We start from the raw sequence: 55,607 nt of genomic DNA on the forward strand, positions 1-55,607 counted from the left end.
ATCGCGCTGCTGGCCGTCGGAACGTACGCTATCCGTTTTGCCGGATACCGTCTCGGCAGCCGGCTGCCGATGTCAGAAAAAACGCGCAATATGCTGTCAGATGCTGCCACGGTCCTGTTGCTGGCGGTGGCGGTCACAACCGCACTGTTTGAAGGAACGCACTTTGCCGGCATCGCACGGGTAGCAGGCGTTCTGTTTGCTGTTTTTCTGGCATGGCGACGGACGCCGTTGATTCTGGTTATCGCAGGAGCCGCAGCAATGACGGGATTACTGCGTTATCTGGGCGTGCCGTAACGACTTTTCAGGCTGGCAATATCCGCCTGCCACGGCTTTTGCTACCCTAACAGTATAAGGCGTCGCTTCCGGATCCCTTCAGAGAGCGACAGAGTAAGCCAGAGCAGGATTGAGGCAAAAATGGAAAAGCAGGAACGAACCGACAATCATGCAGATGAGATCGTCAACTGCGTGGTCTATCGTCATGGCGAGCGGCAAGAGCATGTCGATGTTGCAGAGATCAGCGATATCCTGAAAGAAGATAAATCGTTCGTCTGGCTTGGGTTATACCAGCCCGAACCCGCTTTTATGCAAAAGCTGCAGGAGGAATTCGGGCTGCACGAGCTGGCGATCGAAGATGCTCTGCTGGCGCATCAGCGTCCTAAGATTGAACAGTATGGCGAATCGGTATTTATCGTGGTCAAAACGGCGTATATGCAGGCGCAGCAGCACATCACGTTTGGTGAAACGCACTTCTTTCTGGGCAAAAATTTCCTGATTACGGTACGCCATGGATCGCGGGAAGGCTATGCCGCAATCCGGGAAAAAGCGGAAAAGAATCACGCCATGCTGTGCCAGGGGCCAGGCTATGCACTCTACTGTATCCTCGATTTTATCGTAGACAACTACAGTAAAATCACACAAACGCTCAGCGAGCGTATCGGTAATCTCGAAGATGGGATGTTTTCCACGCGCTTTGATAACCACGCGCTGGAGCAGGTCTACCATCTGCGACGCCAGCTGCTGGCGCTGCGCAACGCCGCGATGCCGGTCACTGAAATCTGTCCGCAGCTGGTTCGTTTCCATGAAGATATTATCCCAAAAAATCTGCGCGCCTATCTGCGCGATGTGCAGGATCACGCGCATCACGTCATGATCGATGCAGAAGATATGCGTGAAACGCTGGCCAGTGCTATGCAGGTCAACCTCGCGCTGGTCTCTGTACAGCAAAGTGAAGTGAATAAGAAGCTGGCGGGCTGGGGCGCCATTTTGATTGTGCCAACAATTGTATTCAGTATGTATGGCATGAACTTTTCCGACATGCCGGAGCTGCACAGCCATTTTGGTTATCCGGTGGCGCTGGGATCAACGCTGCTTATCTGCTGCATTATGTGGTGGCGGCTGAAGCGCGCGGGCTGGTTATAACGACGCCCGCGCGTCGATGCCTGAAATTTCAGCCTGAAATCGCCAGAATTTTTATGGCTTAAAACGGGCTGGCAGTAGGGCGCAGCGTGATTTCACTGACGTCAACCTCGCCAGGCTGATCGATAGCCCAGCTGACCGTCTGCGCTATCGATTCCGGTTTAAGGGCGATAGCCCGAAAGCTGCGCATTGCCTCCTGGGCCACATCGTCAGTGATGCTGTCAGCCAGCTCAGATTCCACTACGCCTGGATTGATAACGGTAACGCGCAGAGCGGACGACTCCTGCCGTAATCCCTCAGAAATAGCGCGGACGGCAAATTTAGTGGCGCAGTAAACCGCCGCGGTGGGTGAGACCGTAAGCGCCCCGATTGACGCGATATTGATAATGTGCCCCGCCTGCTGCTGCTGCATTGCGGGCAGTACTGCAGCGATGCCGTAAAGCACGCCGCGCACATTAACATCCAGCATCTGGTCCCACTCTTCAACTTTCAGTGAAGCCATCGGAGAGAGCGGCATCACGCCCGCATTGTTAATCATCACATCAATCCGCCCATATTTTTCAATGGCCAGACGGGCTAATGCCTGTGTATCAGCGCGCTGCGTCACATCTGTCGTCAGATAATCTATCCGGGCACCCTGCTGCTGCAGCTCATCACACAACGATGCCAGACGTGTGGCCCGGCGTGCACCAAGGATCAGCCTGTGGCCCTGCCTGGCCAGATAGCGGGCGATGGCTTCACCGATACCGCTGCTGGCGCCGGTCAGAATAATTACTTTCGCTTTTGCATCAGTCATCTTTTTTTCCTCGTGTGAAGTACCCTGCTATTGTTGAAAAATGCCGCAATCGTCAACAGACCTATTCACTGCGCATCTTTGCCTGATCCTCTCGCAGAGCGAGCCGCGCGCTGCGCCTTGTGACTAAGCAGGAATTCAACTATCCGGGAGAACGTGTGATGAATGACGTGCAACAGCAGATTTGCACTTTGCTTAACCAGCTGGCACCGCAGGAGGGATATACAAAATCCCTGCTGGATAGCGTGTTATTTATGCGGGCTAATCAGCAGTGGGCGCGCACGCCGGTACTTTATGAGCCGGGCATCATCATTATCTGCCAGGGCGCTAAGCGTGCCTTTCTGGCGGATAATGTCTACCGCTATGACGCGCAACACTATCTGGTATTATCTGTGCCTCTGCCATTCTCAGCGGAGACTGAAGCGACGTCCGCTGAGCCGCTGCTGGGCCTGGCGATCCGTTTTGACGTTAACGTACTGGCGAAACTCATCGCGCAGGTGCCGGCAAAGCCTGCGGGTGAAGAGAGGGCGACGGCTGCTATTATCTCCACGCCGCTGGATAGCACACTGCTACAGAGTACGCTGGCACTGCTTCAGGCATTACGGGATCCGCTTGAGGCGCGGATACTGGGGCCGGCCCGTGTGGAAGAGATCTGCTTTCGCATTCTGATGGGGCAGCAGGGTGCCGCTGTACGCGCCGCGCTGGCGTATCAGGGCCATTTTGGCCGCATTGCCCGGGCGCTACAGCAAATCCATGATAACTGGCAGCAGCCTATAAACGTTACGCAACTTGCCCGTGAGGCGGGCATGAGCGTGCCGCGTTTTCATCTGCACTTTAAAACCGTTACACAAACTTCACCCATTCAGTATCTTAAATCACTGCGCTTACATCGTGCACGACTGATGCTGATCCAGCAGAACCTGACCGCAGCCGGGGCAGCTGCGCGTACAGGCTACGAAAGTGACTCACAGTTCAGCCGCGAATTTAAACGCCTGTTTGGCCGCAGTCCGGCAGAGGAGGCGCGCATAATGAAACGGGCATTTACGCTGCTGCCAGCCGAACCATACGACCTGTTTTAGCACCCTGCACGCGGGTAACGGCTGACTGAGCATCACCCCCTGCCACAGAAAGAAGCCTGAATGTTTTAAAGCGAATCCCCCAGTTATTCGTGGTATTGGCGGCTGCGTTATCCAGACTTGTGCCGATGGCGTTCCGGGAAGGGATATGAAAAGATCGCGCATCTTTAAGTGAAGCACCGCTGCCGCCTCAGGAACAGCGCATTGCGCTGCGCGCGACAGGTTTCCGGCAGCCGTGCTGCAGGCTGTTGTCAGCCATGCTGCAGGCACTTTTTATCGTTCAGGCTGACCTCTCTTATTGCACTGCAGCCTTACGGCAACATGTCGCTTCTGCTGCACGATAACGGAAGAACAACCCTGAGGCAGGCTACGAACTTTTCTGAAATAGAGGCTGGCAGCCGCAATCTGTCTTCGCCAGTCAGTACCAGGTTTTTCTGCAAATGCGCCCGGCGCTGTACCTGAACGGTCAGCGGGTGCTGATAAATCGCGCCAGATATGGTGCAGAGATAACGTTAATTTTCCCGGTGGCGGAGTAATGGAATGAGCGCGAAAGTGTGGTTAGTGGATGATGATTTGTCAGTAAGGGAGTCGCTGGGATTTCTGCTGAAAACCGTAGATTACGAGGTGGCTGACTTCGGCGATCTGGCGACATTCGACGCCGTTGCCAGTGCAGAAGCGCTGCCGCTGCGCGGCTGTCTGCTGGTGGATGTGCGGCTGCCCGGCATGGATGGGCTTAACTGGCTGACCGAACAGCGCGCCCGTCATCCGCTGCTGCCGGTTATCCTTATGACCGCGTATGGTACGCTTGACGTCTGCCGCAGCACGTTTCAGGAGGGAACGTTTGATATTTTTACCAAGCCGCTCGACATTGAACCGCTGCTTGCAACCCTGCATCGCGCGATGAATGAGAGCGAACAGCGTGCAGTGCAGCAGGGCTGACGCTTTCTGTTATCTCGCTCAGCCCGTCGGTAACGTCTGTATTACGCATAACGTTCTGCGCCAGATAAAGCGCCTCTGACAACTGTCAGAGGCGCTCCGGCTTTAGCTGGTTTTCTGCTGCTTAAATCCGGTGAGCACCTTTTTAGCACTCAGCAGAGAGAGCAGCGGGGCGGCTGCCATAACGGCAAAAAGCAGCCAGGCCGCAGAGGAGGCGCCAGCGATTCCCCCCGGCGCCGACAGGCCTCCGGCGTTAGCGAGCATACCGGCGATGGCAGAACCCAGAGCCGTAGCAAACAGCTGAACCGTAGTGATGGAGGTGGCTGCTGCATCCTGATCGTCTGCGGGAGCCACCTGCAGGATGCGCGTCAGTAAATGGGGCCAGCCCAGCCCGATACCAAAGCCAATCAGCGCCAGTCCTGTCCCGATCAGCACAAGTATCTGTCCGTCGCTGCTGGCTGAGCGCGGAGTCACAATAGCCAGTAGCACCATACCCGCCAGAACCAGCGCCGGTCCTGCGGCAATTGCGCGCTTAATGCCCCGCGTCTGCCAGCCGGAGCTCCAGATCTCCGATACCGTCCAGCCTGCGGCCATCAGCGCCGCCACATAGCCCGAGATCAGCGGCGTCTGCCCATGCAGGATTTGAAGAAAATAGGGTACAAAGGTTTCGCTGGTCATACCGATGATGAGCAGCGCCATGGTGATATAGAGCGCCAGCAGAGGCGAGCTGAGGCGCAGCGCATTACGCGGTAACAGGCGTGTTTCACTGATAAACTCCTGGCGAATTAACAGCAGCAGCAGAATAACCGCCGCACATATCCCGGCTATATTCACCGCAATGTCAGAGGACATGCTCGCTGCGCTCACGGTCATAACGGCCGCAACCAGTAACAGCAGCTGCATCCAGGGGAGCTTTCCGGTGTGGGAAGTATCGGTACGATTATGAGCAGGGAAAATCAGCCACACCAGCAGCATATAACTCAGCGTGACGGGGATCAGTATGCCAAACGCCATGCGCCAGGCGTCCATTTCAGCAAATATTCCTCCGGCCGCCGGGCCCAGAAGCGTCGCCACGCCCCACATGCCGGAGATCAGCGCCATCGCGCGCGGCCAGAGCTTTTCCTCAAAAACGGCATAGATCATGGCATAGCAGAGCGCGAACAGAAAACCACCGCCCAGCCCCTGTAGCGCCCGACCTGCCAGCATTACCGGCATAGCGGGCGCCAGTGCGCAGACCAGACTACCCGCGATAAAAAGCAGCGCCGCCAGCAGATAGGCCTGTCGCGCGCCCGTCACCGCCAGCAGACGCGCGGTCAGCGCTGAGCCCAGTATTGAGGCGACGACAAACAGCGTTGTGTTCCATGCATAGAGGTGGAGTCCGCCTATCTCCCTGATGACGGAGGGAAGCACCGTAGTGGCGATGTAAACATTAATGGCGTGCAGTGCAACGCCGCCTGAAAGCGCAATAGCAAAAAACAGGTTTTTGCCTCCCAGTAATTCACTCCAGCTTCCTTCCTGTCCTGACGACATATAAGCCTCCCGGCATGCGTTGCGTCATATGCCCCGTTGCTGAGCGCAGCGGGATCCATTACATTAATAAAACAAGACAACGCTTGGATTATTAAAGAGGGTAAAATATTTTGTCAAGCAATCGCTTGTTAAACTCGGGCGATAGAGCACAGGCAACACCAGAGCGCCTGCTTTATCTGCTGAAAACGCGCGGGCCACTGCAGTCTGCTGAGGCGGGAGAGACGCTGGGCATGACGGCTGAAGCGGCACGCCAGCAACTCAGCAAACTTGCCTCATCAGGGCTGATAGAGTCGTTCTCCCGCAGCAAAGGAGTTGGACGTCCGGGGCAGTTCTGGACGCTGACGCAGGCGGGCCACGGCCGGTTTCCGGATTCCCATGCGACGCTGACGGTGCAGCTGCTGGATACGGTACGGCACGCTTTTGGTGAACAGGCGATCGATCACCTGATAGATTTGCGCGAACAGAGCAGCCGCGCCGCTTACCAGCGTGAGCTACAGGATGCTGTCGATCTGCGGGATCGGGTGGCGCGGCTGGCGGCACTGCGGTCGCTGGAGGGCTATATGGCAGAGTACGAGGAGCAGGATGACGGAACGCTCTTGCTGATTGAGAATCACTGTCCTGTCTGCGCCGCTGCCGCCGCCTGTCAGGGATTCTGCCGCGCTGAACTGATGCTGTTCAGCGAGGTGCTGGAGGCGAAAGTCGAGCGCGTTGAACATATTCTGCAGCAGGCGCGACGCTGCGCTTACCGCATTACGCCGTTCACAGAGCACGCTGCAGAGTAAGGTTTGATGCGCAGGAGCAGACTGACTCGCCGGAGGCGACAGCCTGCTATCGGATCACAGGGATATCAGCCAGGCGAGTGGTATAGCGGGGTGAGAGCATGTTGCGTTTCATCTGCCACGCCTGGTTTCCTGTCGTCTGGCTGGCGAAACCGATTTTGCCTTTCCCTGAACGGTTTATGGCGTCGAGAGCGGTCATCAGCGCATCCGCATTGGCACGCGGCTGCTGCTGGCTGAACATATCAAACTGCGTGCTGCCTGACTGCCAGAAGTCGCTCAGCATTACGCCCGCTTTGGCATAGCGAAAGCCGTCGCGCCAGATAGCGTTCAGCCCCTGCAAAGCAAAGGCGACGATGTCACGCGTGTCCGCCGTTGGATATTGCCAGCTGACGGGCGCGGTAGCAGAGTACCTGGGATCGTCGCCATAGCGGCCGGTCGTCACAGAGACGGTGAGATGACGGCAGCGGGAGCCCTGCTGGCGCAGCTTTTCAGCAGCCCGGGTCGCATAGGCCATAACCGCCTGCTGCATATCATCCAGCGTCGTGATGCGCTGCCCGAAAGAGCGTGAATTAACGATCTGCTGTTTTGGCGGCGGCGCATCCTCCAGTGCCAGACAGGATTCGCCGCGCAGCTCGCGTGCAATGCGCTCAACAATCACATCAAATTTTTTGCGGATCGTACTGGTATTACTTTCTGCCAGATGCAGCCCGGTGGTGATCCCCATCTCTTCCAGACGCTGAGCGATTCGCCAGCCAATACCCCAGATATCGCCAATGCGCGTCAGCTGCAGCAATTTTTGCTGGCGCAGGGGATCGGAGAGATCGACCACGCCGTTTGTTTTCGTCCACTGCTTGGCCGCCTGATTCGCCAGCTTGGCCAGCGTTTTGGTCGGGCCAAAGCCTACGCCTATGGTCAGGCCGGTTTCCTGGCGAACGCGCTCGCGCATCTGCTGACCAAAGCGCTCCAGCGGCATATAACTGCTAATGCCCGTGACATCAAGAAAGCTTTCATCGATAGAGTAAACTTCCTGCCCGGCAGCCATCTCATCGAGTATTGCCATCATCCGCGCCGACATATCGCCATAAAGCTCATAGTTAGAACTGAAAACGTGTACGCCATTGTCACGAAAATAGCGTTCATGCTTAAACCAGGGGGCGGCCATCTTTATACCCATGCGCTTTGCTTCAGCTGAACGAGCAATCACGCAGCCATCATTATTTGATACCACGCAAACGGGTTTGCCGCGCAGATCGGGCCTGAAAATGGTTTCACAGGAGGCGTAAAAATTGTTGGCATCAGCAAGCGCAAACATACCTATTCTCCTGCAGGCCCGGTGAAACCCTGGCCCGCGATATCATTGAGCGCATAAGCCACCACGCCCCACACCGGCAGCAGCTGGTTCTCGTCGAGCAGAACGATAGCATCGGACCTCTCCAGCGACTGCAGCGCCGGAACGGGTTTCAGCAGCAACCTGCGCAGCACCAGTTCACCCTCAAATTCCGCCACAATAATCTGACCGTGCCGCGGCGTCAGTGCCCGATCAACTGCCAGCACTGAGCCTTTGACGATACCCGCCTCCGGGCAGGCTGTATCACTGCGCATCAGGTAGGTGGACCAGGGCGACAGCGAGACGATATCACCCAGGTTCAGGCGCGCTTCGATAAAGTTTTGAGCCGGATTCTGAAATGCCATATGCCTGTTTCGCTGAGGATAAAAAGGGTGGGCAAGTGTCCGGCTATTATACCCGATCTGCTTAAAAATAGCGCGGTTTACGCCGTGATCCTGCTCTGCCAGCGTGACGATACTATGAGCGTAATTATTTCTCTTTCGCCACGGTTTCCTGCAGCCAGCGGATAAAGGTTTCTGTTTTTGGCCAGCGTCTGTCGGCGCGGGTAGCGATGTAATACCGTTCGCTGCACAGCAGCGCCAGGCGCGGGAAAGGCGTTATCAGTTCGCCAGAGGCGATACGCTGTTTCACCAGCGCCTTACGTCCCATCGCGATGCCGGCATGGTTTATCGCTGCAGCAACCGCAAGCTCTGCCTGATCGAATTCGGCACGGCGCGCTGCCGTAATATCCACGTCAAAATGCGCTGCCCACAACCGCCACTCATTTTCTCCGGAATCGATACTCCACGCCTGACGATCGTGCAGCAGGCGACAGCTCCGGAGATTCTCCGGGCAGTCCGTCAGCCTGAATTGTGCAGCGTAGCGCGGGCTGCAAACCGGAATAATATGTTCATCCATCAGCGGGTCCAGGTGAAATCTGTCCGGCACGTCAGCATCAAAACAGATGGCCAGATCGGCACCCATTTTATGCAGGTCGACCGGTTCGTTTCCGGTATTAATAACGAGATCGATAGCGGGGTTTTGCTCCAGAAAAGAGGCCACCGCCGGTGCAAGCCAGGCGTGCGCAAACGACGGGCGACTGTAAACCGTAAGCCTTCCGCTGGATCCCTGATTTCTGATGCCCTGAATTTCCCGGTTGAGGTAGTCGAGTGAGGTACTCATGGCATTGAAGATCCGCTCACCCTCTTCGGTCAGCAGCACCCTGCGGTGTAAACGGGTGAACAGCGAGATACCGAGCTCTCTTTCCAGCTGGCTGATACGGTGGCTGACAGCGCTGGGCGTCAGTGCCAGCGCCGCCGCCGCTCCGGCAAACGAGCCGTGGCGGGCAGCGGCTTCAAAGGTGAAAAGACGTCCCAGCTGGCCACCCTCTATTTCACGCATCTCAGAGAACACATTTTTCACCTTTACTGTTTAAGCTGCTGATTTAGCGATTAGTTATTTAACCGGCGTGGACGTTGCAGATAAAAATGCACAATGCGTGCTCGCCTGTTGAGTTAGCTGAGCTCATGTTAAGTTGAAAAACCATCGTTTGTCACCGCGCAGCCGCGTGCATATAAATAACGCTCTGTTTTCTTTTGATGCGTCGGGCTGAATGAGAGTAACCATGACTGATTTAACTGAAAAACTCCGGTCTGTACCGGCGGTAAGCGATCTGAGGGCGCTACGTGAAACCATCTGGTTTAACGATCAGGTGACGACGGCAGAGAGGGGGCTCCTGCATACGGGACTGACGCGTGAAGAGGCTGAAGATGCCGAAGCCCGCCTGCGCCGTTTCGCTCCGCTGATCGCCGCCGCCTTTCCGGAAACGGCTGAAAGCGGCGGTATTATTGAGTCAGATATGGTACCTCTACCCGCGATGCAGGCGCGGCTGGCGCAGCGTGCGCCGCTGCCAGGCAGACTCTGGCTGAAAAAAGATAGCCATCTGCCCGTTTCAGGTTCCATCAAAGCGCGCGGCGGCATTTACGAAGTTCTCGCGCACGCAGAGAAGCTGGCGCTGGAGGCGGGGCTTATTACGCCAGCCGATGACTACAGCCAGCTGCTTTCTCCGGCGCACCGTCAGTTTTTCAGCCAGCATAAAATAGCAGTAGGTTCAACGGGCAACCTGGGCCTTTCGATCGGCATAATGAGTGCCCGCCTCGGGTTTCACGTTACCGTTCATATGTCGGCAGATGCGCGTCAGTGGAAGAAAGCGCTGCTGCGCAGGCGTGGAGCGCACGTGATTGAGTATGAGCAGGATTACGGCGTCGCCGTGGAGCAGGGCCGCAAAGCGGCGGAGTCCGATCCCGACTGCTTCTTTATTGATGATGAAAATTCACGCACGCTGTTTCTGGGCTATGCCGTTGCCGGCCTGCGCCTGCCAGAGCAGCTGAAGGAGAAAGGCATTACTGTGGATGCCTCCCATCCGCTTTTTGTGTATCTGCCTTGTGGCGTGGGTGGCGGCCCGGGAGGCGTCGCCTTTGGCCTGAAGCTGGCTTTTGGCGATAACGTTCACTGCTTTTTTGCGGAGCCAACCCATTCACCCTGTATGCTGCTGGGAATGAGCACCGGCCTGCACGATGGTATTGCGGTGCAGGATATCGGTATCGACAATAAAACCGCTGCGGATGGACTGGCGGTGGGCCGCGCCTCCGGCTTTGTCGGCCGGGCGATGGCGCAGCTGATCGACGGCTGCTATACGCTCAGCGATCGCACCCTGTTTACGCTGCTTGCCATGCTGGATGAAACGGAAGGTATTCAGCTGGAACCTTCCGCGCTGGCGGGCATGCGGGGGCCGCAGCGCATCGCGGCAAGCCCCGCTTATCTGGCACAGCAGGGTATCACTCCGCAGCAGCTGCAGCAGGCCACGCAGCTTGTCTGGGCGACAGGTGGCGGCATGGTTCCTGCTGATGAAATGCAGCGCTACCTCGCTAAAGCCAGCTGCTGATAAACCCATGCAGCAGGGCAGTCACGCGAGCTGCCCTGCCGCCGTTACAACCCCAGCGCAGTCAGCCCCGGATGATCGTCCGGACGACGTCCCAGCGGCCAGAAAAATTTGCGTTCGCTCTCTTTGATAGGCATATCGTTGATACAGGCAAAACGGCGCTTCATCAGGCCATCGCCTTCAAACTCCCAGTTTTCATTGCCGTAAGAGCGGAACCAGTTACCTGAATCATCGCGCCATTCATAGGCGTAGCGGACAGCAATGCGGTTGCCATCAAACGCCCAGAGCTCCTTGATAAGACGATACTCAAGCTCTTTTTTCCATTTACGGGCCAGAAACGCTTCGGCTTCTTCACGGTTATAAGCAAACTCGGTGCGGTTGCGCCATTGTGTGTCCGCTGAGTAAGCCAGTGCGACTTTAGCCGCATCGCGGCTGTTCCAGCCATCTTCAGCCAGGCGCACCTTTTCGATGGCCGTTTCGCGGGTGAAAGGAGGAAGCGGCGGGTGTTGGTATGAATCAGACATGGTAAAACTCCTGTTAATTCAAATTTGATGAGTACGCAGGCTTCAGGAAACCTGCTCCAGCAGCATTTTCGCAATATCCCGTGCGTCGTCGGCCGCGCTCCCGTTCCCCATAACATAGGACGCGGTAATGGCGCCCTCTATCAGAATCAGCAGCTGTCTGGCCAGCGCCTCGGGATGTGCAACATTCATCTCTTTGCTGAGCTCCAGGGCGTAATCCAGTAACTTCTGCTTGTGGGTTTTCGCTATCTGGCGAACGGTATCGTCAGGGTTGCCTGTCTCACCGGCGGTGTTGATAAATGCGCAGCCGCGGAAACCCTCTGACTCAAACCAGCTTTTCAGCGCGGTAAACATATTCAGAATGCGATCCTGCGGCGTATTGCCTTGATCGGACGCGCTTCTGAACCACGCCATCCACTGCTCATCGCGCACGCTCAGCGCGGCTGATGCCACCTCCTCTTTACTGGCGAAGTGATGATAAATACTTTTTCTGGCGACGCCTGAGGTTTTGACCAGAAGATCCATGCCCATGGCGTGGATACCGTTCTGATAAATCAGCTGCTCAGCGCTCCTGAGAATTTTTTCCCGGGTACTGACTGATGTTTTGTTCATGGCTTTAAGGTAGAACGATCGTTCTACCTCGTCAACGTTTTTTTAGCAGGAGGCTATCACCGGGGCGACAGACAGCTATGCAATGCTGACTGAGCGGATCAAAAAGGGAGAGCCGTAAGCTGGCCCTCCCTGATATTGCTCTGCAACGTTTTTATGCCTGAGACTCAGGAATGCGGGCGATAACCTTTATCTCAAAATCAAACCCTGCCAGCCAGTTAACGCCCAGGGCGGTCCAGTTGGGGTAGGGCGGCGTCGGGAAAAGAGTCTGTTTCACCTGCATGATGGTTGAAAACTGGTTTTCCGGGTCGGTATGAAAAGTAGTCACATCAATCATATCTTTGAACGTACATCCTGCCACAGCGAGCGTGGCTCTGAGATTCTCAAAGGCAAGCTGTACCTGGGTTGCAAAGTCCGGCTCCGGGGTGCCGTCGTCGCGGCTACCCACCTGCCCGGAAACAAATAATAAATCGCCAGAGCGGATTGCTGCAGAATAACCATGCTGTTCATAAAGAGCATGGCGATGAGCAGGAAAAACGGGTGTTGGCTGGGTCACAGGGACTCCTTTGTGGGAGAACAACAGGGGATGCGCAGCATAAATAAAACAATTAATATACGCGGCGTATGTAAAATTAATCACACATACGCTGCGTATGTCAAATGGCATGCGCGGCGTTAGCAGCAGGAGAAGTATATGGTTACCAGACGCCGCACAGAAACGATGGAAGAAAACCGGAAAAAGTTGATTGCAGCTGCGCGCAAAGCGTTCGCTGAAAAGGGATTTGCAGCTGCATCAATGGACGATTTGACTGCCAGTGTCGGTCTGACGCGCGGGGCGCTTTACCATAACTTTGGGGATAAAAAAGGCTTGCTCGCCGCGGTAGTGACGCAGATCGATTCTGAAATGGCGCAACGCGCTAAACGTGAAGCGGTTCACTCCGATAACGACCAGCAAACGCTCCTGGCTGAAGGGATAGCCTATATCAGGATGGCGCTGGATGAAGAGGTCCGGCGCATTGTGCTGCTTGATGGTCCCGCTTTTCTTGGCGATCCTGCAAAATGGCCGAGTCAGAATAACTGCCTCAGTGCTACGCGTGAGAGTATTACCGATCTGATTGAACGTCGCGTAATCAAATCAGTCGATGCGGATGCGGCTGCGTGGCTGTTAAATGGCGCGGCACTGAATGCCGCGCTATGGGTCGCTGCCAGCGGTAATCCACAACAGGCATTACCAAAAGCTATTCAGGCGTTTACTCTGCTCTTCGGCGGTCTGCTGGAAAGTGTTGCGCAGCCATAACGCCGCTTTAATTGGTCTGGATACCACAGCTTATCAACGAATATTGCAAAATCCTGCCTGCCTCAACCGGGAGGCAGTGCCTGCAAAATACGCTGCGCATCCTGTTTGCTCAGCGGATAATCGTAAAATGTCCGGTAAAATTCCTGAGTGGCGTCAATCAAATCGCGCGTTGCAAACAGCGCCGGATGCAGTTTTTTGGCAGCCCACTGGATTTGCAGTGCGACTTCAGTGCCGTAGCGATCCCAGGGAAAGACACCCGATGGATTCTGCCACACCTGCTGCTGCTTCACGGCTTTTACGCTGGCGAACAGCGATTTGTAGTCAGAGTCAGCCAGGGTTCCCGCGCCGGCACCGATAATAATCACATCCGGATCCCAGCGTATCACCTCCTCCGGTGAAACAGGGCGCATATTGCCATCCACGGAGGCGGCGACGTTCCGGCCACCCGCAAGCCTGATCCAGGTATCAATCAGGGTATTCCGGCCATCTACCTTCAGCGGATGCAGCGACTGAATATGCAGCACGCGCGGGCGTTCACTCTCCGCAAGCGCGGCCGTTTTGGTCTGAATAGCAGCGATTTGCGTATCCAGATAGCGATTATAAGCCCGGGCTCGCGCGGCCGCTGCCGGTGTGCCGACCACCTGAGCCGTGGTAGTGAGTGAGCGTTTCATCGAGTCAAAATCATCAAAATTCATTGCCAGTACGGGAATACCGGCCAGACGATAAGACTCTGCATCGGGATCGTTAGCGGGTACAAAAATCGCATCAACGTTGCGTGCCACCAGCGCTTCACTGTTAAAGGTTTTACCGTGTGCCTGGAGCGCCTGATTTAACGATGGCTGTACCTTAAACATCCACGGCCGGTCCGCCGGATGGTTTACGGTTGCCACAATCCGATCGCCGGCGCCCAGCGTCATAAGCAGAGAGTGGTGGGCAAACCAGGCATCGGCTATGTGCAGCACCGGCTGGCTCAATTCAATCTTATTCCCGCTGTCGTCAGTGACTGTCTGAGCCGACGCCAGAGCGCTTACGACCAGAAGCGGTAGTGCCCATTGCAGGCTTTTCATCAGTAAATATCCCTGTCAGAAGCTGAGTTGCATGGAAACCTCTACCCGGCGCGGTTCACCCACAGAGGCGCTGGCATAACCGGCCCCGCTGTAACCGTTCAGGCCGCCGGGCACGATCTTGGTCCAGTAGTGACGATTCGTCAGATTAGTGACATCAAGACGGAATGTTGTAGCGGTATTAAACAGCCGGGTTTTATAGGCCGCCCCGGCATCCAGCGTGGTGTAGCCGCTTACCTGGCCTCTGTTTTGATTGTCGGTCATGCGCTGTCCCATATAATGAATGCCGCCATGAATATCGGTGCCGCTGAGCACCGGTAAGTCATAGGCCGCGAACAGGCTGGCCGTATAGCGTGGCAAACCCACAATCTGTTTACCCGTTGTTTGACGGCTGGCTGTTTTCACTAAGCGCGGATCAAGCCATGTCATGCCGCCAAAAAGGTGCAGGCGATCGGTTACGTCTCCATCAGCGAGCAGCTCCAGACCGCGGTTGCGCTGCTCACCGTCTATCCCATACTCTCCGCTGGCGTTGGTATAGGCGAACGGACGTTTGATCTGAAACAGTGCGGCAGTCAATAACAGCCGGTTAATAGCCAGTTTACTGCCCGCTTCAATCTGGCGACTGCGATAGGGTGTCAGTATTGTCCCGGCATTATTCGCGGTGGCGGGGGCAGTATCACCCTGCTGCAGGCTGTCGGCATAGGTCACATAAAGCGTCAGCGGATCGACCGGTTTATAGATTACGCTGGCAGACCCGCTAAAGCCGCTATCTGATGAGTGACTGCTTCGGCGGCCCGTTTTAGCATAGCCGGATGAGCTGAGCAGGCTTTCACTGCCCGCTAACAGTGTGCTCCATTGCGGAGAAAACTGCAGGGTATCGCTCAGCAGAAATGCGTGCTGAGTGGCTGTCGCAGAATGATAACGCCGGGTGAAATCGGGATAGTCAGGCTCACTAAATGTCTGTGGGTTATCCAGTGAGGCACTGCCCAGCGTTAAGGTTCCACCCTTACGCGGATTGTAATTTTTCCAGACAAACCCCCGCACGCCAGTGGCTATCTGATGATGGATACGGCCAGTTTCGATTTCACCCTCTAAGTTCGCCATATAACTGTTGATAGTGAAACGACTGGCTGTCGCTGATGAAGTCGTTGTCGTGTAATCGCCACGTTTATTCGTAAACGTATTGGTGACAGCAGTGGACTCGCGATCGGCTATCTGACGCAGCACGCCAGCTTCACCGAGCCAGTTGCCGTCAAAATCATGCTTCAGATGGATGCCGGCGGTCAGCGTATGGTTATCATTTCCCGCAAAGGATTGTCCCAGATGAGCCGTTTTTGGATTGGGAGCTGCGGGCAATGTCAGGCCGTTACCCAGCGCAAATTTCCCCGGCAACCCTTTTTCATAAAAATGGTAATAGCTGAAATTAGTTTCCAGCAGGGTCCGATCGCTCAGGCTGGCATCCAGGGCCAGGCTGAAAAGCTGACGTCGTTTTCTGCTGCCGCTGACGTAGCCACTGCCCCTGTCATCCAGCATATTCAGCCGATAGCGCAGCCGATCGTTGCTATCCACCGGACCACTGAAATCACCGGCTATCTGATGACCCGGGCCACTACCTCCTCCCAGAGTAACGCTTCGCTGCGGTGTATCACTGGCGCGCTTACTGACAAAATTAAATAATCCTGCCGGATTAGCCGGACCATACAGTGACCCGGCGAGGCCATTAAGCACCTCAATATGGTCGAACTGTTCAGCGGCATAGTCCGTGGTTGACACGACATTCAGGCCGTCAATCATGCTGTTCTGGACGACACTTCCCTGCATGCCGCGCGTCTGCGGACGCGCACCCTCTCCCTGAACCGAGGGCAGGTAGCGGTAGAGATCGCTTACGCTCTTAAGCTGCTGACGTTTCATCAGACGGGGAGACACCGTCTGAACCGGCCAGGGAGCGTCACGTATTTCTCTGGCACCCAGGCTGCCCAGGTTAGCTTTCTTATCGGTTGCAGAAGGCGCGTCGTCTGGTAAAGCATTAACGACCATCGCAGGTTGTTCATTTACGGCATATATCGGCATAGCAGACAATAACATTGCGCTGGTGAACGTTGTCTTCACCAGGATCAAACGTTTAACAAACATGAAATTTCCAACATCTGTCGAAAGGGCAGGCATCATTACTTAACGCTATATCAGTGAGTATATAACGACTTATATGAGTTAATCGACTTAAATCAAAACCTGCCCGGTAACATTAAATTATATCGAATGTGATTAAACCAGCGGTGCTTTCACAGTGCTAATGATAGCTCCAGGAGTGGATCGCATTGCCTAAATCAATACTCTAAAATGTGCCCTGAACCAAATATCTACGGAGAGGATTCAGGTGAAATATTTTGATGAACTATTAATGGAAGCTATGGAGGCCGATACAGAGGGCTGGGGGTTTGACTGGCTGGACGGGAAAGCGACAGAGGAAAGGTCCTCCTGGGGTTACGCGAGGTTAATCGGAGAACGCTTAAGCCGGGTAACGTCAGCACTGGACATTGATACCGGTGGAGGAGAACTATTAAATGAAGTTCCCGAGTTTCCTGCATATATGGCCGCAACAGAAGCGCGGCCCCCGAACCTGAAAAAAGCCCGGCAGCACCTTTCACCCCGGGGGGTAAATATTGTTGATACTTCCATCACCAAAAAGCTTCCTTTTAGCGAACAATCTTTTGACCTGGTCACATCCAGGCATCCGGTAGCACCGGACTGGCCAGAAATATATCGGGTTCTTAAACCCGGAGGAAGCTATCTGGCACAGCATGTTGGACCTGCATCTGCATTTGAATTAATCGAGTATTTTTTAGGACCACTTCCCAAAGAGAGAATGTACAGAGATCCTGGCAAAGAAAAAGAGGATGCGGAGATGGCGGGTCTGAAGGTCATTGACTTACGCACAGCACGCTGCCGGATGACGTTTTTTGATATCAGTGCCGTTGTCTGGATTTTGCGAAAATGCGTCTGGTGGGTCCCGGGCTTCTCCGTGGAGAAATACTACAAAGAATTGCAGGCGATGGACCAGAAAATGCGCCTGGGTCAGCCATTTGTTGCGTATTCCACCCGACATTTGATCGAAGCAAAACGTTAATGCTGATCGCTTTGCGGTTGACGTCTGCTTTGTGCCAGAAGCAGATCAAATGCTTCAGGGGGTGTTCATGTCAGGCATTTTCTTCATTCTTTTAACTGCCGCAGCATACACCCGATGACTTTTGCGGGTTCGTAGCCAGGATGCTATGTCTGATGTGGCAGAACTTTCCGGTCGCCCTCTTTTTGACGTCCGCCTCTCTCATCGCGGACCTCAACTCTGCGTCAGTCCGCTTTGTGTCAGGAGCGGACAGTTACAAAATCTCTGTAAGTTCAAATTCCTCAAAGACAAGCTCCATTTCTTCAGAATAAGTGCCTTCACGCTCAAAATAACGCTTATGACCTTCATTCCAGTACTCCAGACTTAAATCACCTTCACCTTCCTTACTGGCGAGTTCACTCGTCACTTCATTGAAGCGGATAACCTGCATCCTGAGCGTTCTGATCACGCACATTGGCTGCCCGGTTCCGTTAAGAATGATATTATAACTTCCTACGCAGGGAGCTTCGCCTCGTTCATGTTCATGCTGAAAAGATGCTATCGAAGAGCATGTCGCTGTTTTACTGCCACTCAAAACCAGTTGTACGAGTTCATCAGCAAGTTCCGGGCTGTCGCCAAATTGCCATGCCAGTGCACCGGGATAAATGTTTTTTAATTCTTCGAGCTTTGTCATTTTTAGCCTTTTTTAATTTAATACGCTTAAGGAAGTAACCCATTTCCGTTCAATATGAATTACCTGATTCAAATATTCATCATTGTTGCACTGCTGCGAAATCCCGCTTTTCGCTCATAGCTAACGTCGATCTGTGCGCAAGTCCGCTTCGCGCCAGAAGCGGATATTGCGATCCTCATCGTGCGCGAATGAGTAAAAGCAGGTTAACCTTGTTACCTCGTGACGATAAAAATTGTGCAAGCTTTTAGCCGAACCATTTCAAGTAAGGACACAGTTTAAATGAAGGTTATTGAAAGTGGCATTCGTGACGTAAAACAAGGCGAAAATGTGAGAGTAATCACGCCAGTAAACATCTATGAGTGTGAACTGGGTGATGATGTTTTTGTAGGGCCATTTGTAGAGATACAAAAGGGATGCGTTATAGGCGACAGAACCCGAGTACAGTCACACACTTTTATCTGTGAGAACGTTACCCTGGGTAAGGATTGTTTTATAGGCCATGGCGTAACCTTTGCCAACGACTTGTTTAAGAATGGCGCTCCTGATGCTTCTGCAGAAAGCTGGATACATATCATATTAGGTAACGCGGTAACCGTGGGGAGCGGGGCAACTATCTTAACCACGGACATTTGCAGTGGTGCGGTGATTGGTGCCGGTAGCGTGGTTACAAAGCCTGTGCTGGTAAAAGGCGTGTATGCGGGTAATCCCGCCAGACTTTTGAGAAAGCTCTAATCAGATACTCTGCAAGTTGCCAGCCTGAAATCCTGGCAATCTGAAACCGTTAAAGTCCGCTTTTCGCTCATAGCGGACTATAGGCCAACTACAGGGCTGTTTGCCATCAGATCCAGCCGGAATCCTCTGGCGACGCTTGTGACGTCTGGCGGAGCTTACTGATTCTGCCGGTTAGTGCATCAGGGTTGATGACTTGGCCCTACCGGGGAGCCGGAAGGTACCATCAGGATGTTTATGCTTTTGACCATCAGAGGAAGAAAAGCGGAGGAGGAGCTGTCACACAGCAGCGTTAAGTGAAGAAAGCAGACCGCGAGACAGCGCGTCGCAGAGAGGAAGCGCAAGCGAAGGGAAATAACCGGTACGTCAGTCGCATTTTTTCCGGGTAACACCGTAAACGGCCAGACTTACGGGTGCAGTTAAAGTGTGAAATCGACATGCTCGCCGCCGGGCATATTGACACCGATAGTTAGCTGGCCGCCGAGCGCTTCAACATATCGTTTGAGCGTCGCGATTTTCAGATCCTCGCCGCGCCCTTCGATAGCCGCCACGGAAGGTTGCGCGATCCCCATAGCTTCTGCCTGCTGCTTCTGCGTTTTAGCCAGCGCCTCGCGAAGTTTATACAGCTGAGAATCAAGTCGCATTTCTGCAACTTTATCATTCACCTGAGTCAGTTCCTCGGGTGTCAAATCAGCCATTAGATCATCCAGCGTTTTCATTTTCCACTCCGTTTCAGTTGGTCCAGGTGTCGGTGATACTCGCTTTCAGCCGTTTTAATCATGGTCTTGTAGAAACGCTTTTCATCAGCGCCTTCTTTGTTACCCGCGCAAAGGATGATGGCTTTGCGAAGAGGATCGAATACAAAGAATCCTCTTACAGGCCGGCCGTTGCTCTGTACTCTGAGCTCTTTCATATTGAGGATTTTCGAGCCGTACAGCGTATCGACATGCGGCCGCCCAAGGTGTGGACCTTCCTGCTTCAGAAGGTTCAGCGCGGCAATTATGTCTAACTGCATTGCTCTGTCCTGCTCTTTAAGCCATTCAGCGAACAAACCCGTGGTTTCAACAATCCACACAGGCCCACCTTTATAAATTACAATCTATATAGCATATATATTAGAGTCTATATTTTCAACGCTGTTCTGTATCTGTTTGGGCATGTGATGGTGGGCTTTACTGCTGGCGGGTTCTGTTACAAATTCTGGACAGACCGGAGCCGCCTCGCTACTCGGGCCTTTAGTGTAAACCTGCAGCGTCATTACCGGCCCAGCCCTCAGCGGCTAAATCTTTCTATGGTCTGAACGCGCTGCTGCTGGCCCGCTACAGGGGTTGATCTAAAGTGCGCCATCTGGGCCGGCGAAACCGGAAAATCGGGTGCCTTAGAATTTTGATGCTAATGTCCGCTTAGTGCCAGAAGTTAATATTTACCGCAGAGCAGTAAACACCGCAAACTGCCTGCATAATAATAAGCCATCAGACGCTAATAAAAATGCTCCTGCATATAGAGCATAAAGGTCACTTTGCTGCTGGTATATTCCTCAGGTGTTTCACCACGTTCATCTCAAGAGTCAGTGTTTTCATCAGGGTTCCTGCTGAGGTATTTCCCTCAAAACATGCATTTCTCAGGATAGGCGGGCAGGCTAAGTTGGCAACGTCTTTATCGCTCAACGTAGACCTTCAGACAGGAAATCACCATGACGCAGAAAAAACGCTTTGCCCTGATTGGCTGTGGTTTTATCGGACAGGTACATGCTGCAAATCTTGCGGCTCATCCGGAGGTTGAGCTTGCGATGCTGGCCGACATTGATACGGAGCGGGCCGCCGCACTGGCCGGGCAGATGAAGTGCATGGCGGGCGAAGTCAGCGCCGCCATCAACAGTGACAATATAGATGCCGTGCTGATTGCCAGCGCAACGCCGTCACACGCTGAACTGCTTGAAGCGGCTGCGCGGGCAGGTAAGGCCGTCTATTGTGAAAAGCCGATCGATTTGTCGCTGGCAAGAGCGATCCGCGTTGCTGAAAACGTGCTGCCTCTGAAGACAAAAATCACGATAGGCTTCAATCGCCGTTTTGACAGCAGCCATCAGCAGTTAAAGCGTCAGCTGGAACAGGGAACTGTCGGACGTCCTGAGTTAATTCAGATGGTCTGTCGTGCGTCAGAGCTTCCGCCGCTCAGTTATCTCAGGTCATCCGGCGGCCAGATGCGTGACCAGGCAATCCATTTTTTCGATCTGCTGCGCTGGCTGACAGCCGATGACGTTATTTCAGTAGGTGCGATGGGTGCAGCACTGGCCATGCCGGCCATTAGCGAGTTTGACGATGTGGATACGTCGGTGCTGATTATGCAGATGCAGCAGGGATCATTTGCGCAGCTCGATAATACGCGTCGCACGGGCTACGGTTATGACGAAAGGATCAGCGTTATGGGTGCAAAAGGACTGGCAGAGTCAGGTTCGCAGAGCCCGCCGGGTATGACGCTTTTCCAGGGAAAGGCGATTATCAGGCAGGGACTTTATGCAGACTGGTTCAGTCGTGTGCAGGGCACCTATTATCAGCATCTTGACGCTTTTGTCCGCTATCTGAACGGGGAAGAGGTGACTGATTTACCAGGGCTGCTGGATGGGATCCGGGCGCAGGCGGTCGCAGAAGCCGCGACGAAATCTCTGACAACCGGGATGTTCTGCCCGGTCGATAACGTATTCTGACAACGGTCCGGGGCCAGTCCCGTGAGGATATGGCCCCGTAAGCTAAGGATACTCAGGTCCTTCTTTCACAAATATTAACGCTCTTCGTTGAAAACGATACCCAGCTGCTCCCTTACCGTATCCATCGCGGTCAGAGTCATAAGTACGGCGGACAAAGGGCGGACAGGGGAGTCGTTTAATCCCTGTCCCACGCACCATGCAAAATGTCGGATCTCATGATAGAGCTGCGTGTAGCGGTTGGCGGGTTCCTCCCAGCACAGCGTATGACCGCCCTGGCTCGAGGTCAGTACAAAGCCGCCGGGCGCATAAAACTGTCCCGCCAGAACCAGAGTGGCATCGCGGCCGGCAATCACCGCACTGCCGGGGGTATTACTGAACAGAGTCGTGTTCAGTACCGAATGCATGCCGCTGGCATGTTCGAACAACATAGAAGCCTGTCCGTTAACATTTTCTGTTGCCGGCTGTCCGCTGGACTGAATGCGCACAGGTGCACCTGCCACCATCACGCTCAGCGAAACCAGATAGCTGCCCAGATCCAGCATCGGACCGCCGGCCAGATCGGCATTGAAGATGCGGTGATCCTGCGTAAAAAACTCACCGTGATCGGCAGTCAGGGTATGAAGATCGCCCAGAATGCCGTCGGTTAAAAGCTGACGCAGCACATCATATTTTGGCGCGAAATCGCACCACATGCCCTCCATACACAGCAGGCCTTTTTGACGGGCGCGCGTCTGCAGGGCTTCTGCTTCCCTGACATTCAGCGCCAGGGGTTTCTCAATCAGCACATGTTTGCCTGCATTAAGTGCTTTCATGCCATCCGGATAGTGATGGTTATGTGGGGTGGCGATATAGATGGCGTCCAGATCATTCATTGCCAGCATTTCATCTGCACTGCTGAAGGCCGCCGGAATGGCCCAGCGATCGGCGAATGCCTGTGCTTTAGCTCTGTTTCTTGCTGCTACAGCAACCAGCTGCTGTCCGGTGTGCTCCTTCAGCGCGCGGGCAAAGTGTTCAGCGATCCAGCCAGGGCCAATGATGCCCCAGCGCAATACGGGTATCGACTTTTCAGAGGGCAGTCGCGGAGCGGGCAGGGAAGAGGGAAACATAATGATTCCTTTTTAAGTACGGTCCTGGCGGTTGCCTGCTACAGCAACCCACTGACGGGATAGGATAGATTGCTCAATGGCGGTCAGAACCTGCTGATTCTGCAGGCCAAATGCAAAGTTCGGGTAACAGTCGCCGTCGCCGCAGATCCCCTGCACCAGGTCATGAACCTCAATCACTTTGACATCAAAATAGCCGAGCCCGCCGCCGCCAAAATCGAATCCGAAAAAGCCTGAATAGGCCGGGATCTGGCTGCCGGCATAGAGGGTCTTAAAGCCCCTGTCATTTTTGTCATCGCTGAAGCGATAAACCTGCAGCTCATTGAAACGTTCGCCATCCATATAAAGGGTGCCCTCTGTACCTGAGACTTCCCAGAACACCCCAAAAATGCGACCGGCAGCGAGGCGTGAAGCTTCGATCACGCCGCTGGCCCCGCTTTCAAAGCTGACAAGGCACTGAACCTGGTCGTCATTTTCCACCTCACGCCATTCTGCCTGCTCATCGATGCGACTGGCATAACCGGCGTCCACCTGCGGAACCGGGCGCTGCCGCAGCCAGGTCTGGGCGCTGGCCGTTACCTCGCTGATCTCACCCATGAGAAACTGCGCGACGGAAAGGGTATGGGCCCCCAGATCGCCCAGCGAACCGCTGCCGCCCAGCTTTTTAGAGCAGCGCCAGGACCAGGGCAGTTCCGGGTCATTATAAAAACCCTGATCAAAGGTGCCACGAAAGCGGATTGGCGTGCCGATATCGCCGCGCTCAATAATCTGTTTTGCCAGCAGCGCCGCAGGCGTTTTGATATTATTGAAAGCCACCATCGTTTTGACGCCCGCCTGTTCTGCTGCCAGAGTCATCTGCAGCGCCTCTTCCGTGCTGACGGCCAGTGGTTTTTCACAGTAAACGTGCTTACCTGCCGCAATCGCGGCCAGCGCCATCTCATAGTGCAGATGATTGGGGGAGGTGATATCGACCACGTCAACCTGCGGATCGTTAATCAGATCGTGCCAGTCTCCGTAAGCCTTATCAGCCCCAAAGCGCACCGCATTCGCATCGGCTAAAGTCTGGTTTTGATCGGCCAGTGCATAGAGATGAGGGCGCTTTGGCAGGCCGGGATAGATCATTGCCGCACGGCGGTAAGCATCAGCATGCGCCTGCCCCATGAAGCCCGAGCCGATTAAGCCAATGTTGAGTTTGTCTTTCATTGAGCAACTTCCTCTGTTGAGAGGGACTGTGAAAAAGTGCTTTTTACCCAGTGAAACGCCCGGGAAACGGCAGCAAACGGCTCTTCTTTTTGCGGGTCCTGTTCGGCTTCTACTATCAGCCAGCCCTGATAATCTGAGCGCGCAATAAAATCAGTCAGCGGAGAATAATCAATGCATCCCTCGCCCGGCACCGTGAAGAGTCCCGCGCGTACTGCATCATTAAAGCTGAGGTCGTTTTCCCGGACGCGATGTAGCACCTCAGCGCGGACATCCTTCAGGTGGATATGCACGATACGATGACCAAACTTTTCTGTTATCTGAGCCAGGTCAACACCCGCGGCAAAAGCGTGCCCGGAGTCCAGAACCAGTCCGACACTCTCAGCGGTTTTAGTCAGAAACTCTTCCAGTTCATGGTGCTGCTCAACCAGCATCATCAGATGATGATGGTAGGCAAGTTTCAGGCCAAATCTCCCCATCAGAATATCGGCAAACTCGCTGACTTTGCCGGCATATTCATCAGCATCCAGGCTGCACAGGGCCGGAGAAAGAGAAAGAGGCTCGTCCAGCGGATAGCTGCCAGGCATACAGCCGCATTCGCCGTAAACCATAACGTCTGCTCCTGATGCTTTGAGAAGCCCGGCGTGTGGTTCCACGGCCGCGATTTCATCAGCAACGCTGCGTTCGGCAAGGAAACCGCTGTACCAGCCCGAAGCGAGCTGAAGCCCCGCTTCATGCAATAGTGGGGCTAATTCGGTGTGGGTTCGGGGAAATTTTCTGCCCAGCTCAATCCCCTGATAACCGGCAGAGGCAGCCTGTGTCAGGCAGGTTTCAAGTGAAATAGTGTCGCCCAGATCGGGCAGAACGTCGTTGGTCCAGCTTAACGGGCTTACACCTAATCGAATACGTGAACTCATCAGGACACACCTCCTTACAGGTCAGTCTGTAAGCACTATAAGGAAGGCGTAAGCAGAACCGATATCGGTTCAATGAGGTAAAACCCTCAACTGAAGAAAATAGTGAATCTCTCTGTTTCAGCGTGTTATTGCCAGGATTAACTTTATAAATAACCCATTCTGCGGGTTAATTTTCAGACTGACAGATCCGGCACATTAAACGCTCCAGAGATGACAGGCGATGCACAAGAATTGTTCGGAAGCTGGCCGCAATAACGGTTAATGGCGCGCGCATGATCCGGAATATGCCTTTCATTGACCCTGCTCCATTAACTCCAGCGTCTGTCCGTCGGGGCTTTGTAGATATATTACTTCTGAGTCCAGAAGAACAGGGACTCTTCAATATTTCTGACTGAAAAACCGACGTGATCCGCTCTTTTAAACATGAAATTACCTGCTGGGTTTTAGAAAATAAGCACTAAACTATCTGAAATCTCACTTTGGAACTTCACGACAAAAGCGTACATCATCTGGCAGACTGCTTTTCGTGTACAGTCATGATAAAAACCAGGGGATCTTCCTCCCGGTTTTCATAAAAATGAGGAACATCTGTTCTGGCAGTCGCCGAACAGCCGGCTCTTAAAAGATATTGATGGTCCTGTACCCCAAGCGTGAGTGAACCCGCCTGAACATAAAAAAGTTCAAGCGTTCCTGCTGTATGGCCGCGGGAGTCAAACCTTTCACCCGGTTGCATTTCCCACATCCAGAGTTCTGTCATATCAGGGCCGCCAGATCCAGCGAGCAATTTTGCACTGCCGCCTTTTTCTCCTTTCCACAGTTCCGGTATTTCATCTGATGAAATCAGGCGGACTGCCGGTTTTGAGCTGACATCCACAAAGTCAGCCACTGCAACGCCCATCGCGGCAGCCAGCCGGCATAGCAGGGCGATACTGGGATTCGCTCTGCATCCCTCTATCTCAACCAGCGTTCCCTTGCTCACGCCGGCCCGGCGGGAGAGTTCATCAAGAGACATTTTTTTTTGCTGACGATACACCTTAATCCGCTGAGATACGGCTTCATTAACAGTGTCGGCGATAGCATTAGCGTCGGTCAGTAAATTGACTTTTTCGGTCATCGGTCATTATCATGATTTAAATTGGTCATTAAAGGATTATCCCGTGTTAAAAGTATCTCCGTCAATTGCTCCCGATATTTATCGCATTGCACCTGGATTTCGGGCATTGAGTATCGTCGGGCAAGCCGCACCGGTGATAAATCCTGGTGCAGGAGAAGCTGCGCTACAGGATGCATGTAAAGCAGTTCTGGCGGGTCAGCCAGAATGGGCGGAATCTCATCTGGCCGCCTGGGGGGAAGTTTTCCAGAAATTTGGCGCTAAGCCCAAACGTACGCCGTGTTCAGCTGATGCCTTGCGTAAGCGCGTATTGCGCGACGGGACAATGCCGGCGCTCGACCCCATTGTTGATCTCTATAATGCTGTCAGTCTTCGTTATGCCGTACCGGTGGGTGGCGAAAATATCTCTGCCTATCAGGGAGCGCCATGCCTGACTGTGGCAAAAGGAACAGAACCTTTTGATACGCTTAAAGAAGGCGGGACAATCATTGAATATCCTTCGCAGGGTGAGGTGATATGGTGTGATGAGGCCGGTGTAACCTGCCGACGCTGGAACTGGCGCCAGGGGATCAGAACTCGCCTGGGTGTCGAAGCACAGCAGATGTGGTTCATCCTTGAGAGTCTTCCCCAGATGCCGCTGGAGATGCTTCACGAAGCCGGGAAGATGCTGACAGACGGCCTGGAAAAAATGATGCCCGGTGTAGAGTTCGAGGCCTCTCTCATCCAAGAAGTACACCAGTAATACCCTTCAGGAGAGGCGGGTATGTTTACCGGCCTGACGGCGTTTTCATTAACTCCGTTTATCGCCCGCGACGTGGATGAAAAGAGGGCAGGCGCCTCCTTTTTTCACGTGTCTGTATCGGTTAGCATTTATGATAATCCCGGCACTACCCATTTCACCGTTATGGATAAACTACACGCTCACCTCTCATGCCGCAGACCAGTCAGAGGCAACGCTCTGCCTGAATGACAAACTTTACGATAAACGTATAAAGCACGCTTTTCGCTCTTAGCAGATGTTCATCGAACTTCGTCCGCTTTTTGCCAGAAGCGGACGTTCACGTCCGTTCTAGAAATATTGGCCCGATAATTCAGCGTTAAATTTTCCGGTTAATACGCAACGCATCCACAACGAGTGAAAACGCTGGGGAAGGCTGTTTACGGCTGGGATAATAAAGATAGTAGCCGGGAAAAGGACGGCACCATTCTTCAAGCACGCGAATCAGTTTTCCTTCCTGCAGATGTGTGCCGAACTCCTCTTCAGGTAAAAAGGCAATGCCCAGTCCGGCAAGCGCTGCGTCAACGACATGTTCCGATGTGTTAAACGTCAGTTGCCCTTCAACCCGAACGTGAAATTTATCGTTTTCCTGCTCAAACTCCCAGGCGTAAATTTTCCCCGATTGAACCATGCGCTCATTAATACAGCAGTGTTGCATCAGATCGCGTGGCGTCTGAGGGGCGGCGCACCGGGCGAAATACTCAGGGGAAGCTACAGCCGCCATGCGCAGTTTCGGGCCAATGGGTACGGCTATCATATCTTTGTCGATAGTGTCTCCGAGCCGCACGCCGGCATCAAAACGATCCGCAACGATATCTCGGAACCCGTGGTTGGCATCAAACTCAATATGAATATCAGGATATTCGCGTAACAGTGGTGTCAGTTTTGGCAGCAGTGTGGTCTTCAGAACATTAGGTCCACATGTAATACGGACGGTCCCGGCAGGTTTATCACGCAGTGCCGTCAGCATGTCCAGCTCGGCTTCAATCTCATCAATACGATGTCCCACAGACTGCAGCAGTCGTTCCCCGGCAGCCGTCACTGACACACTGCGCGTGGTCCTTGTCAGCAGGCGGATTTGCATCCGTTCTTCCAGCCCGGAAATCGCCTGGCTCAGTGCGGGCTGGGTCACGCCGAGCTGGGCGGCAGCGCGCGTAAAGCTGCCCTCACGCGCCACGGTGACGAAAGAGAGTAAGTCGTTGAGATTGCGTCTGGCCATGCTCGTTTCCGGTCCATTTATAAATTTTACTTATAAGGGTATTAAGTATTCATTAGCTAGTTAACCCGCTGCATATTGGTAACAATAATGCGATGAAAAAGTCAACGCTAACCCTTATGCAAAACGCTTACTGCAGAACATCACTGCTGCTCCTTGCCGGCCTGCTTTTCATCACGCAGTCCGCTATGGCGGGTGACAACGACCGGGGAGTGGCGCAGGAGACGCTTATGAAAATTGAGATCATTGTGGAGGGAGAAACCGCCACCGCCACCCTCTTTGATACGCCGACAGGCCGGGACTTTGCGTCTTTGCTTCCCCTCAGCCTGACGCTGGAAGACTATGACGATATTGAGCGTATAAGCGACCTGCCGCGCAGGCTTTCCACGGTGCAGGCACCGGACGGCATAACGCCGGAAGCCGGAGATATCACTTACTACGCGCCCTGGGGCAACCTGGCGATTTTTGCCCGGGGCAGGGCTTACGCCCGTTCACTGATCCCGTTAGGGAAAGTGGATTCCGGACTGCCGGTCCTGCAGCGCCACGGACCTCTTGCGGTGCAGATCAGGGTCGCCAACTGACCCGCAGCACCTTCCGTACCGCGATTATCCCTCTTATCCCGTCCCCGTATGCCGTTTCAGCTCTTCCTGCAGCGCTGAAGGCTCCGGGGCACAGACTTCATGTTATCTACTGAAAAGAAATCCCTGAATGAGTAATAAGACAGACGAAAACAGAAAAAAAAACACCGGAAGCGGGAAACAGCCTGCGCACTGGAGTGGTGTCTTTGCCATGACGCTGTGCGTCTTCGCCCTGATCGCCTCCGAATTCATGCCGGTCAGCCTGCTGACACCGATGGCGCAGACCCTTCGTGTCACCGAAGGCATGGCCGGACAGGGCATCGCCATTTCCGGGGCATTTGCAGTGGTAACCAGCCTGTTTATTTCCGTGCTGGCAGGCACGCTTAACCGGAAAACGCTGCTGCTCGGCCTGACCTGCATTATGGCAATTTCCGGTGCTGTTATTGCGCTGGCACCCAATTACCTGACCTATATGGCGGGCAGGGCCCTGATTGGCATTGTGGTCGGCGGGTTCTGGTCGATGTCGGCCGCGACGGCAATGCGTCTGGTCCCGGTGCATCGTGTTCCGCTGGCGCTGGCTATTTTCAACAGCGGCAATGCTCTGGCTACCGTCGTGGCTGCCCCTCTGGGCAGCTGGCTCGGATCGGTTGTTGGCTGGCGGGGCGCCTTCTTCTGCCTGGTGCCGGTCGCCATCATAGCGTTTGTCTGGCAATTACTCAGTCTGCCTTCCATGTCGGTCACCCGTCAGGCGGCTTCCCGCAACGTTTTCACGCTGTTTCGTCGCCGGGTGGTCACGCTGGGCATGCTGGGTGTGGGGATCTTCTTTATGGGGCAATTTACGCTCTTTACCTACATCAGGCCTTTCCTTGAGACGGTGACGCGGGTGGATGACGCAACGGTGACCCTGGTCCTGCTGGTTATTGGTGTTGCGGGTTTCATCGGCACTACGCTGATTGGCCGGGTGTTAAAACGCGGGTTCTACCCGACCCTGATGGCCATCCCGGTACTGATGGCCATCACCGCGCTGGCACTGATTGCCTTCGGCAGTCAGGTAGCCATCGTGACGGCGCTGCTTGGGCTGTGGGGGCTGATTTCCACTGCCGCACCGGTGGGATGGTGGGCATGGGTTCCGCGTACCTTCCCGCAGAATGCCGAAGCGGGCGGCGGACTGATGGTGGCGATGGTGCAGCTGTCCATTGCTCTCGGTTCGACGGTGGGCGGCCTGCTTTTCGACCATCACGGCTACCAGAGCACCTTCCTGGCCAGCGCCGCGATGCTGATTATCGCAACCGTGCTGATCTTTCTGACCTCGCGGTCAGACACTTCTGCCGCAGACCATTCATAAACCCAGGAGTAATGCCATGACAGTTAAAGCTTACGGCGCCCATGCGGGCACACTGCCGCTGGAGCCGATGGATATCACCCGTCGCGCCCCCGGTGCCCATGATGTGCAGATTAATATCGCGTACTGCGGAGTCTGCCATTCGGATATCCACCAGGTACGCGCTGAATGGGCTGGAACGCTCTATCCCTGCGTACCGGGACATGAAATTGTCGGTCGTGTAGTGGCCGTTGGCGATCACGTCTCCGGTTTTTGTGCAGGGGACCTGGTGGGGGTCGGCTGCATTGTCGACAGCTGCCGGCACTGCAGTGACTGTGACGACGGACTGGAGAACTACTGCGACCATATGACAGGGACATACAATTTCCCGACGCCGGATGCGCCAGGCCACACGCTGGGCGGATATTCGCAGCAGATTGTGGTGCATGAGCGCTATGTCCTGCGCGTCACTCACCCGGAAGCGCAACTGGCCGCCGTGGCTCCGCTGCTGTGCGCGGGGATCACAACGTACTCACCACTGCGTCACTGGCAGGCGGGGCCCGGCAAAAAGGTCGGAGTGGTCGGTATCGGTGGACTGGGACATATGGGGATCAAGCTTGCGCACGCCATGGGCGCGCATGTCGTGGCCTTTACCACGTCTGAGTCCAAACGTGACGCCGCCATAGCGCTTGGTGCAGATGAGGTGGTGGTCTCCCGTCATGCCAGCGAAATGGAAGCCCATGCAAAGAGCTTCGATTTTATCCTCAACACCGTTGCTGCGCCGCATAACCTCGACGTGTTCACTGCGCTGCTGAAACGCGATGGCACGATGACCCTGGTGGGTGCGCCGGCCACGCCGCATGACTCGCCAGAAGTGTTCAGCCTTATCATGAAGCGCAGATCGATTGCCGGGTCGATGATTGGCGGCATTCCTGAAACGCAGGAGATGCTCGATTTCTGCGCCCTACACGGCATTGTCGCCGACATTGAGCTTATCCGCGCCGACCAGATTAACGATGCCTATGAGCGCATGCTCAGGGGCGATGTGCATTACCGGTTTGTCATTGATAACGCCACCCTGGCTTAATGATAAGGAGACCATCATGAAAAAATTTACGTTAGCGCTGGGGCTGTTGATCAGTGCATTTGCTTCCTCTGCGGCGGATATGTCCCGTGGGGCCGATAATTTTTATAAAAGCGATAAGGTGACGCAGCAAAAAGTCACCTTTAAAAACCAGTACCAGATGGCCGTGGTCGGCAACCTGTTTATCCCGAAAAAGATGAACCAGAATACCCGACACCCGGCGATCGTCGTTGGTCACCCGATGGGAGCCGTTAAGGAACAGAGTTCGAATCTCTATGCGCAGAAGCTGGCGGAGCAGGGGTTTGTCACGCTGGCTATCGATCTCTCTTTCTGGGGAGAAAGCGAGGGCAAACCGGGGCACCTGATTTCACCGGAAATCTACACAGATGATTTCAGCGCGGCGGTTGATTATCTAAGCACACAGCCGTTTGTCGATCCGGATAGCATCGGTGTATTAGGTATCTGCGGCAGCGGAAGTTTTGTTATCAGTGCCGCCAAGATTGACCCGCGTATGAAAGCCATTGCCACGGTCAGCATGTATGACATGGGGAGTGCGTTCCGTAATGGCCTCAACCATTCCCAGACGCCGGAACAACGTAAGGCCTTTATCCGGTCAGCCACAGAGCAGCGTTTAGCAGAGTTTCAGGGAGGCGAGACGGCCTACATTCCCGGTACCGTGAATACACTGGACGCTTCAACGCCTGATATTCAGCGCGAGTTCTTTGATTTCTACCGCACCGAACGCGGCGGCTACACCCCACAGGGTCAGAAAGAAGAACTGACGACGAAACCGATGCTGAGCAGTATTGGCAAGTTTATGAACTTCTATCCGTTCAACGATATTGAAACCATCTCTCCGCGCCCGATGCTGTTTATTACCGGCGATCAGGCACACTCAAAAGAGTTCAGCGAGGACGCTTTCAAACGCGCCGGTCAGCCTAAAGAACTGTACATCGTACCGGGCGCAGGGCATGTCGATCTGTATGACCGTACCGACGTAATCCCTTTTGGCAAGCTGACAGACTTTTTCCGTAAGAATCTGCAATAACACGTTCAGTTAAGGAGCATTTGACATGAACTACAAACATCTGGGGCGTACCGGTCTGCGGGTGAGCCGCATCGGTCTCGGTACCATGAATTTCGGTGAGCTGACGGATGAGTCGGCCAGCTTCAGGATCATGGATGAAGCCGTGGATGCAGGTATCAACTTTTTCGATACCGCTGACGTCTATGGCGGGCCGCAGTCGCCGGATATGGCAAAGGGTTACGGAACATCCGAAGAAATCATCGGTAACTGGCTGGCGCGTAGTGGTCAGCGTGACCGGATAGTGCTGGCCACGAAAGTTTACCAGCCGATGGACACGGGGCCGAACGACAAATACCTGTCTGCCTACCATATCCGCCGGGCCTGTGAGGCCAGCCTGAAAAGGCTGAAAACGGACCATATCGATCTCTATCAGATGCACCATATCGACCGGAACACGCCCTGGGAGGAGATCTGGCAGGCCATGGAACAGCTGATCCGTGAGGGTAAAATCAGCTACGTTGGCAGCAGTAACTTTGCTGGCTGGGATATTGCCACTGCACAGTGCAAGGCCGACGCGCGCAACCTGCTGGGGCTGGCATCGGAACAGAGCCTGTACAATCTGACTCAGCGCACGATTGAGCTGGAAATCATTCCGGCGCTGCGTCATTACGGCATTGGCCTGATCCCCTGGAGCCCGGTCGGGATGGGGATGCTGGGCGGTGTTCTGAAGAAAATTGCCGGTGGCCGCCGGGCATCACCGCAGTTGCAGGCACAAATCAACCGCCTGCGGCCACAACTGGAGGCCTGGGAAACACTGTGTGATGAGCTGGGAGAAACACCATCAGACGTCGCGCTGGCTTGGCTACTGCAGAACTCGGTGGTTAGCGCCGTGCTCAGTGGTCCGCGTACAGTTGAACAGCTCCGTCATAATCTCAATGCCCTGACGCTGTCTCTTTCAGACGATACGCTCAAAAGGCTGGATACCATCTGGCCGGGGCCAGGCGGAGAGGCACCTGAAGCTTACGCGTGGTAAAAGGTTATCAGTGTTAACAATTACCGGCCTTTGGGTCGGTAATTACATTATTTCGGCGAAATTTATTTATTACCTGAAGATGTTGTACCTTTCATCAATTCTTGGATGTCCGCTTTTCGCTCCTGGCGGACGTTCATCGAACTTCGTCCGCTTTGTGCCAGAAGCGGACGTTGCTTATTGTGAAAAGCAGAATGCTGGCAGGCTTATTTAGATGAGGATTTATTGCGCTTAAGCTTTGCCAGTCGGATGTACTACTGCAATATGCCCTGTCTTGTCAGTGAGTCCCGATATAACCGCCAGAATCAGCGCTATCACAGAGAGTATCGCACCAGCCCAGTTAGGCGACTGCAGACCGAACCCTGCAGCAATGACAGCTCCACCCAGCCAGGCACCGACGGCATTGCCGAGATTGAATAGGCCAATGTTAACGGCAGCGGCCAGCGTTGGCGCGCCAGCTGCCCGCGCTTTGTCCATGACCAGTTTCTGGATGGGAGATACGGTCGCAAAACCAAAAGCAGCCATCAGGAAAATACAGAGCGCCGACATAAGCTGACTGTGAGTCGTAAAGTTAAATACCAGCAATACCACGGCCTGAGCGGCCAGAGTCACGTACAGCATCGGCATTAGGGCGCGGTCGGCGTATCTGCCGCCCAGCTGGTTGCCGACAAACAGACCCAGACCAAACAGCAGCATCAGCCAGGCCAGGCTGCTTTCGCTGTATCCGGCAAGTTCCGTCATCATCGGGGCGATATAGGTGATTGAGGTAAAAAATGCGCCCGGCCCAAAGACCGTGATGCCCATCGCCAGCAGAACGTTAACGTTACGGAAGGCATTAAACTCATGTGCAAAATTATGGTTTTCCGGTCTGGGCTGATGTGGGATGAGCATGCCGACGCTGATAACGGTAATGCCTCCAATTACGGCAATTGCCATAAAAGCTTCCCGCCATGACAGGTGCTGTCCAATCCAGGTGCCGACGGGAACCCCGATGAGGTTCGCCACGGTCAGCCCCATGAACATAAACGCAATAGCCCTGACACGTTTAGACGGCGCGACCATATCTGCAGCAATAATCGATCCGATGCCAAAAAAGGCGCCGTGGGTCATGGACGTGATTATCCTGCCGAGGATGGCAATACCCAGCGTCGGCGCAAAGGCCGTCACGATATTACCCGCCACAAACAGCAGCATCAGGAATATCAGCATCGCTTTACGGGGCACTTTTGAGCCCAGAATAATCAGGGCCGGCGCCCCGACAAAAACGCCCAGAGCGTAAGACGTCGCCAGGTTTCCGGCCACTGGAATGCTGACATTGAAATCAGCGGCAATAACGGGAAGCAGGCCTGCAATGATGAATTCAGTGGTTCCGATACCGAATGCACCTATTGCCAGCGCCCAGAGAGCAAATGGCATAACAAATATCCTGTCAGTCAAATAGGGTTGTGTCTGAACTGCGCATTACACCGGCCGGTTTCCGTTAAAAACCGGTGCGGAACTTACTGGCAGCAGCGAGACGTGCAGAATATAAGTTTGCCGGAAGTTGATAAATAACCCTGAAATCGCCTGAGTGGGGACAAAAATTCTACCTCATCGCGCCGAAATATCCCTCGCCGGCCTTCCTGAGCAGCTCATCCACGATAAGCCTGACTTTGGGGATCAGGTGCCTTGTTCGGGGCCAGACGACGTTCAGCTCGACCGGTACGGGCATATGATCGGGCATAACGGCAACGAGGCTGCCTGCATCAATATGGTCATTCACCATCGACTCCGGAAACTGAGCAATACCGGCTCCAGCCAGGCAGGCCTGAAGCATGGCGTCTCCATCACTTATCTGGTGCGCCGAACCGGAGATAAACTTCATCTCCCGTTCCCCGGCCGGTCGCAGACGCCAGGCAAGAGGCGCCCCGCGCCGGTAGCCCATTATGCAGCTGTACTTTTTCAGCGCCTCGATATTTCCGGGCTGACCGTGCCGCTCAATATAAGCGGGGGAGGCGCATAGCATGAGGCGCTGCCGGCTCAGGCGACGGGCAATAAGTTCATCGGTGCTCTGCAGGTCGCCTAGGCGCAGCACCAGGTCAACGCCTTCCTCCACAGGGTCAATCAGTCGGTCGTTAAAGGTCAACGCCAGTCGCAGAGCAGGATAGCGGTCTGTCACTTCAAGTAGCACGGGCATCATCAGATTGCGTCCGAATGACGCCGGCATGTCTATACGGACCGTTCCGGCGGGGTTATCCTGGCGCCTGCTAAGCGTGTTTTCCGCTGAATCCATAATTTCCAGCGCAGACAGACAGCTGGCGAGATAAGCCTCACCGTCACTGGTCAGGCTCAACTTGCGGGTTGAGCGGTGAAACAGCCGAGTTCCCAGCCTTTCCTCAAGGCGTGCCACGCTTTTTCCCACGGCCGATTTGGTTATACCCAGCAGCTCTGCAGCTTCAGTAAAGCTGCTCGATTTGGCCGTCGTAACGAAATTGGTAATTCCCCGCAGGGATTCGGCAGTAAATCCGGTAGACATAAAGTTGACTCTCTGGCGACTCATAACGCGTTTATCGATGTGTAATTCTATACCAGGCTTGATTCAGTCCGTAAGCAAACCGCCGGCGCAGCCGGAAATTCATTCAAAGCACAGGAAGCAGTTATGTCTCAGGCACAACCTCTGAAATTTGTCTCACTGCTGGGCAGCCTTCGCGCGGGTTCATTCAACGCCGTTGTGGCCCGTAATCTTGAGCTGCTGGCGCCGGAAGGCGTGGAAGTCAGCGCGCTCGGATCTGTCAAAGACATACCTCACTACGATGCAGACCTGCAGGCTCAGGGGTTTCCTGAAGCGGTCGTGGCAATGGGAAAATCGATAGCGGCAGCGGACGGTCTGATTATTGTCACGCCTGAATATAACTATTCCGTGCCGGGTGCGCTGAAGAACGCGCTGGACTGGCTTTCCCGCCTGCCGGACACCCCTGTGGCCGGTAAGCCGGTTGCCATACTCACGGCTTCACCCGGTGCCATAGGCGGTGCGCGGGCGCAGTATCATCTGCGCCAGATTCTGGTCTTTCTCGACGGCAGAGTGCTTAACAAGCCAGAGGTCATGATTGGACAGGCGGCGTCCCGGCTTGATCCGGAAACCGGCAGTATTACGGATGCGGACACTCGCAACCTGATTACGGCGCAGCTCAGCGCGCTTGCAGAAATGGCCCGCCGTCAGGGTTGATTTCTAACGTCACTCCTATCTGTAAAACCACAGGGAGAAAACCATGTCTACTGACATTATTCGCGGTATGGACCACGTTGGCATTACCGTTTCTGATATTGACGAGGCTACCCGCTTCTTTTCTGAGGCTTTTGGCGCGGAAGTTATATACGACTCTGTGTCGCCGTCAGATGACGACGTAAAAGGCGAAGATACGGAAAGCATTCTTAATCTGTTCCCGGGCACGAAAATTACCACGGTAAGAATGATGAAGCTCAAGCACGGCCCGGGGCTTGAGCTTTTTGAAATGAAGGGGCCGGAGCAAAGCCAGCCCGTGCGGCCCAGCGATTACGGCCTGCAGCATTTTGCCGTGTACGTTGATGACATCAGCGAGGCTGTCAGCCTGTTCGAGCGGGCCGGCGGAAAAATGTTCACCTCTCCTCAGCCCCTGATGTTTCCGACCGAGGTCGGAGAGAATAACTTTTTCTGCTATGGACGTACCCCGTGGGGCAGCGTCATTGAACTGATTTCTCTGCCTTCAAAGCTTCCGTATGAGGACCATACTTCTCTGCGTCGCTGGAAGCCCTGACAGCAGTCTGGTGCGCCTGTGCTTTGCACCTTCGCTACTGAAGATTATCTCAGTAACGAAGGTGCATAAGCTGCTGACTCATATAGAGCTGTGCTACCAGCCAGCTGCCACCTCTCCGTTTTGGCTGCATGGAGCATACTTATGTCCCCCGTTAAGGTTCAGCATTTTACGTCTCTGGCTAAGTTTCTTCACTGGCTGATGGCTTTAATCTGGATTGGAGCCTGGTTTATTGGCTATGTTGCGGTAACGTGGCGCGATGAGCTTAACGGGGATCATTCGCTTACCATCGCTCATAAAGCTCTGGCGAGTACATTACTGTTACTCGTCATCATACGTATAGGCTGGCGTCTGACGCATCCTTCTCCGCCTTTACCGGATAGCATGAGCGCAGTAATGCGCAGGGCCGCCCATGCCGGGCATTTTGTGATATACGCAGCAGGCCTCATCGCACTGCCGGTATCCGGATGGCTCTGGAGCTCGGTTGCTGACAAGCCGATTATGGTGCTCTGGTCATTCAGGTTGCCGCCACTGATCGCACCGCATCCCGAATATTATGAACTGATGAAAGATATCCACGTCACTCTTGCCTTCACAATGGGCGCTTTAATCGCCGGGCATATTCTGATTGCCCTCAAGCATGCATTGATCGACCGGGACGGCGTAATGAGCGGGATGCTGCCAAAGGCCTTTATTTCACGCAATCCGACTGACATAAAACGTCAATAATTATACCTCCCGCTCTGTTTTAACTTATACCAGTGTGAACGTCCGCTTTTCGCTCATAGCGGACACTGGCCGATAGATCGGATTGTTCTATACGTTGAGCATAGTGTCTTCAGCCGCCCTGCGGGCGGCTACAGTTAATACTCATTTCCCGATAACGTTCCAGTCGGCCGCAGTGGATAGCGTAACAAACGGGCCAGCCAGCGTGACATTATGATGGCTGACGATCTCTTTAGCTGACAGGCAGCAGTTATCCATTGTTGTATGCGCATCTGAAATCAGCACTGTCCTGAATCCGCGTTCCGACGCTGCACGGCAGGTTGTGTCCACACAAAATTCTGTTTTCATCCCGGCGATAACCAGTTCCCTGATACCTCGCTGGCTGAGCTGATGCTGCAGGTCCGTATTCTGAAAACAGCTGGGATGCTTTTTAATAAACACGACATCACGCTCAGCGTACACGTTCATTTCAGGTATAAGTCGGGTTAACGGCCCCTGCTCTGAGAAAGGGGAGTCATCAGGTCCGGTATGGCGCGCAAAAAAGATGGGTATCTGAGCCCGCCTGGCTTTTTCAATCAGCAGACAGATATTCGAGAGTACAGAAGCCGCGGAATAGGGGGAAACCGGCCCGCGAAAAAGCCCGTGCTGCATATCGATAATTAAAAGCGCATTTTCAGAAATCACAATATATCTCCATTCGGTAAGTTATGAACGGAGAGATCGTTTTCCCCGTCCGGTCTGGCGGGGAGTCAGAGTCTGTTTTGTCAGGTGCCAGTCACAGATGCGCTCACGCCGCCGAAGGTGCCGGTGGTTGTGACGGTGGTTGTTGACTGAACTGACTTAATCATCGCCTGGTTTTCGCTTATAAGTTGGTGACAGTAAGAGGAAACATAATAACTTAAAAAAGCTGTTTTCTGGTTTTAACACCATAACTCACCTGTTACAACAGATATGTCCGTTGACTGATATCGGTTTTTTCCTGTGACATCCAGGCCAGATAATGCATGGTAATATGACTTCCATTTTTCACATAAGGCCACCTGGTAATGTCTGATATAGCATCACTGCATAAAAAGCGGCTTTGTGTCAGAAGCAGATAGCGCGATCTGTAATGGCGGATCAGGAGATTCACTATATGTTTGCTGGCAGGCGGATATATACTCTCGTTTTTGGATGGTGCTGACATGCCTCACATAACCCTGCATATTCTGAATGCCCAACAAAAACTGACCGCTCACCGTGAATGGCTTCAGGCCAGCCTGACCGCTACCTATCAAAAAGCTCAGCGGCTGATGCCGGTTCCTTCGCTGGATGTGGTGGTTAAAGCCGGAAAGTTTGTGATCCCTGAAAAAGGGCACACGGGTTTTTGTCCTGAGCCAGGCGTTATCTATTTAACGGTCGACCCTGAAAACCCGGCATTCTGTAAAAATGAAGCGCACTCGCTTGAGCGAATGTTTGCTCATGAACTGCACCATGCGGCCAGGTGGGCAGGGCCCGGATACGGCTCAACGTTAGGGGAAGCTATCGTTTCTGAAGGACTTGCCGGGCACTTTTCTCTTGAGCTTCTAGGCGGTAAACCTGAACTCTGGGAAAGCCTCAACTCAGATATTATTCAATCCTTCGCCCGGCAACTGCATGACAGCTGGCATCGCACCGATTACGATCACAATGCCTGGTTTTACGGAACCGGCGATTTGCCAAAGTGGCTGGGATACACCGCAGGCTTTGAGCTGATTTCCCGGTATCTGGCAGCCTCTCCGCATCTGAAAGCTTCAGCGCTGGCAGATATTAGCGCTGAGGATTTCAGGATGTTCATTTAAAAATATTCGTGTCCTGTTTATTCAGAACGTCCGTTTTGCAGGCAAAAACGGACGTTCTGGTTTTGACAATCAAAATAATAATGCAGCTGAGTTATAAGCAGGTTATTGCTCACAAAAATTCAACCCATAATTTCAATAAGATTGCTATCGGGATCCTTGATGATAGCTTCATAATAACCATCACCTGTGAGGCGAGCCGGACTCACTAAAATTCCATCTTCGGATGCTTTAATAACCATTTCATCAACCCGGTGGCGGGAGCCAACGTCGATAGCAACATGCGCCCAGCCGGTAAGCTCTGCACCGTGTTGTCCCTCTGCCATACCCTTCAGGTGCATTAGCTCAATAGTAGGTCCTTCACTTAAGCTGATAAAATAAGAGGAAAAACCGGGCCGGTTTTTGCTGATATATAACTCATTAGGGGTTCCGCCAAAATAGTCTCGCCAGAATATTTTTTGCGCTTCAATATTTCCCGTCCATAAAGCTAAATGTGAAATTTTCATTAGTGACATCTGAGTATGCAAAGTAAGCAATCCGCCAGGCCCAGGTCATTAGTCGTTGTTTCTGACAAATATATGACCACAAGCCGATGCTTAAATTAATGCCTGAAGGGCTGCTATGAACGCAATAAGTTTGCAAAACAGATATCACGCTGTGAATAACAATACTGCGGCGTTGTGGGCGGAAAATGCAGGTATCGGGAAGGTCAGAGAGGAAAACTACTACGATCCGACCCGGCTCGCGCTGGCAACGGGCATACGGCCCTCCGTGACCGCAGATATTTCACGCCTTATTGCGAAGTTAACTCAGCTCACCGCAGGTGACCGGCTTGCCGATACGTTGCCCGCCTGCGGTTTGCATTTTACTTTCTTACCCCTGACTCTGCCGCTCTATCACGCAGATGAGCCACTGCCAGCGAAAGTGGATCAGTTAATGGCAATCTGGCGTGAATTTGCAGCGGAAAAAGTTGTGATTACGCATCTGCGGCTGGTAGCGTTACCCGATCAGCTTTTGCTGGCGGGGATCCCGGCACATCCTGCGCTGGCGCTGCGTGAGCAGTTCTGTGCAAAGGTGCTCGATTCTCAGTGGAAAAATGAAATCCTGATGCGCCATGCCGGCAGAGCGTTGCCGGCTCCCTTCTGGCACAGCACGCTGCTGCGCTACGGGGCGGCGTTTTTACCTGAACCTGTGCGCGCGTTTTTCTTTAAGCATCAGGCCGCCACGTTCGGTGATGTAGACGGGGAACTGACGCTGGTGAAAACTAACTATAACTGGACAAAGTGCTATCCCTTAAAATAGTCCAGGGCGAAAAGAGAAGAGGTTGCTATGAAATTGCCGGGAATGCCGGAAAATGAAGCTGCGCGGCTGAAGTCGCTCCACAAACTTGGCCTGCTGGATACGCAGGACGATGAGCGCTTTGAACGACTGACCCGCATTTCCCGCCGGCTGTTTCAGGTACCGATAGCGCTAATCAACCTTATCGATCGCGATCGTCAGTGGGCGCTGGCGTGTCAGGGGATCAACGGCCGCGAGATGAAACGCGACATCTCTCTGTGCGCGCATGCCATTATGCTGGATGAGCCTTTAATCATCACAGACGCGCGCGAAGATGCGCGGTTTTATGACAATCCGCTGGTGACCGGCACGCCGTTTATCCGTTTTTATGTGGGGTATCCGGTGCGGCTGCCCGACGGTGCCGTTGCCGGTACTCTGTGTCTGGCTAACAGCGAACCGCGCCGTTTTACCGACGACGACATTGCCGCAATGAAAGACGTGGCGGCGATTGTCGAAAATGAATTTCAGGTCACGCACATCGCAATGGTGGACAGCCTGACGGATATTCCCAACCGGCGCGGGTTTTATGCGATGGGAGAAAAGCGGTTTCAGCAACTGCAGCAGCAGGATCGCGACTTTGCCATCCTCTATTTTGACCTCGACAAATTCAAGCCTATCAATGACCTGTGGGGCCATGCAGAAGGCGACAACGTGCTGAAGATCTTCGCCGCGCTGCTCTATCAGCAGCTCGGACCGGATGACATTGCAGGCCGTCTCGGCGGCGATGAGTTTGCTGTATTGCTGGCCCGGCAAAGCGATGCTAAAGCCTACCTGTGCCGGCTGCGCGAGGCGCTGTCAGTATGGAATCAGCAGGCGGCTAAGCCCTACAACATTAATTACTCGTTTGGCATGATCGCCAGTGAGGCAGGCAAATATGCCTCGCTCGCGGAAATGATCGGCGAGAGCGACAGCGTGATGTATGCCGAAAAGCGTCGCAAAAAGCCGCGCTAAGCACGCGGCCAGCTGTGCAGGAGATTAGTGGCCGTGAACGGTTAGCGCCACCAGCCGGATAACCACCGGACGTACAAGCAGAATGCAGACAAAGGCAGCAGGCATCGCCACCTGATAAGCATTCATCACATTTGTCATATAATGCGGGCCTGGACCAGACTCTGCCAGCGTAATAACCAGGCTCATCAGAAACGCCATAATGGTCGCCATGTACAGAGAAAATATATAAGGGGTAACCCGATGTGGCAGCCGTAAGCGCACGCCAGCTGACGCAATTGCTTTAATCATAAGATCTCTCCTGACCGGTAAGTTAAGAAACAGCGGCTACCTTACGGGCCTGTGCCGGACAAAAAAAGCGCAGCTGTGCTTTAATCATTGCTAAGCAACATTTACGAAAAGAGCGGGCCGCTGATGGATATGCTGGGGTTGATCGACAATTTTGTTCGCGTAGTGGAAAACGGCACTATTGCCGCTGCTGCCCGCTCCAGAGGAATGAGTGCTGCAGCCGTAAGCCAGAGCCTGGCCCGGCTCGAAACACACCTCGGCGTGCGTCTGCTTTCACGTACCACCCGCAGTATGGTCCTGACGGAAAGCGGTCAGCGTTATTACGCCAAAGTCCGCCATATACCGTATGATATTGCGCTTGCTGCGCAGGCTGCCGCTGTGGAAACCGGACCGCAGGGTCCGCTGCGCATTGCCACCACCGCGGCGTTTGGCCGCTACGTGGTTGCCCCTCTTATGCCGGCTTTTAATGAAATGTTCCCCGGAATTGACATAGAACTGATCGCTACCGATCGTGATGTCGATCACCGGCTGGAAAATATCGATGTCAGCCTGCGCATTGAGGCGCAGCTGAACGATCGGCTGGTGGCGCGAAAAATCGCATCCCTGCCGTTTATTTTCTGTGCGGCACCCGCTTATCTCTCCCGTGCAGGTACTCCGCAACGCATTGACGAGCTGAGCGAGCACGCCTGTCTGGTGTTTCGTTATCCCACAGATGGCCGGTTTCTTCCCTGGAGCTTCAGCGCAGACGGGGAGGTCGTTACCGCCCGGCTGAATCCCCGCTTTATCAGTGACGATATCGATATTATTGCCAGAATTGCCGTCAGCGGTGGCGGAATTGCACGGCTGGCAAGCTTTATCGCCCGGCCGCTGATCGCCAGCGGCCAGCTAATCCCGCTGTTTACTGACGACAAACAGGCGATTCAGTCGCTGCCGATGATCATTTACGCCTGCGTCAGTGAGCGTTCCGCCCTGAGCGCAAAAGTCAGGGCGTTTATTGATTACATTGCGGCAGCGGTTGCCACAGATGAAAAGATGTCATCGGCGCCGCTCCGGGGTGATTAACGCGGAGTGCGCAGCCGCAGTATGAACAGGCTGCTGACGAGCATCACTGCTGCTGCCATCAGCACCATCTTCTGCAGGCCGATAAGCCCAGCCAGATGTCCTCCTGCCAGCGCACCGCTGCCGATGGCGGCATTAAATATCGCGATATAGAACGCAGAAGCGGGCTGCGCGGCCGTACCGGCACTGCGCAGCAGCCAGGTCTGCAGCCCGACGAATATTACTGCGATCCCGGCGCTCCAGAGTGCCAGCAGCAGCGCGGTCAGGCCGTGCGGCAATGCGGCGATGCTGAGTGCGCCCAGCGCCAGCGCGCTCAGCAGCAGCGCTGAAAGAATCAGGCCCCTGAGATGCCGATCGATCAACTTCCCGGCAATCATATTGCCCGCTACGCCGGCGATGCCGGCCATCAGCAGCAGGGCGGAAACCGCAGCAGGGGCAATACCCTGCTTTAACGTCAGCAGCGGATCGATATAGGTAAACGCGGCAAAGTGCGCGGTGATGACGGCTGCCGTTGCGCCAAACAGCGTCAGCAGCGTGCGATGGCGAAAAATAGCCAGATAGTCATTCAGTTTTAAGGGGGCAGGAGGCGTCAGAGCGGGAAGCGTGCGCCAGAGAACCACGGCGGCGGCCAGTGCAAACAGCGCAATGGCACCGAACGCGCTGCGCCAGCCGGCAGCAGCAGCCATAAAGCTGGCAAGCGGTACGCCCAGTACGCTGGCGGCTGAGACGCCGCCAAATATCACTGATGTCGCCAGTCCCAGCCTGCTGGCCGGCACCAGCCGGGCGGCAACGGTGCCAATCAGCGCCCAGAATACGCCATGGGCCAGCGCACCGGTAATGCGGGCGGTCATTAGCGCGGGCAGAGCGTAAGCGCGCATCGCCATCAGACAGGAGCCCGCCAGAATCACCATTAATCCAACCAGCAGCGCCTTGCGCGGAGTGCGTGCTGGCAGCATGCCGGAGCAGAGTGCAGCCAGCGCAGCGACCCAGCCATAAGCGGTAACAATCAGTCCGGTGGTGGCAGCAGGCTGGTGCAGATCGTTTGCCAGGGCGTTCAGCATCCCTACCGGCGCCAGCTCGCTGGTGACAATAGTAAAAGCGCTGAGGCCGAGCGCGGCAATAGCAATCCAGTTACGCGCTGGCACAGCGTGCGTGGCGATAACAGTGTCATTCATGGTGCAGTCTCCTTATGTTCAGATTCCGGAATTCTTAACCGGTTTAACTTCCCGGGGATGCGCAGTATCATCTGATCGAAATCGGGAAAACAGTGCGGAGAATGGAAGGCTATTTTCCATAAATGGAAACTATGAAGAGTGAATTTTACTGGGATGACATCAGGATCTTTCTGGCAATCGCCCGCGCCGGAACGCTGAGCGGCGCGGCGAGTGCGCTGGAAACCGGCATCGCGACCGTCTCCAGAAAGCTGGACCGGCTGGAGCAGTCGCTGGGACTGCCGCTGTTCAGCCGGCATCAGAGCGGATACCGGCTAACGGATGATGGCGAAGCGCTGCTGGAGCGGGCGGAGGCGCTGGAAGAGGCGGGGCGGGCGGTGACCGAAAAAGCGCAGCTGCAGGGAGCGGTGGCCGGACTGGTACGGCTGGCAACGTCGGATAATCTGGCCACCCATTTTATTCTGCCTTCACTGCCGTCTCTGCTGCAGACGCATCCGGCGCTTCGGCTGGAGGTGCTGAGCGGGGTGCAGTCAGTCAATCTGCACCGCAGAGAGGCCGATCTGGCGATTCGTCTGGTTCGCCCTGAGGCGGGCAACCTGACCATCAGACGGCTGGGAACACTGGGATTCGGTCTGTATATGGCGCCGTCATTACTGCACGCTTCAGCACCTTTTACCCTCAATGAAGCGCCCTGTATCGGCTGGTCTGAATCACACCAGCATCTGCCTGCCGCCCGCTGGATCAAGCGCGTGCTGCGCGGCAGGCCCTGCCGGCTGGAAGCCAACACGCTGACCGCGCAGGTTGCGGCGGTGACGGCCGGACTGGGCGTTGGCGTGTTGCCGCACTTTATGGCCAGAGCCAGCGGTTTGCATTGCCTGCAGCGCGACAGTAGTGCCGATCAGCCGCTGTGGCTGGTAATGCACGCCGATCTGGCAACGTCGGGTCGCGTACGCGCGGTGGCCGATCATCTTATCGGACTCTTCAGCGAATGCCGGGAGCAGCTTGAACGCTGAGCAAAATCCAGCGCGCGCGTCGGTAAGCGCAGCAATGTTCTACACTCCGGTAACGCGCAAAGTAACAGGAGAAAAGATGACGAACTCAAAAAACAGTGAAATCGTGCATGAACTGGTGTCAGAGAGCGGCACCGCATGGAACGGTCAGGCTTACGACTGCTATCCGTCAGGCAAGCCACAGATTTCCGTTATGCGCATGTCGCTGCCGCCCCACAGTGAACTGCCGTGGCATACGCATCCCATGCCCAACACGGCTTACGTGCTGTCGGGCCAGCTGATTATTGAAGATAAAGAGAGCGGCCGGCGCCAGCATTTTAATGCCGGTGAAGCGCTGAATGAGACGGTTAACAGTGCGCATCGCGGCTATACCGCTGAGCAGGCGACCGAGCTGATTATTTTTTATGCCGGGGCAGAGGGGCAGTCGCTCTCTGAGCCGCTGCCGGGTGAAGAGCCGGAGTTTTAGCGTTGAGCCGGGTGGAGAGTGACCGGAGGCGCAACAGCGCCGATCTGCACCCGGTTCGCTTTAACCCTTAATGCTTTTTGCGCCCCGCAGCGTTTTTGATCGGGCTGGCTGCCTGGTTGCTCGCCTAAATCATCACGGCGCCTCTGCTAAACTTGCCGGGTCGTAACTAAAAAAACAGAGGACTGGAATGAAAATCAAAAGCTATGCCGCGATGAAAGCGGGCGAAGCACTGGTGCCGCACGAATATGAAGCTGGTCCGCTGAACGCGGAAGAGGTGATGGTCGAAGTGGACTACTGCGGTGTCTGCCACTCCGATCTCTCTATGATCGACAATGAGTGGGGCATCTCCTCTTTCCCGGTCATTGCCGGGCATGAAGTTATCGGCCGCATCAGCGAGCTGGGAGCCGCAGCGCAAAACAAAGGGCTGAAAGTGGGCCAGCGCGTGGGCATCGGCTGGACGGCGAAAAGTTGTCAGCACTGCGATGCCTGTATTAACGGCGAGCAGGTAAACTGCGAAAAAGGCTCTGTCCCGACCATTATGAACAAAGGCGGCTTCGCCAGCCACCTGCGTGCGGACTGGCAGTGGGTGATCCCGCTACCGGAATCAATTGATATTACGTCAGCCGGCCCGCTGCTCTGCGGTGGTATTACCGTATTCAAACCGCTGCTGATGCACAACATCAACGTTAACAGCCGTGTCGGCGTCATCGGAATTGGCGGTCTGGGCCATATGGCCATCAAACTGCTGCGTGCCATGGGTGCAGAGGTGACCGCGTTTAGTTCAAACGCCAGCAAAACTGAATCTGTTAAAGCGATGGGCGCCGATCGCGTGGTCAACAGCCGCGATCCAAAAGCGCTGAAGGCGCTGGCGGGTCAGTTTGACCTGATTATCAGTACGGTTGCGGTCGATCTCGACTGGCAGCCCTATTTCCAGGCGCTGGCCCCGCACGGTAAGTTCCATACCGTCGGTGCAGTAATGAAGCCGTTCCCGGTTCCGGCATTTACCCTGATCATGGGCGATCGCGCGGTAACCGGCTCCTCTACCGGCTCGCCGGGCCAGCTGCGTACGCTGATGCGCCTCGCCGCGCGTACTGATATCGCGCCGCAGGTAGAAGAGTTCCCGATGTCAAAAATCAACGATGCGCTGGAGCATGTGCGCGCCGGTAAAGCGAACTACCGCGTTGTGCTGAAAGCTGATTTCTGATGCAGAGATGAAAAGAGGTGGCTCAGCCACCTCTTTTTTTTACCCTTTGTTTGCTGAATCGTCCTGCTCGCCGAGGAAGAAGTACCAGAGCGGAATCGACATCAGTCCGGTAAATACCAGCGTGTAGAGCGTAATCATAAAGCCCTGCGTCAGATACATGGTCAGCGACCAGTGGCTGAACGGAATACCATACTGATCGATCACGCCACCGATAATCGCATTACTCATCACCGTACCGACAATCAGCGCCAGAATGAACAGGCCGCGCAGAAAATAGCGCATCTCTTTACGTTTGACCGTAAAGCGGGCGCGAATAATGCCCAGCGGCGACTGCTGTGCAGCGAGGATCTCCGCTTCAGTCATTGGCGTACGCTGCTGTCTGCGCCAGCGCAGATAATCGATGGCTAAAAACAGCAGCAGGCTGACACCCATGACCGGCAGCGCATACCCCAGCGCTACGGCCAGCAGCAGGGAGAGCAGGCGCGCCGTGAGCGGCAGCGCCAGCCAGCTTGCCGTTAGCGTCTCAAGCGGGCTGGTAGCAGCCGAAGCGGGGCGGCGCAGCCACCACATGCGGTAGCCCAGCACAATCATGGTGCAGAGGCCGAGACCAAAGAGAGCCAGCAGCAGCTGATTGGGCAGACCAAACAGCACGCCCATATGAGCATCCACGCCCCAGCGGGTCAGTTTTGCCACCAGCGGAAAGCGGGCAAATTCAGCGCGATCCACGATCGCGAAACTGTGCGGATCCACCGACACCGCATCCACCTGCGTGGGCCAGCGGCGATCGATTTCCGTGACGGTCCAGGCGCTGCCGCTGTTTTTCGGCTGGCGCAGCTCCACTTTCGCTGCATCAATCCCGTTCGCGCGCGCGGCATTCAGCGCCTGGTCCCAGTCAGCATCGGGCATATTGGCGGGCGCCGGTTTCATCATGGGCATGCCGGGTTTGCGCATCGCCGCCATATCGGTCACTGACATACTGTGATGATCGGCGTGCGGATCGGCGGGGGCGACCGGTGCATCCGGATCGAGTACCGTTCTGACCTGCGGCGTCAGCCAGTTCAGCTCACTGCGCATTTTATCGATGTTCGCGCCTGCCCATTGTGACCAGGTGAGGCCGGTCGCAGAGAAGAACAGCAGCCCGAGCAGCAGCAGCAGTCCCAGGGTGGCGTGCCAGTGGCGGCTGAAAGCCAACCCGCTGCGTGCCGGTTTAAGCCGGCGCTTCGGCCGGGTCGCCAGCCACAACACCACGCCACCCAGCGCGGCTACCCAGAGCCAGCTTGCCGCCAGCTCGCTGTAGTTGCGTCCGGCATCGCCCAGCAGCAGGCTGCTGTGCAGCAAATCGAGCGTGGTGCGCAGCGGCAGTATGCCGCTGGTTCCGTAGACCGGCATATCTCCCTTTATCTGCAGGGTATAGGGATCGATAAACAGCGCGCGCGAGGTCGAGGCGCCCAGCGCCGGATCGCTGAACTGCACGCGGGTGGTCTCCTCTGCACCCGGTGCCGGTCGCACCGCGTAAATATGCGCATCTGCGCCAGCCCTGGCACGTGCCGCGCCGATCTGAGCCGACAGCGGCTGCGGTTCACCAGCGGGCGTTACCGTCAGCGCATCGTGATAGACCAGCTGTTCGAGCTGAGGCGTGAGCACATAGAGCGTGCCGCTCAGCGCAGCAATAAAGATAAACGGCGCAACGAACAGGCCGATATAAAAATGCAGGCGGCGAAGCAGATTGAGCACCGCGCCGCGCGGTGCTGCAGAATTAACAGCAGACAAAAGCGTCTTCCTTCTGAAAGTAAACAACCGGGGCGACGGGCAGCACGCTGCGCCCGCGCCACGTTAAAGCGGATTCAGTTAAGAAGCGGGGAAGGCGGTCCGCGCGGACGGGGTATGGCCACCCGCCTGCGCACTACGGGTGCCGCGCGCCGCGGCAGCGGTGGCGCACGGGAGTGAAGCAGCATCAGCCAGATAAAGGGAATAAACACCCAAATCATCAGCGGCACATGCACCAGCAGATCGCAGTAGCCGCAGGCAAGTTCGCCGTCGTCCGCGTCATGATGCATCATGCCCGGCATGGCGTGCTCCATCATCTGATGATGATCCATCTCCATCATGGCCGGGGCAGGCTGCGAAACGCGCTGCTGCTCAATCAGGCTTTTCGACACCACCGGCGCAACAAACAGCAGCAGCACCGCCAGAATGGCGAGGCAGGCAGTAAGGCGCTGGCGAAGTGCAGGTAAAACCGTCATAGCAGATAGCAGGTCACGTCAGAGAAGAGGCGGAATTGTAACGCGATTGCCGCTGCCGCGTTAAACAAACGCCGCCGGAGAGGGAAATAATTCGCATTTTTTGAAAAAGCTCACCCCGGACGCCGTTTTTGTTAACCTTAATGCAACCTGATGAGAACAGTGCAGAAACAATAAAGCGGAGCGAAGATGAAAATAGTGATGCTGGATGGTGATACGCTGCCCGAACGGCCGGCGCAGCCAGAATGGTGCAGTGCATGGGTCTGGCGCGGACAGACCGCACCCGCGGAGATTGTGTCTGCCCTGCAGGGGGCGACGATAGCCATGACAAATAAAGTCCCGCTGCGCGCCGACACGCTGCGGCAGCTGCCTGAACTGCGCTATATCTGCGTCACGGCTACCGGCTATGACTGTATCGACCTTGACGCCTGCCGGGCGCAGGGCATTGTGGTCAGCAATGTACCCGGCTACTCCACCCGCAGCGTGGCGGAGGGGGTAATCGCTGCGCTGTTCGCGCTGCGGCGACATCTGATGGATTACGCCATCAGCAGCCGCGACGCGTGGCCCGCCTCGCCGCACTTTTGTATCCATCGCGAGCCGCTGCAGGATATTCAGGGTGCGGTACTGGGCGTGGTCGGCAAAGGCGATATTGGCAGCGCAGCGGGTGAGATGGCGCAGGCGCTGGGTATGACGGTGCTCTATGCTGAACGGCCGGGGGCGGCAGCCGTCCGCGCCGGCTATACCGCCTTTGATGAGGTGCTGGCGCGCAGCGACATACTGACGCTGCACTGCCCGCTGACGCCGCAGACGCAGCAGATGATCAACCGGCAGACGCTGGCCGCGATGAAACCGGGAGCGTTACTGATCAACACCGCGCGCGGCGGACTGATTGAAGAGGAGGATCTGGCGGCCGCGCTGCGTCAGGGAACCCTCGGCGGCGCGGCGCTGGACGTGCTGAGCAGTGAGCCGCCACCCGCTACGCATCCGCTGCTGCAACCCGACGTGCCCCGGCTGCTGCTGACGCCGCATATCGCCTGGGCAACCCGGCAGGGCGTGGCGAATCTGCTGCGCGGTATTGAAGCCAACCTGGAGGCGTTTGCGCAGGATAAACCGCGTAATCAGGTGAGCTAAGGGTCAGAATACCGAGCGGCCCAGGCGGTCGCTCAGCTTCTCCAGCAGCGCGGTGCCGGCCAGTGAATTGCCTGAGCGATCCAGCGCCGGAGACCAGACGGCAATGCTCATCTCCCCCGGGATCACCGCAATAATGCCGCCGCCCACGCCGGATTTGGCCGGCATGCCCACCCGCCAGGCAAATTCGCCGGCGCCATCATACATGCCGCTGGTCATCATCAGCGCATTCACCTGACGCGCCTGACGCGGCGAGACCACCGCCCGGCGATTATCCTGTGTGCGTCCCTGGTTGGCCAGATAGAGAAATGTACGCGCCAGTTCGTTGCAGCTCATGGCCAGCGAACAGTAGTGAAAATAGGTCTCCATCACCTTGCTGACATCGTTATTAAAATTGCCAAACGATTTCATCAGCCAGGCAATGGCAGCGTTCCGGGCAGAGTGCTCATACTCAGAGCGCGCGACGCCGCGGTCATACAGAATATCCTCCTGCTGCGCCAGGCCACGGACAAATTCCAGCATGCGCTGGCGCGGAGCCGTCAGGCGGCTCTCCAGCAAATCGCACATCACCAGCGCGCCGGCGTTAATAAAGGGGTTACGCGGTTTGCCCTGTTCCAGCTCCAGCTGGACCAGCGAATTAAACGCCTGTCCGGATGGCTCTTTACCCACGCGCTGCCAGATTTCAGCGTCTTCATACAGCGTCAGGGCCACCGTCAGCGACAGCACCTTAGAGATGGATTGCACTGAAAAGCGCGTAGCGGCATCACCCGCCTGATAGCACTCACCTGACGGGGTACAGATTGCGATCCCCAGCTGGTCAGGCTCCACGTCCGCCAGCGCCGGAATATAATCCGCCACCTTTCCCTGCTGCGTCAGCGGCCGGACCTCGCTGATAATCTCTTCAAGCAATGCGTTACTGAGTTCTGACACATCCCGCTCCGATAGTAATGAATCTGGCCACAAGGGCGATGGCCAGGATGATGGTGATTTGCAGGCGCCGCGTCAATCCGCCAGCCGCAATTCTGTGACACATTCTGTCGCGCGCGGTGACAGCGCGGTTGCGGACTGTATATGAATTAACCGCAACGTAAAATTCTGTTGCGAATGACCAGGTTACGGGCTGCCCGCTTTTGACTATGCTGGAACGGTGCAGGGCGCCGGGACGCTGCACATGGATTTCTGATTAGGAGAAACTGATGCCTGTTACACCTTCTGACGCTGAAGAGACTATGCGTCGCCCTGGCCGGTTTATGCGGCTGCAAACGCTGCTGCGCCGGGACACCACGCCGGTAAGGCTTTTGCTGCTGGCGGCGCTGGTTGGCACCCTGACCGGCCTGGTGGGTGTGGCATTTAACCGGGCGGTCAACCTGATGCTGCAGCTGCGTATCGATACGCTCACTGCACAGCATAGCGGTTTCGTGACCGGAGCGATCTCTGCCTTTGCCGCCTCTGCCATCATGGGCGGCGTGGGCTATTTTCTGGTGCGCCGCTTTGCGCCTGAGGCGGGTGGCTCGGGCATTCCGGAAATTGAAGGTGCGCTGGAAGAGCTGCGCCCGGTACGCTGGTGGCGCGTATTGCCGGTAAAATTTTTTGGCGGCATGGGCGCACTCGGTTCCGGGATGGTGCTGGGTCGGGAAGGACCGACGGTGCAGCTGGGCGGGAATATCGGCGGCATGTGCAGCGATCTGTTTCGCCTGCGCAGCGCTGAATCGCGCCACACGCTGCTCGCAACTGGTGCGGCAGCCGGTCTTGCAGCGGCCTTCAACGCACCGCTGGCGGGGATTTTATTTATTATTGAAGAGATGCGTCCGCAGTTTCGCTACAGTCTGGTTTCAATCAAAGCGGTATTTGTTGGCGTCATCATGGCCAGCATCGTCTACCGGCTCTGCGAGGGCAATAGCGCTATCATCGATATCGGCCAGCTCAGAGATGCGCCCACTAATACATTATGGCTCTATCTGCTGCTGGGGGGGGTGTTTGGCGCTGTCGGCGTCGCGTTTAACCGGCTGATCTTCACCATGCAGGATCGCTTTCAGCGTCTGCATCGCGGGCGCACCACGGCGTGGGTGCTGTGGGGCAGCGTGCTGGCCGGACTTTGCGGTGTACTGAGTATGCTGCTGCCGCAGGCGGCCGGTGGCGGGATAACGCTGATCCCGGCATTCTCTGGCGGCGAATATAGCGCGCTGATGCTGTTTGGTCTTTTTATGCTGCGCACGCTGGTGACGCTCTGCTGCTTTGCCTCCGGCGCACCGGGCGGCATTTTTGCGCCCATGCTGACGCTGGGTACGCTGCTGGGCACCTGTTTTGGCCAGATCGCTATAGCCTGGTTTCCGGCGTGGCATCTGGAAGCGGGCACCTTTGCGGTTGCCGGTATGGGCGCGCTGTTTGCCGCGTCGGTCCGCGCGCCGCTGACGGGGATTGTGCTGGTGCTGGAGATGACCAGCAATTATCAGCTGATCCTGCCGATGATCATTACCTGTCTGGGCGCTACGCTGGCGGCACAGTTTTTTGGCGGCAAGCCGCTCTATTCATCACTGCTGGCGCGCACGCTGGCGAAAACCCCGCTGAAAGAACCGCTGTCGCGCGATGCCAGCTGACCCGGCTGTGGCAGAGATAAGCGTGACCCTCGCGCTTATTTCACCTATGCTGACTTGCGGCATCCCGTATCGCAGTCCACCTTTACTCTTTGACCTTTTAAAATGGACGCACCATGCTCTGGTTATGGAACACGCTTATTTTACTGGCAACCGTTGCACTGATGGAAGCAGTGGCGGCGCTCTCGCACAAATATATTATGCACGGCTGGGGATGGGGCTGGCATCTCTCTCATCATGAACCGCATACCAGCAGGTTTGAACTCAACGACCTTTACGCCGTTGTGTTTGCCGTGCTCTCAGTCGGGCTGATTTACTATGGCGTGCAGGGCATGTGGCCACTGCAGTGGATCGGCGCCGGGATGACCACCTACGGCGCGCTCTATTTTATGGTGCATGACGGGCTGGTGCATCAGCGCTGGCCGTTTCGCTACATTCCGCGCAAAGGCTATCTGAAGCGTTTATATATGGCGCATCGGATGCATCATGCGGTGCGCGGGCGTGAAGGTTGCGTCTCGTTTGGTTTTCTCTACGCACCGCCGCTGCATAAGCTGCAGGCTACGCTGCGTGAACGTCACGGTCGCAAACCTAACGCGGCCGCTGCCACAGATCGGCAGGACGCGGCTGCGGACGCGCCACGCGAGAAGTAAGCGCAATCCCCGCGCCTTTGAGCAGCAGCGCCAGCTTTTCCCCTTTGCTGGTGCGCTGCCGCGCATCCCAGGCCCGCATACCCGCATCCTGCACTTTTACCCCGATTTCGCGATACACCCCGTGGGCCGTCGCGATAGCCCACGCCGAGCGCAACGGCAGATCGGGCAGCCCGCTGCGGGCCGAATGGTAGTAAGGCTCCGCCGCTGCTACCAGGCGTGCAGCCAGCGGCGCTATCGCCGCACGATAGTGCGGATCGGCCAGCTGACTGGCACGTAACCCGGCTTCCGTCAGCCAGCTTTGCGGCAGATAGCAGCGCCCGTTTTGCGCATCTTCAACAATATCGCGTGCAATATTTGTCAGCTGAAACGCCAGGCCGAGATCGCAGGCGTGATCGAGTACGTTCTCATCGCGTACGCCCATTACGCGCGCCATCATCAGACCCACGACGCCCGCTACGTGATAGCAGTAACGCAGTGTGTCATCAAAGGTGATGTAGCGCTCTTCGCGCGCGTCCATAGCGAACCCCTCCAGATGATCAAACGCCAGCTGGGGCGGAAGTTCATGCGTCAGCGCCACTTCCTGAAACGCACGAAAGGCGAGTTCATCCATATGCGCGCCGCTGTATGCGCGGCGGGTCTCAATCTGCAGATGCTGCATGCGCGTTTGCGCGTCTGCCACCTGATGTTGCGTGCCACCTTCACCCAGCGTCTGGCCGTCAATCACATCATCACAGTGACGACACCAGGCATAGAGCATCAGCGTGCTGCGGCGCGTCGCCGGATCAAAAAGCTTTGCTGCGGTAGCGAAGCTTTTCGAGCCCGCCGCCATGGTCTGCGTGACCTGCTCAATCAGGGGAGGCTGATTCATCCGGCAAGATCCTCTACCATCAGCTGCGCGGTAGCTTTAGCTGAGCCGATGACACCCGGAACGCCAGCGCCGGGATGCGTGCCCGCACCAACCAGGTAGAGATTGCTGATGTCGGCGTCGCGGTTATGCGGCCGGAACCAGGCGCTTTGGGTAAGGATCGGCTCCAGCGAAAACGCTGAGCCCTGATGTGCGTGCAGCGTGTCGCGGAAATCTTCCGGCGTAAAAATACGCTGTGTCACTATCTGTTCGCGCAGGCCTGGCATGTAGTGCTCCTCAAGATAAGCAAAAATACGGTCGCGGAAGCGCGGCCCTTCCTGCTGCCAGTCGATTGCGGCAGTACCAAGGTGCGGAACCGGCGCCAGCACATAAAAACTGCCGCAGCCTGCCGGTGCCAGCGACGGATCGGTGGTGCAGGGTGCATGCAGGTAGAGCGAGAAATCGTCCGCCAGCTGGTTGCTGTTAAATATTTCATTAATCAGCTCGCGGTAACGCGGGCCGAAGCAGACCGTATGGTGCGCCAGCTGAGCGTGCGGCTGGTTAAGGCCAAAATAGAGTACAAACAGCGAATTACTCATTCGCTTCCGCTTCAGCGTGGCGGCGCGCTTACGGGCGACCGCATGGTGCTGCAGCAGCCGGTCATAGGTATGTACGACATCAGCATTGGAGGCTACGGCACTGGCGTCAAAGCGACGTCCATCTTTTAGCTGCACGCCGCTGATGCGATTACCCTGCGTTTCCAGCTGGCTCACTTCGGCATTAAGCAGCAGCTCGCCGCCGAGGTCGCGAAACAGCCGCGCCATGCCATCGACCAGCGCGCCGGTACCGCCTCGCGGAAACCAGACGCCCCATTCGCGTTCCAGCGCATGAATCAAAGTGTAGATAGAGGATGTTGCAAACGGATTACCGCCCACCAGTAAAGAGTGGAATGAAAAGGCCTGGCGCAGATGATCGTCCTGAATAAATTTTGCCACCATATCGTATACGCTGCGCCACGCCTGCAGGCGGCCCAGCTGCGGGCCGGCGCGCAGCATATCGCGGAAATTCAGGAACGGCACCGTGCCGAGTTTGAGATACCCCTCTTTAAATACCGCCTGTGAATAGGCAAGAAACCGGCGATAGCCTTCAACATCCTGCGGATTAAACGCGGCGATCTGCTGCTCCAGCAGGGTCTGATTATTGTCATAATCAAGCACCTTGCCATCTTCCCAGCAGAGACGATAAAAGGGCGTGACCGGCATCAGCTCAACGTAGTCGCTGAGTTTTTTTCCGGCCAGCGTGAAAAGCGCTTCAATGGCGCTGGGATCGGTGATCACTGTCGGACCGGCATCAAAGGTAAAGCCCTCATCCTGCCATACGTAGGCGCGCCCGCCGGGTTTATCACGCTGCTCCAGTAGCGTGGTCGGAATACCCGCCGCCTGCAGACGAATAGCCAGAGCCAGGCCGCC

Annotated in this window: 58 protein-coding genes (2 of these 58 running past the window's edge); 29 read left to right on the plus strand and 29 right to left on the minus strand. The window is 55.5% G+C overall.

Going from position 1 to position 55,607, the window contains the following annotated elements; translation table 11 throughout:
• On the plus strand, positions 1–294 hold the 3' portion of the coding sequence (locus C1Y41_RS15105) for an AzlD domain-containing protein (RefSeq protein ID WP_040113737.1). It extends 27 nt beyond the left edge of the window; the window shows 294 of its 321 coding nt (coding positions 28–321); the start codon falls outside the window, past its left edge; it ends in the stop codon at positions 292–294.
• Positions 295–414: 120 nt separating this feature from the next.
• Positions 415–1,419 (plus strand): magnesium/cobalt transporter CorA, encoded by a 1,005-nt coding sequence (gene corA, locus C1Y41_RS15110; RefSeq protein WP_094110794.1) that lies wholly within the window; start codon positions 415–417, stop codon positions 1,417–1,419.
• 58 nt (positions 1,420–1,477) lie between these two features.
• Here corA and C1Y41_RS15115 read toward each other — a convergent pair whose 3' ends face one another.
• Complete coding sequence (locus C1Y41_RS15115; RefSeq protein WP_104085755.1) at positions 1,478–2,212, minus strand: SDR family oxidoreductase; 735 nt, start codon at positions 2,210–2,212, stop codon at positions 1,478–1,480.
• A gap of 158 nt (positions 2,213–2,370) precedes the next feature.
• Between C1Y41_RS15115 and C1Y41_RS15120 the strand changes: the two genes are divergently transcribed.
• The gene (locus C1Y41_RS15120) at positions 2,371–3,288 is read left to right on the plus strand and encodes an AraC family transcriptional regulator (RefSeq protein WP_040113733.1); all 918 of its coding nucleotides are present in this window, start codon (positions 2,371–2,373) and stop codon (positions 3,286–3,288) included.
• 537 nt (positions 3,289–3,825) lie between these two features.
• Positions 3,826–4,224 carry a response regulator transcription factor gene (locus C1Y41_RS15125; RefSeq protein ID WP_104085757.1) on the plus strand — a complete coding sequence of 133 codons (399 nt, stop codon included), beginning with the start codon at positions 3,826–3,828 and terminating at the stop codon, positions 4,222–4,224.
• 102 nt (positions 4,225–4,326) lie between these two features.
• Here C1Y41_RS15125 and C1Y41_RS15130 read toward each other — a convergent pair whose 3' ends face one another.
• Positions 4,327–5,751 carry an MFS transporter gene (locus C1Y41_RS15130; protein WP_104085758.1) on the minus strand — a complete coding sequence of 475 codons (1,425 nt, stop codon included), beginning with the start codon at positions 5,749–5,751 and terminating at the stop codon, positions 4,327–4,329.
• Positions 5,752–5,861: 110 nt separating this feature from the next.
• Between C1Y41_RS15130 and C1Y41_RS15135 the strand changes: the two genes are divergently transcribed.
• Positions 5,862–6,533: a metalloregulator ArsR/SmtB family transcription factor gene (locus tag C1Y41_RS15135; protein WP_233207443.1), complete on the plus strand. Its 672-nt coding sequence runs from the start codon at positions 5,862–5,864 to the stop codon at positions 6,531–6,533.
• A 46-nt stretch (positions 6,534–6,579) separates the two neighbouring features.
• Here C1Y41_RS15135 and umuC read toward each other — a convergent pair whose 3' ends face one another.
• The 3 genes from umuC to dsdC all read right to left on the minus strand — a co-directional run bounded on the left by umuC (position 6,580) and on the right by dsdC (position 9,270).
• Positions 6,580–7,842: a translesion error-prone DNA polymerase V subunit UmuC gene (gene umuC, locus C1Y41_RS15140; protein WP_094110791.1), complete on the minus strand. Its 1,263-nt coding sequence runs from the start codon at positions 7,840–7,842 to the stop codon at positions 6,580–6,582.
• Positions 7,843–7,844: 2 nt separating this feature from the next.
• Positions 7,845–8,222 (minus strand): S24 family peptidase, encoded by a 378-nt coding sequence (locus C1Y41_RS15145; protein WP_104085760.1) that lies wholly within the window; start codon positions 8,220–8,222, stop codon positions 7,845–7,847.
• A 124-nt stretch (positions 8,223–8,346) separates the two neighbouring features.
• Positions 8,347–9,270 carry a DNA-binding transcriptional regulator DsdC gene (dsdC, locus tag C1Y41_RS15150; protein WP_255402145.1) on the minus strand — a complete coding sequence of 308 codons (924 nt, stop codon included), beginning with the start codon at positions 9,268–9,270 and terminating at the stop codon, positions 8,347–8,349.
• 211 nt (positions 9,271–9,481) lie between these two features.
• Between dsdC and C1Y41_RS15155 the strand changes: the two genes are divergently transcribed.
• A complete protein-coding gene (locus C1Y41_RS15155; RefSeq protein WP_104085761.1) occupies positions 9,482–10,801 on the plus strand; it encodes a D-serine ammonia-lyase in 1,320 nt (439 codons plus the stop codon).
• Positions 10,802–10,845: 44 nt separating this feature from the next.
• Here the strand turns inward: C1Y41_RS15155 and C1Y41_RS15160 are convergent, their stop codons facing one another.
• The 3 genes from C1Y41_RS15160 to C1Y41_RS15170 form a co-directional block, all read right to left on the minus strand.
• Complete coding sequence (locus C1Y41_RS15160; RefSeq protein WP_104085762.1) at positions 10,846–11,322, minus strand: DUF1348 family protein; 477 nt, start codon at positions 11,320–11,322, stop codon at positions 10,846–10,848.
• 42 nt (positions 11,323–11,364) lie between these two features.
• The gene (locus C1Y41_RS15165) at positions 11,365–11,931 is read right to left on the minus strand and encodes a TetR/AcrR family transcriptional regulator (protein WP_104085763.1); all 567 of its coding nucleotides are present in this window, start codon (positions 11,929–11,931) and stop codon (positions 11,365–11,367) included.
• 151 nt (positions 11,932–12,082) lie between these two features.
• Positions 12,083–12,484: a RidA family protein gene (locus tag C1Y41_RS15170; RefSeq protein ID WP_104085764.1), complete on the minus strand. Its 402-nt coding sequence runs from the start codon at positions 12,482–12,484 to the stop codon at positions 12,083–12,085.
• Between the two features lie 138 nt (positions 12,485–12,622).
• On the opposite strand from C1Y41_RS15170, the gene C1Y41_RS15175 reads away from it, so the two are divergent.
• Entirely contained in the window at positions 12,623–13,225 is a 603-nt protein-coding gene (locus C1Y41_RS15175) for a TetR/AcrR family transcriptional regulator (protein WP_040113711.1), read from the plus strand.
• A 62-nt stretch (positions 13,226–13,287) separates the two neighbouring features.
• On the opposite strand, the gene C1Y41_RS15180 is transcribed toward C1Y41_RS15175, so the two are convergent.
• Both C1Y41_RS15180 and C1Y41_RS15185 read right to left on the minus strand, forming a co-directional pair.
• Positions 13,288–14,292 (minus strand): ABC transporter substrate-binding protein, encoded by a 1,005-nt coding sequence (locus tag C1Y41_RS15180; protein WP_104085765.1) that lies wholly within the window; start codon positions 14,290–14,292, stop codon positions 13,288–13,290.
• A gap of 15 nt (positions 14,293–14,307) precedes the next feature.
• The gene (locus C1Y41_RS15185) at positions 14,308–16,374 is read right to left on the minus strand and encodes a TonB-dependent siderophore receptor (RefSeq protein ID WP_104085835.1); all 2,067 of its coding nucleotides are present in this window, start codon (positions 16,372–16,374) and stop codon (positions 14,308–14,310) included.
• A gap of 292 nt (positions 16,375–16,666) precedes the next feature.
• Here C1Y41_RS15185 and C1Y41_RS15190 point away from each other — a divergent pair, with 292 nt between their 5' ends.
• The gene (locus C1Y41_RS15190; RefSeq protein ID WP_104085766.1) at positions 16,667–17,416 is read left to right on the plus strand and encodes a class I SAM-dependent methyltransferase; all 750 of its coding nucleotides are present in this window, start codon (positions 16,667–16,669) and stop codon (positions 17,414–17,416) included.
• 250 nt (positions 17,417–17,666) lie between these two features.
• On the opposite strand, the gene C1Y41_RS15195 is transcribed toward C1Y41_RS15190, so the two are convergent.
• A complete protein-coding gene (locus tag C1Y41_RS15195) occupies positions 17,667–18,086 on the minus strand; it encodes an ASCH domain-containing protein (RefSeq protein ID WP_071668101.1) in 420 nt (139 codons plus the stop codon).
• A gap of 279 nt (positions 18,087–18,365) precedes the next feature.
• Here C1Y41_RS15195 and C1Y41_RS15200 point away from each other — a divergent pair, with 279 nt between their 5' ends.
• Positions 18,366–18,818, plus strand: coding sequence for an acyltransferase (locus C1Y41_RS15200; RefSeq protein WP_071668100.1), 453 nt, complete (start codon positions 18,366–18,368; stop codon positions 18,816–18,818).
• Positions 18,819–19,234: 416 nt separating this feature from the next.
• Here the strand turns inward: C1Y41_RS15200 and C1Y41_RS15205 are convergent, their stop codons facing one another.
• Both C1Y41_RS15205 and C1Y41_RS15210 read right to left on the minus strand, forming a co-directional pair.
• A complete protein-coding gene (locus tag C1Y41_RS15205; RefSeq protein WP_071668522.1) occupies positions 19,235–19,534 on the minus strand; it encodes an XRE family transcriptional regulator in 300 nt (99 codons plus the stop codon).
• Positions 19,531–19,890: a type II toxin-antitoxin system RelE/ParE family toxin gene (locus C1Y41_RS15210; RefSeq protein WP_104085767.1), complete on the minus strand. Its 360-nt coding sequence runs from the start codon at positions 19,888–19,890 to the stop codon at positions 19,531–19,533. Before C1Y41_RS15210 ends, C1Y41_RS15205 begins: the two co-directional genes overlap by 4 nt.
• 618 nt (positions 19,891–20,508) lie before the next feature.
• Between C1Y41_RS15210 and C1Y41_RS15215 the strand changes: the two genes are divergently transcribed.
• Entirely contained in the window at positions 20,509–21,519 is a 1,011-nt protein-coding gene (locus tag C1Y41_RS15215) for a Gfo/Idh/MocA family oxidoreductase (RefSeq protein ID WP_104085768.1), read from the plus strand.
• A 74-nt stretch (positions 21,520–21,593) separates the two neighbouring features.
• Here C1Y41_RS15215 and C1Y41_RS15220 read toward each other — a convergent pair whose 3' ends face one another.
• From C1Y41_RS15220 to C1Y41_RS15235, 4 genes are all read right to left on the minus strand, one after another.
• Positions 21,594–22,625 (minus strand): Gfo/Idh/MocA family protein, encoded by a 1,032-nt coding sequence (locus tag C1Y41_RS15220; protein ID WP_071668519.1) that lies wholly within the window; start codon positions 22,623–22,625, stop codon positions 21,594–21,596.
• A 12-nt stretch (positions 22,626–22,637) separates the two neighbouring features.
• Positions 22,638–23,825, minus strand: a complete 1,188-nt coding sequence (locus C1Y41_RS15225) for a Gfo/Idh/MocA family protein (RefSeq protein WP_104085769.1) — start codon at positions 23,823–23,825, stop codon at positions 22,638–22,640.
• The gene (iolE, locus tag C1Y41_RS15230) at positions 23,822–24,742 is read right to left on the minus strand and encodes a myo-inosose-2 dehydratase (RefSeq protein ID WP_071668517.1); all 921 of its coding nucleotides are present in this window, start codon (positions 24,740–24,742) and stop codon (positions 23,822–23,824) included. Before iolE ends, C1Y41_RS15225 begins: the two co-directional genes overlap by 4 nt.
• A gap of 502 nt (positions 24,743–25,244) precedes the next feature.
• On the minus strand, positions 25,245–25,853 hold the full coding sequence (locus tag C1Y41_RS15235; RefSeq protein WP_104085770.1) for a cupin domain-containing protein: 609 nt from the start codon (positions 25,851–25,853) through the stop codon (positions 25,245–25,247).
• A 43-nt stretch (positions 25,854–25,896) separates the two neighbouring features.
• On the opposite strand from C1Y41_RS15235, the gene C1Y41_RS15240 reads away from it, so the two are divergent.
• Positions 25,897–26,592, plus strand: coding sequence for a B3/4 domain-containing protein (locus C1Y41_RS15240; protein ID WP_104085771.1), 696 nt, complete (start codon positions 25,897–25,899; stop codon positions 26,590–26,592).
• A 355-nt stretch (positions 26,593–26,947) separates the two neighbouring features.
• On the opposite strand, the gene C1Y41_RS15250 is transcribed toward C1Y41_RS15240, so the two are convergent.
• On the minus strand, positions 26,948–27,847 hold the full coding sequence (locus tag C1Y41_RS15250; RefSeq protein ID WP_104085772.1) for a LysR family transcriptional regulator: 900 nt from the start codon (positions 27,845–27,847) through the stop codon (positions 26,948–26,950).
• A 227-nt stretch (positions 27,848–28,074) separates the two neighbouring features.
• Between C1Y41_RS15250 and C1Y41_RS15255 the strand changes: the two genes are divergently transcribed.
• The 5 genes from C1Y41_RS15255 (at position 28,075) to C1Y41_RS15275 (ending at position 32,887) form a co-directional block, all read left to right on the plus strand.
• A complete protein-coding gene (locus C1Y41_RS15255; protein WP_080172362.1) occupies positions 28,075–28,425 on the plus strand; it encodes a cyclophilin-like fold protein in 351 nt (116 codons plus the stop codon).
• A 127-nt stretch (positions 28,426–28,552) separates the two neighbouring features.
• A complete protein-coding gene (locus C1Y41_RS15260) occupies positions 28,553–29,767 on the plus strand; it encodes an MFS transporter (protein ID WP_104085773.1) in 1,215 nt (404 codons plus the stop codon).
• Between the two features lie 16 nt (positions 29,768–29,783).
• Positions 29,784–30,830, plus strand: coding sequence for an NAD(P)-dependent alcohol dehydrogenase (locus C1Y41_RS15265; protein ID WP_104085774.1), 1,047 nt, complete (start codon positions 29,784–29,786; stop codon positions 30,828–30,830).
• A 16-nt stretch (positions 30,831–30,846) separates the two neighbouring features.
• A complete protein-coding gene (locus C1Y41_RS15270; protein WP_104085775.1) occupies positions 30,847–31,875 on the plus strand; it encodes an alpha/beta hydrolase in 1,029 nt (342 codons plus the stop codon).
• Between the two features lie 25 nt (positions 31,876–31,900).
• Complete coding sequence (locus tag C1Y41_RS15275; RefSeq protein WP_104085776.1) at positions 31,901–32,887, plus strand: aldo/keto reductase; 987 nt, start codon at positions 31,901–31,903, stop codon at positions 32,885–32,887.
• Between the two features lie 228 nt (positions 32,888–33,115).
• On the opposite strand, the gene C1Y41_RS15280 is transcribed toward C1Y41_RS15275, so the two are convergent.
• On the minus strand, positions 33,116–34,300 hold the full coding sequence (locus C1Y41_RS15280) for an MFS transporter (RefSeq protein WP_104085777.1): 1,185 nt from the start codon (positions 34,298–34,300) through the stop codon (positions 33,116–33,118).
• A gap of 169 nt (positions 34,301–34,469) precedes the next feature.
• Entirely contained in the window at positions 34,470–35,399 is a 930-nt protein-coding gene (locus tag C1Y41_RS15285) for a LysR family transcriptional regulator (RefSeq protein WP_104085836.1), read from the minus strand.
• A 123-nt stretch (positions 35,400–35,522) separates the two neighbouring features.
• Between C1Y41_RS15285 and C1Y41_RS15290 the strand changes: the two genes are divergently transcribed.
• The 3 genes from C1Y41_RS15290 to C1Y41_RS15300 all read left to right on the plus strand — a co-directional run bounded on the left by C1Y41_RS15290 (position 35,523) and on the right by C1Y41_RS15300 (position 37,383).
• Positions 35,523–36,089: an NADPH-dependent FMN reductase gene (locus C1Y41_RS15290; protein WP_104085778.1), complete on the plus strand. Its 567-nt coding sequence runs from the start codon at positions 35,523–35,525 to the stop codon at positions 36,087–36,089.
• A 43-nt stretch (positions 36,090–36,132) separates the two neighbouring features.
• Entirely contained in the window at positions 36,133–36,657 is a 525-nt protein-coding gene (locus tag C1Y41_RS15295) for a VOC family protein (RefSeq protein WP_104085779.1), read from the plus strand.
• Positions 36,658–36,798: 141 nt separating this feature from the next.
• A complete protein-coding gene (locus C1Y41_RS15300; protein WP_104085780.1) occupies positions 36,799–37,383 on the plus strand; it encodes a cytochrome b in 585 nt (194 codons plus the stop codon).
• Between the two features lie 141 nt (positions 37,384–37,524).
• Here the strand turns inward: C1Y41_RS15300 and C1Y41_RS15305 are convergent, their stop codons facing one another.
• The gene (locus C1Y41_RS15305) at positions 37,525–38,067 is read right to left on the minus strand and encodes a cysteine hydrolase family protein (RefSeq protein WP_104085781.1); all 543 of its coding nucleotides are present in this window, start codon (positions 38,065–38,067) and stop codon (positions 37,525–37,527) included.
• A gap of 452 nt (positions 38,068–38,519) precedes the next feature.
• On the opposite strand from C1Y41_RS15305, the gene C1Y41_RS15310 reads away from it, so the two are divergent.
• Complete coding sequence (locus C1Y41_RS15310; protein WP_233207445.1) at positions 38,520–39,200, plus strand: DUF2268 domain-containing protein; 681 nt, start codon at positions 38,520–38,522, stop codon at positions 39,198–39,200.
• 119 nt (positions 39,201–39,319) lie between these two features.
• On the opposite strand, the gene C1Y41_RS15315 is transcribed toward C1Y41_RS15310, so the two are convergent.
• Entirely contained in the window at positions 39,320–39,703 is a 384-nt protein-coding gene (locus tag C1Y41_RS15315) for a VOC family protein (RefSeq protein ID WP_104085783.1), read from the minus strand.
• Positions 39,704–39,818: 115 nt separating this feature from the next.
• On the opposite strand from C1Y41_RS15315, the gene C1Y41_RS15320 reads away from it, so the two are divergent.
• Positions 39,819–40,499 (plus strand): hypothetical protein, encoded by a 681-nt coding sequence (locus C1Y41_RS15320; protein ID WP_104085784.1) that lies wholly within the window; start codon positions 39,819–39,821, stop codon positions 40,497–40,499.
• Positions 40,500–40,526: 27 nt separating this feature from the next.
• On the plus strand, positions 40,527–41,486 hold the full coding sequence (locus C1Y41_RS15325; RefSeq protein WP_104085785.1) for a sensor domain-containing diguanylate cyclase: 960 nt from the start codon (positions 40,527–40,529) through the stop codon (positions 41,484–41,486).
• Positions 41,487–41,510: 24 nt separating this feature from the next.
• On the opposite strand, the gene C1Y41_RS15330 is transcribed toward C1Y41_RS15325, so the two are convergent.
• Positions 41,511–41,774, minus strand: a complete 264-nt coding sequence (locus C1Y41_RS15330) for a DUF2798 domain-containing protein (protein WP_040113687.1) — start codon at positions 41,772–41,774, stop codon at positions 41,511–41,513.
• 123 nt (positions 41,775–41,897) lie between these two features.
• Here C1Y41_RS15330 and C1Y41_RS15335 point away from each other — a divergent pair, with 123 nt between their 5' ends.
• Positions 41,898–42,833, plus strand: coding sequence for a LysR family transcriptional regulator (locus C1Y41_RS15335; RefSeq protein ID WP_071668415.1), 936 nt, complete (start codon positions 41,898–41,900; stop codon positions 42,831–42,833).
• Here the strand turns inward: C1Y41_RS15335 and C1Y41_RS15340 are convergent.
• Positions 42,830–44,005: an MFS transporter gene (locus tag C1Y41_RS15340; protein WP_104085786.1), complete on the minus strand. Its 1,176-nt coding sequence runs from the start codon at positions 44,003–44,005 to the stop codon at positions 42,830–42,832. The two genes, C1Y41_RS15335 and C1Y41_RS15340, sit on opposite strands and share 4 nt — an antisense overlap.
• Before the next feature lie 131 nt (positions 44,006–44,136).
• Between C1Y41_RS15340 and C1Y41_RS15345 the strand changes: the two genes are divergently transcribed.
• From C1Y41_RS15345 to C1Y41_RS15355, 3 genes are all read left to right on the plus strand, one after another.
• Positions 44,137–45,015 (plus strand): LysR family transcriptional regulator, encoded by an 879-nt coding sequence (locus C1Y41_RS15345; RefSeq protein WP_071668431.1) that lies wholly within the window; start codon positions 44,137–44,139, stop codon positions 45,013–45,015.
• Positions 45,016–45,091: 76 nt separating this feature from the next.
• Positions 45,092–45,478, plus strand: a complete 387-nt coding sequence (locus C1Y41_RS15350) for a cupin domain-containing protein (protein WP_071668413.1) — start codon at positions 45,092–45,094, stop codon at positions 45,476–45,478.
• A 187-nt stretch (positions 45,479–45,665) separates the two neighbouring features.
• Positions 45,666–46,682: an NAD(P)-dependent alcohol dehydrogenase gene (locus C1Y41_RS15355; protein WP_040113682.1), complete on the plus strand. Its 1,017-nt coding sequence runs from the start codon at positions 45,666–45,668 to the stop codon at positions 46,680–46,682.
• Positions 46,683–46,721: 39 nt separating this feature from the next.
• Here the strand turns inward: C1Y41_RS15355 and C1Y41_RS15360 are convergent, their stop codons facing one another.
• Positions 46,722–48,452, minus strand: a complete 1,731-nt coding sequence (locus C1Y41_RS15360; RefSeq protein ID WP_040113680.1) for a DUF2534 family protein — start codon at positions 48,450–48,452, stop codon at positions 46,722–46,724.
• Positions 48,453–48,526: 74 nt separating this feature from the next.
• A complete protein-coding gene (locus C1Y41_RS15365; RefSeq protein ID WP_040113679.1) occupies positions 48,527–48,925 on the minus strand; it encodes a DUF2946 domain-containing protein in 399 nt (132 codons plus the stop codon).
• Positions 48,926–49,111: 186 nt separating this feature from the next.
• On the opposite strand from C1Y41_RS15365, the gene C1Y41_RS15370 reads away from it, so the two are divergent.
• Complete coding sequence (locus tag C1Y41_RS15370; RefSeq protein ID WP_104085787.1) at positions 49,112–50,053, plus strand: D-2-hydroxyacid dehydrogenase; 942 nt, start codon at positions 49,112–49,114, stop codon at positions 50,051–50,053.
• A 3-nt stretch (positions 50,054–50,056) separates the two neighbouring features.
• On the opposite strand, the gene glsB is transcribed toward C1Y41_RS15370, so the two are convergent.
• On the minus strand, positions 50,057–50,980 hold the full coding sequence (gene glsB / locus C1Y41_RS15375) for a glutaminase B (protein ID WP_104085788.1): 924 nt from the start codon (positions 50,978–50,980) through the stop codon (positions 50,057–50,059).
• 266 nt (positions 50,981–51,246) lie between these two features.
• Between glsB and clcA the strand changes: the two genes are divergently transcribed.
• Both clcA and C1Y41_RS15385 read left to right on the plus strand, forming a co-directional pair.
• Positions 51,247–52,647, plus strand: coding sequence for a H(+)/Cl(-) exchange transporter ClcA (gene clcA / locus C1Y41_RS15380; RefSeq protein ID WP_104085789.1), 1,401 nt, complete (start codon positions 51,247–51,249; stop codon positions 52,645–52,647).
• A 113-nt stretch (positions 52,648–52,760) separates the two neighbouring features.
• Positions 52,761–53,294 carry a sterol desaturase family protein gene (locus tag C1Y41_RS15385; protein WP_040113672.1) on the plus strand — a complete coding sequence of 178 codons (534 nt, stop codon included), beginning with the start codon at positions 52,761–52,763 and terminating at the stop codon, positions 53,292–53,294.
• Here the strand turns inward: C1Y41_RS15385 and crtB are convergent.
• Together crtB and C1Y41_RS15395 are read right to left on the minus strand one after the other, a co-directional pair.
• Positions 53,233–54,162, minus strand: a complete 930-nt coding sequence (gene crtB / locus C1Y41_RS15390) for a 15-cis-phytoene synthase CrtB (protein ID WP_071668407.1) — start codon at positions 54,160–54,162, stop codon at positions 53,233–53,235. The two genes, C1Y41_RS15385 and crtB, sit on opposite strands and share 62 nt — an antisense overlap.
• On the minus strand, positions 54,159–55,607 hold the 3' portion of the coding sequence (locus C1Y41_RS15395; protein WP_104085790.1) for a phytoene desaturase. The gene runs 33 nt beyond the window's last position; the window shows 1,449 of its 1,482 coding nt (coding positions 34–1,482); its start codon lies off the right edge, out of view — the gene reads right to left on this strand; its stop codon occupies positions 54,159–54,161. Before C1Y41_RS15395 ends, crtB begins: the two co-directional genes overlap by 4 nt.

Source organism: Pantoea sp. ICBG 1758, assembly GCF_002928325.1.
GTDB classification, from domain to species: Bacteria; Pseudomonadota; Gammaproteobacteria; order Enterobacterales; family Enterobacteriaceae; genus Pantoea; species Pantoea eucrina.

Bases quoted from the DNA above. Each gene is read 5' to 3' on its own strand.
- corA (WP_094110794.1), top strand. From the start codon at position 415: ATGGAAAAGCAGGAACGAACCGACAATCATGCAGATGAGATCGTCAAC.
- C1Y41_RS15115 (WP_104085755.1), bottom strand. From the start codon at position 2,212: ATGACTGATGCAAAAGCGAAAGTAATTATTCTGACCGGCGCCAGCAGC.
- C1Y41_RS15120 (WP_040113733.1), top strand. From the start codon at position 2,371: ATGAATGACGTGCAACAGCAGATTTGCACTTTGCTTAACCAGCTGGCA.
- C1Y41_RS15125 (WP_104085757.1), top strand. From the start codon at position 3,826: ATGAGCGCGAAAGTGTGGTTAGTGGATGATGATTTGTCAGTAAGGGAG.
- C1Y41_RS15130 (WP_104085758.1), bottom strand. From the start codon at position 5,751: ATGTCGTCAGGACAGGAAGGAAGCTGGAGTGAATTACTGGGAGGCAAA.
- umuC (WP_094110791.1), bottom strand. From the start codon at position 7,842: ATGTTTGCGCTTGCTGATGCCAACAATTTTTACGCCTCCTGTGAAACC.
- C1Y41_RS15145 (WP_104085760.1), bottom strand. From the start codon at position 8,222: ATGGCATTTCAGAATCCGGCTCAAAACTTTATCGAAGCGCGCCTGAAC.
- C1Y41_RS15155 (WP_104085761.1), top strand. From the start codon at position 9,482: ATGACTGATTTAACTGAAAAACTCCGGTCTGTACCGGCGGTAAGCGAT.
- C1Y41_RS15160 (WP_104085762.1), bottom strand. From the start codon at position 11,322: ATGTCTGATTCATACCAACACCCGCCGCTTCCTCCTTTCACCCGCGAA.
- C1Y41_RS15165 (WP_104085763.1), bottom strand. From the start codon at position 11,931: ATGAACAAAACATCAGTCAGTACCCGGGAAAAAATTCTCAGGAGCGCT.
- C1Y41_RS15175 (WP_040113711.1), top strand. From the start codon at position 12,623: ATGGTTACCAGACGCCGCACAGAAACGATGGAAGAAAACCGGAAAAAG.
- C1Y41_RS15180 (WP_104085765.1), bottom strand. From the start codon at position 14,292: ATGAAAAGCCTGCAATGGGCACTACCGCTTCTGGTCGTAAGCGCTCTG.
- C1Y41_RS15185 (WP_104085835.1), bottom strand. From the start codon at position 16,374: ATGTTATTGTCTGCTATGCCGATATATGCCGTAAATGAACAACCTGCG.
- C1Y41_RS15195 (WP_071668101.1), bottom strand. From the start codon at position 18,086: ATGACAAAGCTCGAAGAATTAAAAAACATTTATCCCGGTGCACTGGCA.
- C1Y41_RS15200 (WP_071668100.1), top strand. From the start codon at position 18,366: ATGAAGGTTATTGAAAGTGGCATTCGTGACGTAAAACAAGGCGAAAAT.
- C1Y41_RS15205 (WP_071668522.1), bottom strand. From the start codon at position 19,534: ATGAAAACGCTGGATGATCTAATGGCTGATTTGACACCCGAGGAACTG.
- C1Y41_RS15215 (WP_104085768.1), top strand. From the start codon at position 20,509: ATGACGCAGAAAAAACGCTTTGCCCTGATTGGCTGTGGTTTTATCGGA.
- C1Y41_RS15220 (WP_071668519.1), bottom strand. From the start codon at position 22,625: ATGTTTCCCTCTTCCCTGCCCGCTCCGCGACTGCCCTCTGAAAAGTCG.
- C1Y41_RS15225 (WP_104085769.1), bottom strand. From the start codon at position 23,825: ATGAAAGACAAACTCAACATTGGCTTAATCGGCTCGGGCTTCATGGGG.
- C1Y41_RS15235 (WP_104085770.1), bottom strand. From the start codon at position 25,853: ATGACCGAAAAAGTCAATTTACTGACCGACGCTAATGCTATCGCCGAC.
- C1Y41_RS15250 (WP_104085772.1), bottom strand. From the start codon at position 27,847: ATGGCCAGACGCAATCTCAACGACTTACTCTCTTTCGTCACCGTGGCG.
- C1Y41_RS15255 (WP_080172362.1), top strand. From the start codon at position 28,075: ATGAAAATTGAGATCATTGTGGAGGGAGAAACCGCCACCGCCACCCTC.
- C1Y41_RS15260 (WP_104085773.1), top strand. From the start codon at position 28,553: ATGAGTAATAAGACAGACGAAAACAGAAAAAAAAACACCGGAAGCGGG.
- C1Y41_RS15265 (WP_104085774.1), top strand. From the start codon at position 29,784: ATGACAGTTAAAGCTTACGGCGCCCATGCGGGCACACTGCCGCTGGAG.
- C1Y41_RS15270 (WP_104085775.1), top strand. From the start codon at position 30,847: ATGAAAAAATTTACGTTAGCGCTGGGGCTGTTGATCAGTGCATTTGCT.
- C1Y41_RS15275 (WP_104085776.1), top strand. From the start codon at position 31,901: ATGAACTACAAACATCTGGGGCGTACCGGTCTGCGGGTGAGCCGCATC.
- C1Y41_RS15280 (WP_104085777.1), bottom strand. From the start codon at position 34,300: ATGCCATTTGCTCTCTGGGCGCTGGCAATAGGTGCATTCGGTATCGGA.
- C1Y41_RS15285 (WP_104085836.1), bottom strand. From the start codon at position 35,399: ATGTCTACCGGATTTACTGCCGAATCCCTGCGGGGAATTACCAATTTC.
- C1Y41_RS15290 (WP_104085778.1), top strand. From the start codon at position 35,523: ATGTCTCAGGCACAACCTCTGAAATTTGTCTCACTGCTGGGCAGCCTT.
- C1Y41_RS15295 (WP_104085779.1), top strand. From the start codon at position 36,133: ATGTCTACTGACATTATTCGCGGTATGGACCACGTTGGCATTACCGTT.
- C1Y41_RS15300 (WP_104085780.1), top strand. From the start codon at position 36,799: ATGTCCCCCGTTAAGGTTCAGCATTTTACGTCTCTGGCTAAGTTTCTT.
- C1Y41_RS15315 (WP_104085783.1), bottom strand. From the start codon at position 39,703: ATGAAAATTTCACATTTAGCTTTATGGACGGGAAATATTGAAGCGCAA.
- C1Y41_RS15320 (WP_104085784.1), top strand. From the start codon at position 39,819: ATGAACGCAATAAGTTTGCAAAACAGATATCACGCTGTGAATAACAAT.
- C1Y41_RS15325 (WP_104085785.1), top strand. From the start codon at position 40,527: ATGAAATTGCCGGGAATGCCGGAAAATGAAGCTGCGCGGCTGAAGTCG.
- C1Y41_RS15330 (WP_040113687.1), bottom strand. From the start codon at position 41,774: ATGATTAAAGCAATTGCGTCAGCTGGCGTGCGCTTACGGCTGCCACAT.
- C1Y41_RS15335 (WP_071668415.1), top strand. From the start codon at position 41,898: ATGGATATGCTGGGGTTGATCGACAATTTTGTTCGCGTAGTGGAAAAC.
- C1Y41_RS15340 (WP_104085786.1), bottom strand. From the start codon at position 44,005: ATGAATGACACTGTTATCGCCACGCACGCTGTGCCAGCGCGTAACTGG.
- C1Y41_RS15345 (WP_071668431.1), top strand. From the start codon at position 44,137: ATGAAGAGTGAATTTTACTGGGATGACATCAGGATCTTTCTGGCAATC.
- C1Y41_RS15350 (WP_071668413.1), top strand. From the start codon at position 45,092: ATGACGAACTCAAAAAACAGTGAAATCGTGCATGAACTGGTGTCAGAG.
- C1Y41_RS15355 (WP_040113682.1), top strand. From the start codon at position 45,666: ATGAAAATCAAAAGCTATGCCGCGATGAAAGCGGGCGAAGCACTGGTG.
- C1Y41_RS15365 (WP_040113679.1), bottom strand. From the start codon at position 48,925: ATGACGGTTTTACCTGCACTTCGCCAGCGCCTTACTGCCTGCCTCGCC.
- C1Y41_RS15370 (WP_104085787.1), top strand. From the start codon at position 49,112: ATGAAAATAGTGATGCTGGATGGTGATACGCTGCCCGAACGGCCGGCG.
- clcA (WP_104085789.1), top strand. From the start codon at position 51,247: ATGCCTGTTACACCTTCTGACGCTGAAGAGACTATGCGTCGCCCTGGC.
- C1Y41_RS15385 (WP_040113672.1), top strand. From the start codon at position 52,761: ATGCTCTGGTTATGGAACACGCTTATTTTACTGGCAACCGTTGCACTG.
- crtB (WP_071668407.1), bottom strand. From the start codon at position 54,162: ATGAATCAGCCTCCCCTGATTGAGCAGGTCACGCAGACCATGGCGGCG.